The following is a 57,671-nucleotide window of genomic DNA, read 5'->3' as shown; positions in this document are numbered from 1 at the left end:
AAACTGCGCACTGAGAGGATGCAAACGTCCACGGAAATTCGGTGAGAAACCGCCCGTCACAATCAAGCCAACGCCACCTTTAGCTCGTTCAGCATAGAAGGCTGCTAGCTTTTTAAAACCATCGTTCGATTCTTCTAGACCAGTATGCATTGATCCCATCAGTACACGGTTTTTCAACTGCGTAAAACCAAGATCCAGTGGCGCGAGTAAGTGAGGGTACGGCAAGTTCATTCTACGCTTCCATCGTATTGTTATTCTGATTACACAACCATAAACCCGTCAAACAGAAGTTTCAAACGTTTGTTTACATTTTTACAACATAAATCAAAGCTAGGTTATCTAAACAGGATTAGTTACGATTACAGATATGAAAAGAAGCTGGGTAAACAAATGAAAACGCTTTTTAAATTCTTTGGCACCTTATTGAAATGGTGCTGGAAGATTCTAGGTTTCGCTCGTCAATTGGTGTTGAATCTGTTTTTCATCGCCGCCATTGTGTTGGTCTATTACGTCGTGACAGACGATGATGTCATCTCGCAAGAACCAACAGAACAACCGATTCAAGCGCTATTGCTTGATATATCGGGACCTATCGTCGAGAAGCAACGCAGAATTGATCCTTATGATTTTGCTACTCGCAACCTTTTTGGCCAGCAGGTTGAATTTGAAAATGTCCTCTTCGATATTGTTGAGCAAATTCGCACGGCCGCAAAAGACGATAACATTAACGGCATGGTACTGAGCCTGTCAGACATGTCTGAAACCAGCCTCACCAAGTTGCGTTACATCGCGAAAGCCATCAATGAGTTCAAAGCAACCGGTAAACCCGTTGTTGCGATTGGTGGCCACTACAACCAAAGCCAGTACTATCTAGCCAGCTACGCTGACGAGATCTACATGGCACCCGATGGTGCGGTACTGCTGCGTGGCTACGGTTCGTTCAATCTGTATTTCAAAGATCTACTCGATAAGCTCGATATCACTACGCATGTGTTTCGCGTGGGGACATACAAGTCGTTTGTTGAGCCGTATACGCGAACGGAAATGTCACAAGAAGCGCGAGAAGCTAGCTCTGTTTGGCTCAACCAGCTTTGGGGCGCCTATGTCGAAGACGTGGCGTTAAATCGCGAATTGAGTGTTGAGCAACTGTCGCCTGATACGCAAACGTTACTTGATGAACTCAAAGCAGTGAACGGTGATTTTGCGCAGCTTTCAAAACGCCTGGGTCTGGTCGATGAGCTTCTAACACGACAACAGATTCGCACTAAGCTTGCAGAAACGTTTGGTAGCAATGGAGAAGACAGCTTCAATTATGTCAGCGTTTATGACTACTCATCGCTCCAGTTCCGCTTACCAAAAGCAGACCAAATCGCGGTCGTTGTTGCCAGTGGAGCCATCGTTGATGGCTTTGAATCTGAAGGCACTGTCGGCGGTGACACCACCGCAGCATTGCTTCGCGATGCTCGCCTTAACGACGCAGTGAAAGCCGTGGTGCTTCGCATAGACAGTCCTGGAGGCAGTGCATTTGCGTCCGAAGTCATCCGCAATGAAGTAGAGGCGCTCAAAGAAGCGGGTAAGCCTGTTGTGGTGTCGATGTCCAGCGTCGCAGCATCTGGCGGATATTGGATTGCCGCCAGTGCGAATCGCATCCTGGCACAACCGACCACAATCACAGGGTCAATCGGTATCTTTGGTATCCTGACCACCTTTGAAGACGCGTTAGCAAAATACGGCGTATACAACGATGGCATTGGCACCACACCGTTTGCCGGTGTCGGCGTGACGCGCGCATTGCCTGAAGGGGTTGCGGACATTATGCAACTTGGCATTGAAAACGGCTATCAGCGCTTCATTGGCCTGGTCGCAAGCCAACGCAACCTTTCTATCGAAGACGTTGATCAGATCGCGCAAGGTCGAGTGTGGACAGGCTACGACGCAATGAAGCGAGGCTTAGTTGATCAACTGGGTGACTTTGATGACGCCGTTGCCGTTGCCGCTGAACTGGCTAACATTGACGACTACTCGTTGAACTGGCTCGAAGAACCACTAACACCCGCTCAGCAGTTTATCTATGACATTGTCAATCAAGCCATAGTGAAGCTTGATTTGAGCACAAACATCAAACTACCAGCAGCAGTACAACAGTTTGCCAACACTACAGCGACTGAAATAAATCACCTTAATAACTTCAATGATCCAAATGGACAATATGCTCTTTGCCCAAATTGCAGTTATTACGACAACTGAGAACTCCCCGGCAAGCGCCGGGGTTTTTTTAATGAATTCGATACGTATAATGCGCCCACGACCTTGGCAACAATGAATTTGTGATGATGGAAAGAAAACACATATATATCGCCTACACTGGCGGCACTATCGGCATGCTGAAATCCGAGCAGGGTTACATCCCCGTTTCCGGCTTCATGCAACAACAGCTCAAGCAGATGCCGGAATTCCATCGTCCTGAGATGCCAGAATTCACCATTCATGAGTATATCCCGCTCATTGATTCTGCTGACATGACGCCCGCTGAGTGGCAACGCATTGCTGACGATATACGCGACAATTACGACAACTATGACGGCTTTGTTATTTTGCATGGCACTGACACCATGGCTTATACCGCCTCGGCATTGTCTTTCATGCTGGAGAATCTGGATAAGCCAGTTATTGTCACGGGGTCACAGATCCCATTGGCCGAACTACGTTCGGATGGGCAAGCGAACTTGCTAAACGCCCTGCACATCGCAGCCAATTACCCAATCAACGAAGTCACCTTGTTCTTCAACAATCAATTGTTGCGAGGCAATAGAAGCACCAAATCTCACGCAGATGGCTTCAATGCATTCACGTCGCCGAACCTACCACCACTTGTGGATGCGGGAATCAACATCCAATTGCATGGTGCTGAGATTGATAAAAAGCCGGAAGGGGCTTTCAAAGTACATACGATTACAGAGCAACCTGTTGCCATCATTATGATGTACCCAGGCATTTCTCCTGACGTAGTCCGAAATGCACTGAAGCAGCCAGTGAATGCGATGATCTTACTGACCTTTGGTGTGGGTAACGCACCGCAAAACAAAGAACTGTTAGGATTATTGAGAGAAGCAACCAATCGCGGTGTTGTTGTGCTTAACCTTACCCAATGTCTCGCTGGAAAGGTCAATATGGGCGGGTATGCGACAGGCTGTGCTCTTGCAGAAGCCGGTGTATTGAGTGGTTACGACATGACGCCAGAAGCAGCATTGGCAAAGCTTCATTATTTGCTCAGTCAAGATTTGCCAATTGAACAGGTTCGCAACTTACTTCAGCAAGACTTACGTGGTGAACTCACGCTCTAAGCCAAAGTATTGCGATAAGTAAATGGACAGTGACATTGATAAAATAAAAAAACGGCATTCATGCCGTTTTTTTTATTTTATTCAGAATCCAATTACTCGTCGTTTACATTTTTCTGAACAATCGTTTCCTGATTTTTTGCGAATTCGCGCTGAAGCGCCGATTTCGATTTCAACGTAATGTCACCGCCAGCCGCCACCGTCATATGTTGTGGCTCGGTGTTATGCCGCGATTGATAAAGCATGACAACTTGCATCGCATGGTCACGTTGCTCTTGCGACAAAGGCGTACCTTCAGGCCACTTCCCTGTTTCAACCGCAAAGCTCAAACGATCATAAGCTTCAGGCGTAATGCTGGACAACATCTGTTCAATATCCATGTCTATTCCCTGGGTTACATGCCTCGATATCTGGCTTCATTTGTATGCCAACTTGTACTATATCGTGGGCGTTCAAAACAATTAGGCAATAATAACGACAAAATCAATACCAGTCTTTTATCATGTATTGATACATGCCTTTATCATGCTTTGGTACTGGGTTAAGCAATACAGCCAGTCCAATAGTAATGATTTTATAATGAATACGCACTTGCTTGCTTGAGCAAATCCACAGTTTTTGCCACCTTGTGTGACAGATACAGGTGAAGTGCGACGGGTTGCAGTGAGCTCTTCCCAATACCAATACTACTAGTCCAACTATATTTGTGGGGATATTTCCTCCACAATTTTTGCGCAGCAATTTCTATCCCAAGAGCTAAAACTAAGGTAAAGAACATGGCCTCTATCACTGGCAGTAATTCGTCCGATAACCTCATCGGCACGGCTGACGATGACAGCATCTACGGCCTGCTAGGCGAAGACACACTTCGCGGTTATGCCGGAGATGATACGATTTACGGCGATTCTTCTGCGTCCGAAATTCAAGATCTTTCCTCAAACGGAGACGGCAGCTATACACTTCAAAGCGACACGTTTGTGTCTGTTTCTTTGTCTCAATTCAACTTTCCTGTCACAGACGAGAAAAGTTTGGGCTACGCCATTCTCGATGCCAATGGAGACGTCATTAGCAAAAACATTATTGTTGATTACGTAAACATCGCTGAACGAGGATCAGCTATCGACATCAATGTCGCTGGCGGTGCCAAATTAGTATTTTTTACGATTCCATCGAGCGAACTACCCAACTTCGAATGGACGCCTCTAGACCTTAATAACGTCGATACGAATATCGCGACGTCTCATGTCACCATTACCGTAAAAGAAATCAACAGTGACAGCGCTACACACGGTGATGATGCCTTGTACGGTTATGACGGCGACGACCAACTGTTCGGTGAAGGTGGCGACGATCGCATCGTCGGCGGCGATGGACATGACATCATTTCTGGCGGTGATGGCGACGACTCGGCGTGGGGAGACAATGGAGACGACCACCTTCACGGCGGTAAGGGCGACGACAAGCTTTATGGTCAGAATGGCAAAGACAAACTAGAAGGTGGCGCAGGTGACGATGAACTGTGGGGTGGGCGTGATGACGACACCTTACTAGCAGGTAGCGGCGCAGATTACATCGAAGGACAAGATGGGAACGACACCGTACAAGCAGGCGACGGTGATGATGAAGTCTGGGGCGGAGCTGGCAACGACAATATTCGTGGCGACCAAGGGAATGACTACATCAATGCTGAAGACGGTGAAGACCTTGTTTTTGGCGGTGCCGGTGATGATGAAATTTATGGCGGCGACGACAATGATGATCTTCGCGGCAACGCTGGGAACGATAAAATCTACGGCGAGCAAGGAAACGACATTCTCAGAGGACAAGCCGGCAATGACTACCTCGATGGCGGAGATGGCAACGACGAGATATACGGTAACCTTGGCACCAACACCATGCTTGGTGGTGACGGAAACGACTACCTATTTGCAGGCTGGTTCAGTGCTGACAACTATCTTGACGGACAAGCTGGTGAAGATATCTTAATCGGCAGTATTGGATCAGATACCTTGATATTCGATGAGAATGATTTTCAAGGACAAGTCAAAACCTTTTCAAATGGCACTCAAATCAATAAGCATATTTATGATGCTTCGTCTGGGTTTGACACCTTGCTGATCACCGGTGCACAAAACGCTGATTTTACTGGCACCAGTTATCAAACCGACCCGAATGTAAAAGGCAATGTCGTCGCAGGGGTTGAAGCCGTGATTGGTGATAGTGCGGATCAAACACTGACCATTAACACACATGAAATCGATGCTCAGTCAGACAATACTGCAGGTGATGATTGGCAAGGCTTCATTGCATGGTTAGGTAATGGCGACGATACGCTTAACCTCACAGGTGTTGATTGGCAGTATGATGCAGCAGCAACATCAAACGCAGACATCACACCCGCGATGGTGGCCAAAATGGGGCTATCAGCGGCACAAGTCGCTGATCTGCAAGCCTACGTGTTCAATGACCTCTATAGCAATGATCAGATCACCGTATGGACGGATGCGGAATCGATCACCTATTTGGGCACCGATATTGTGTAAAACACATATACACGAGCAAACTTTCAGAGAAAAAGATAGGCCAGCCATCATGCTGGTCTTTTTTATCTCTGTGGACTGACGCAAAACTCAGGAAATGAAGATAAACTGAAAGAAGATGTTTATGTTATAAGTCACTCGCATCGAGTGAGAGACAAAAACTAAAGAGCCACGACCGTCATGAATAAAGGCCCTATTTCATTTCCATATAAAGTTGTCATTACGGCGATAAGCACCTTACTGCTTGCTGGATGTTTTGAAAGCAACCGCAGCACCGCGCAGCTTTGCGAGAACTACCCTCAGATCTGTAACAAACTAAATACTGAAGATGGCCAGTGTCGACATGAGCGCACTGACCTCATTTGGCTGCGTTTTGACGTGATTAAAAATCCTTCAGATTTGAATAAATTTGACGAACTACAGCTCACGAAGAAATACGCCAAATGTATGTCGCTTGCCGCACAGATTGAAAGCACGACGTTGAAATCTAAAAAAACCCTGCGGACTGAAGCGCTTTTCCACGCCTACGACGTAATTGACCAACTAGAGCTTGAATTGAAAAGCTCCTACCAGCCTTCAATCATCTACTACCGCTGGACCCAAGGCGACCAAGAGGCTCTCGAGCAATTTTTAAAGCTAGAAGAAACCGAATATCTCGATTCCCCCGAAATGCAACTCGGCCTTGCAAGCTATTATGTCGATAAAGACAAGGTTCACACCATTAACCTTCTGATGAAATCTTTGACGCTTTATGATGGTCGTAGCAGCATGACAATGGAGAAAACAATTCCAGACGTCGTGAAGTCGCTTGCGACGGCCAATCACTCACTGGGTAAACTCGATGAGGCGTATATGTGGGCTTTAGTCGGGAGCGAGTTAGGTCTAGCTATTGCTAAAGAAGCGCAAATTAAATTGCTATATCCAATGATCGACGAAAGACGCGCACTGATCGCTGACATTTCAGATGACATCGCCTCGTCTATTGAAAGCGGTAATTTCGATAAGAACATGTTGATACAACTTTCCGGACTGCCTCCACTGTCGACAACGCAATAAATCGCCGGCATTGATAAAACAAAAAAGCGTGCTGCGAGCACGCTTTTTTGTTTAGAGTCAGTCACTCATTTCGAGACCTATCCATCAACGTTCTGACTCTTCAAATGCCATAGACACTGAGTTGACACAATAACGTAGCCCTGTTTCCGTGGGGCCATCATTAAACACATGCCCAAGATGACTGTCGCAATTTACACATCTTACTTCCGTTCGTAACATGCCATGGCTATTATCTTCAACGTACTTAACCGCCCCTTCAACCGCCTGCTCAAAACTCGGCCAACCACAGCCAGAGTCGAACTTAGTGCTCGAATCAAATAACAAAGCATCACAACACACACAATGATACGAACCGTTTTTGTGATTGTGCAACAAGGTCCCACTAAACGGAGGCTCTGTGTGGCCCAAGCGGCAGACCTTGTAGGCCTCGTCAGAAAGGTTTTCTTTCCACTTTTCATCAGAATGCGTTGTCATTACGTCCTCTAGTCTGGGAGTTTGGTGTCTACGACTCAATAAGCAGCTGTATGAGGCTCTATTTTGATGCTTACTGGAATATTCGCTCTTTTATTACCTTTTAATTGTGCTCAGTACCAGTTTGAACCCTAAGCATCGCTGACTGCATCACAACTTCCGCACACTGGTGCTGCAAGCGTCACGGAAATGACATGTCACAAGAAACATCCAGAGCAACATGCGCTTTTCGTTTCTTTTTGATCAGTTTTACTTAACTTTTAATCACATAACTACATAGCCGCTGAAACTGCGCCCAATTCTCAAAATTCGCACGCAATGAAACACACTTTCTTTCCATACTTTTTCGTTAGCCATAAACAATACAAGACATCCCTGTACACAAACGTAGCTAACAGTAAGTGGCACATTATTTTCAACATTCCGTGTAAAACACCAAAGAATTGTTTAGGTGATGTAAAAATAATCCGTACTATTTTTTGATTTTAAGCAATTTAGGTGGGTTTTTTGCTTGCATGGGTGATACCGATTCTGTAATTTTACTACCAGTTTCATTTTTCACTAGATATCAAAGTTGTGGAGCAACGTAATGACTATCAAAGTAGGTATTAACGGTTTTGGCCGTATCGGCCGTTTTGTTTTCCGTGCATCTGTTGAGCGTAACGACATCGAAGTTGTCGCGATCAATGACCTGATCGACGTAGAATACATGGCGTACATGTTGAAGTACGACTCAACTCACGGCCGTTTCAACGGTACTGTAGAAGTTGTAGACGGTAACTTGGTTGTTAACGGTAAAACAGTTCGCGTAACTGCAGAACGTAACCCAACCGAACTTCAGTGGGACGCAGTAGGCGTTGATGTTGTAGCTGAAGCTACAGGTATCTTCCTGACTGATGAAACTGCTCGTCAGCACATCACTGCAGGCGCGAAGAAAGTTGTTTTGACTGGTCCTTCTAAAGATGCGACCCCAATGTTCGTAATGGGCGTTAACCAAGACACTTACGCAGGCCAAGACATCGTTTCTAACGCTTCTTGTACGACTAACTGCCTAGCGCCAATCGCTAAAGTACTGAACGACAACTTCGGTATCGAATCTGGCCTGATGACTACTGTTCACGCAACTACAGCGACTCAGAAGACTGTTGACGGTCCTTCTGCGAAAGACTGGCGTGGCGGTCGTGGTGCTTCTCAGAACATCATCCCATCATCAACTGGCGCAGCTAAAGCAGTAGGCGTAGTTCTTCCAGAACTAAACGGCAAACTGACTGGTATGGCTTTCCGCGTACCAACTGCAAACGTTTCTGTTGTTGACCTAACTGTTAACCTGAAAAATGCAGCAACTTACGCTGAAATCTGTGCAGCTATGAAAGCCGCTTCAGAAGGCGAAATGGCTGGCGTTCTTGGTTACACTGAAGACGAAGTTGTTTCACAAGACTTCATCGGTGAAGTTCAAACTTCAGTATTCGATGCGAAAGCTGGTGTTGCTCTGACTGACAAATTCGTTAAAGTTGTATCTTGGTACGACAACGAAATCGGTTACTCAAACAAAGTTCTGGATCTGGTTGCTCACATCTCTAAGTAATCATTCCGGATTGCCTATTAGGGCATGAGTGACAAAAGGCGGCTTATTGGCCGCCTTTTTTGTATCTAAATTTCACATTCAGAAGGCACATTTCATGGACGTTAAACAGCTCCCAACTACTGCTGTACTCTCTGACTATGTCACCATTTGCGAACTTGACGGCATCAAAGTGGTTCGCGTTATCCACCCAAAAGCCACCGCAGCAATCTCTCTCTTCGGCGCGCATGTACTTAGCTTTCAGCCAACAGGTAAGAAAGAAACCATCTGGATGAGCGAAAATGCAGATCTGAGCGGCACGAAAGCCATTCGCGGTGGTATTCCAGTCTGTTGGCCTTGGTTTGGCAAAGCTGCGGAGCCATCACACGGTTTCGCGCGTTCCAGTGAATGGGCTTTGAATGAGCACAGAGAAAATGAAGAAGGCGTCATCATCAGCCTCACTCTGACCGACACTGCTGAGACTCGTGCAATCTGGCCGCATGCTTTTCGCGCTGAATTGCTGATGGAAGTCACTGACACACTCAAAGTCAGCCTGATCAGCACCAATACCGGAGATGCGCCGATGCAGATCGGAGGCGCTCTTCATACTTACCTGAATATTGGTGATGTTACCGAGACCACTGTGTCGCAATTGGGCAACGAATACATCGAAGGCGGTATCCGCAAGCCAAGTTCAGGCAATACCGGATTCGATCAAGAAGTTGATCGCATTTATACGCACGCCAATGAAACAGTAATGGTAGAAGACCCACGTTTTCAACGTCGCTTAGCTGTCACAAACCAAGGCAACAATGCCGTGGTTGTTTGGAATCCTTGGAAAGCTCTTTCTGCCAGCATGGGTGATATGGCAGACGACAGCTACGAAACCATGGTATGTGTCGAATCGGCAGTATATGACCGAAGTGTCAAACTAGAAGCTGGCGAAAACCATACGCTATCAACCTTGATTTCAAGTCAATAACAAGCCGCTCAATCAGGGTAACGTCAGGCCGGAGCTTTCCCAAGTTCCGGTTTTTGCCTCCATGGCCCCAGCGACTCCCCCTCCCTCCTCCCATCAATTCCCAGCGTGTATTGAACGCAATGAAGTCAGCTATCCCTAAATACTAAGCTCGCTGAGGTAGACATCCTTTGATGTTTCAATCCAAAGCGTGATTCACTCTGTAATGAAAAGTTCATCGCTATAAGAAAGTTACAGTCTGAATACAAAGCCTTATCACAAAAGGGAAAAATATCGAAAAAACAAGTAATTCAACCAAGCAAATTGATCAGTTGCTACTAGTCTTAAAAAGGTGAGGATATGAAAGCGACTGCGCCAATATCCTTTCTTATTGATAACAGCAAGATTTAGGGGGCAGGACCATGAGTATTTTCGACCACTATCGTCAGCGATACGAAGAATCTAAAGACGAAGAGCTGAGCCTTCACGAGTTTCTGGACCTTTGCCGGGAAGATCGCGGTGTCTATTCCAATGCGGCAGAGCGTTTGTTAACGGCCATTGGCGAGCCAGAAATGATCGATACCGCTCACGATCCTCGTTTGAGCAGACTTTTCTCTAACCGCATCATCTCTCGATATAAAACATTCGAAGATTTCTACGGGATGGAAGAAGCGATTGAACAAATCGTCTCCTACCTCAAACACGCAGCCCAAGGGCTAGAAGAACGCAAGCAGATCCTGTATCTGTTAGGCCCTGTTGGCGGTGGTAAATCATCACTGGCAGAAAAACTAAAAAGCCTGATGCAGAAAGTACCTATCTATATATTGACCGCAAATGGCGAGCGTAGCCCTGTCAATGACCACCCGTTCTGTTTATTCGATGTTGTCGAAGATGGTGCATTACTCGAAAGTGAGTATGGCATATCACAACGTTGCCTGCGCTCTATCATGTCGCCTTGGGCTGCAAAGCGCCTGCACGAATTTGGCGGTGACATCAGCAAGTTTAGAGTGGTAAAGGTTCGTCCATCAATTCTCGACCAAGTCGGCATCGCGAAAACGGAACCCGGTGATGAGAATAACCAAGACATTTCATCACTGGTTGGTAAAGTGGACATCCGCCAACTTGAACATTTCTCTCAAGATGACCCCGATGCATACAGTTATTCCGGTGCATTGTGTAAAGCCAACCAAGGCTTAATGGAATTCGTAGAGATGTTTAAAGCACCGATTAAAGTACTTCACCCGCTCCTAACTGCCACGCAAGAGGGCAACTACAACGGTACTGAAGGCCTTTCTGCATTGCCATTTGACGGCATGATCCTCGCTCACTCCAATGAATCTGAGTGGCAGACATTCCGTAACAACAAAAACAATGAAGCCTTCCTTGACCGTGTTTACATCGTGAAAGTGCCATATTGCTTACGCGTATCGGAAGAAATGAAGATCTACGACAAACTACTGCAAAACAGTGAGTTGTCAGCGGCACCGTGTTCACCGAGCACACTGGATATCCTGGCTAGATTCACTGTTCTCTCACGCTTGAAAGAGCCAGAAAACTCCAGCATCTTCTCGAAAATGCGTGTTTATGATGGCGAGACACTGAAAGACACAGATCCAAAAGCCAAGTCTTATCAAGAGTATCGTGACTATGCTGGCGTAGACGAAGGCATGAATGGTCTATCGACGCGATTCGCGTTTAAGATCCTTTCTCGCGTCTTTAACTTTGACCATTCTGAAGTTGCAGCGAACCCCGTTCATCTGTTCTACGTACTGGAACAGCAAATTGAACGTGAGCAATTCCCGCAAGATATTGCCGAGAAGTATCTGGAGCACCTCAAAGGATATCTGATCCCTAAATATGTCGAATTCATCGGCAAGGAGATCCAGACTGCCTACCTTGAGTCTTACTCAGAATACGGCCAAAACATTTTTGACCGATATGTCACCTATGCAGACTTCTGGATTCAAGATCAGGAGTATCGTGACCCTGATACTGGCCAGTTGTTCGATCGCTCAGCGCTGAACAGCGAATTGGAAAAAATCGAAAAACCCGCGGGCATCAGTAATCCAAAAGATTTCCGAAATGAAATCGTTAACTTCGTCCTTCGTGCACGCGCAAATAACGAAGGTAGGAACCCAGGATGGACCAGCTACGAGAAGCTTCGTACCGTTATCGAGAAGAAAATGTTCTCCAACACGGAAGAGCTGCTCCCGGTCATTTCCTTTAATGCGAAAACCTCAAACGAAGAGCAGAAGAAACACGACGACTTTGTGGCTCGCATGATGGAAAAAGGGTATACCCGCAAACAAGTACGACTCTTGTCTGAATGGTACCTGCGCGTGCGTAAATCTTCGTAATCAGGCTGACAGTGAAGTAACGAAATACGGGGGGCTTATGGGGCATTTCATTGATCGAAGGCTCAACGGAAAGAACAAGAGTACAGTGAATCGCCAGCGTTTTTTAAGGCGTCACAAGCGACAAATCAAAGAGTCGATTGCTGATGCCGTTAATCAACGCTCAATCACTGATGTGGACAGTGGTGAGAGCATCACTATCCCTTCTCGTGACATCCGAGAGCCAACTTTCCGACAAGGCAAAGGGGGACAGCGTGATGCTGTCCACCCTGGCAACGACCAATTTATCCCTGGCGACCGCATCGAACGCCCACCTGGTGGCGGCGGAGGTGGCGGCGCTGGTGAAGGGCAAGCAAGCCCTGATGGCGAAGGTCAGGACGATTTTGTATTTCAAATTTCTAAAGACGAATATCTAGACCTTTTATTTGAAGATCTTGAGTTGCCGAATTTGAAGAAAAATCAGATGACGCAACTGGTAAAATACAAATCACACCGCTCTGGTTTTAAATCCAGTGGCGTACCTGCCAACATCGCCATTGTGCGCTCGTTGCAGAACTCTCTTGCACGCCGTACAGCAATGAGTGCAGGAAAACGCAGACAACTACGTGAACTTGAAGCAGAGCTCGAAGCACTGCAACACACAGAGCCTGCTCAACCGTTGGAAGAAACGCGTATTCAAGAAGAAATCGACGCACTCAAAGGCAAAATTGCGGCGGTTCCATTCATCGATACGTTTGACCTTAGGTTTAAAAATTACGAGAAGCGACCACAGCCCAGCAGCCAAGCCGTTATGTTCTGTTTGATGGATGTGTCTGGCTCAATGGATCAAGCAACCAAAGATATTGCCAAGCGATTCTACATCTTGCTTTATCTCTTTCTCACACGTACCTACAAAAACGTGGAAGTGGTATTTATTCGCCACCACACACAAGCAAAAGAAGTAGACGAGCATGAGTTTTTCTACTCTCAAGAAACCGGTGGCACTATTGTTTCAAGTGCACTGCGTTTGATGAACGATATCGTGAAAGAACGTTACCCATCCAATGAATGGAATGTGTATGCCGCACAAGCTTCAGATGGAGATAACTGGGCTGACGATTCACCAGGTTGTCGCGAGCTATTGCAAACGCAACTGCTTCCTGTCACGCGGTATTACGCCTATATCGAAATTACACGTCGTGCACACCAAACCTTGTGGCGTGAATATGAAGCTCTAAACGAAACTTACGAGAATTTCGCCATGCAAAACATTCGCACTGCAGACGACATTTTCCCCGTCTTCCGGGAGCTATTTAAGAAACAGGTAAGTTAACGCTTACCTCTCTTCTCTTTCAGTTTGAGATCCAAGGAGGACTTCCATGGCAGTCGCAGCTAAAAACAAAAAGAAGACACTCAGCGATGGTCCAGACTGGACATTTGATCTGCTGGACCAATATCACACAGAAATCAAACGGGTGGCTGAACACTACAAGTTAGACACCTACGTCAACCAGATAGAAATCATCACTGCCGAACAAATGATGGATGCGTACTCAAGTGTGGGCATGCCAATTAACTACAGCCATTGGTCATTTGGTAAAAAATTCATCGAAACAGAACGTGGTTATAAACATGGTCACATGGGTTTGGCTTACGAGATAGTGATCAACTCCGACCCTTGTATTGCGTATTTGATGGAAGAAAACACCATCACCATGCAGGTTCTGGTTATGGCACATGCCTGTTATGGCCATAACTCATTCTTCAAAGGTAACTATCTGTTCCAAACTTGGACGGATGCAGGTTCTATCATTGATTACTTGTTGTTTGCCAAAAAGTACATCAGTGAGTGCGAAGAAAAATACGGTGTGGATGATGTTGAAAAACTCCTCGACTCCTGCCATGCGTTGATGAATTATGGCGTCGATCGCTATAAGCGCCCTCAAAAAATCTCAATGGCAGAAGAAAAAGCCCGCCAAAAAGCGCGTGAAGATTACTTGCAAACGCAAGTGAATGCCCTTTGGCGAACGATTCCGATCAGCGAGAAAGTGCTCGAGAAGACCGTAGAGCGCTTTCCGTCCGAGCCACAAGAGAACATCCTCTATTTCTTTGAAAAGCACTCGCCTCTGCTTGAGCCGTGGCAACGTGAAATTGTGCGTATCGTGCGTAAAGTTAGCCAATATTTCTACCCGCAAAAACAAACGCAGGTCATGAATGAAGGGTGGGCAACATACTGGCACTACACCATATTGAATCATCTCTATGATGAAGGCTTGGTCTCCGATCGCTTTATCATGGAATTTCTTCACAGCCACACAAACGTGGTGGCACAACCGCCTTACAACAGCAACTACTACAGCGGCATTAACCCGTATGCACTTGGCTTCGCCATGTTCAAAGACATTCGCCGTATCTGTGAAGAGCCCACAGAAGAAGACAAATATTGGTTCCCTGAAATTGCAGGTTCTGAATGGCTAGAAACCATGCACTTCGCCATGCATAACTTTAAGGACGAAAGCTTCATCAGTCAGTTCCTATCACCCAAAGTGATGCGCGACATGAAGTTTTTCTCCGTCAACGATGATGACAGACAGAATTTCATTGAAGTGACCAGCATTCACAACGAGGAAGGCTACAGACAACTGCGCGAGAAACTGTCTGCGCAATACAACCTCAGCAATCACGAACCCAACATTCAGGTATGGGATGTGGATTTACGCGGAAATCGCGCACTAACGCTTCGCTACGTGCCTCACAATAGAATCCCTCTCGGTAACTCACATGAGGAAGTATTAAAGCACGTGCACCGTCTATGGGGTTTTGAAGTGGTGCTTGAGGAAGAGTTGGCAGACGGAAAAGGTAAAATCATCGCAACGTGCCCGAAAAGACCACAGTTCGATCCTGATTTCATTCCGGGAAGCTAAGCCCAAAATAGGCGCTAACTACTCCGATATTCTCAACAAAATAAAAAACCGCCAGTTCGGCGGTTTTTTTGATTCTTTCACTCGAAATTGGACGCTGAATTCGGCGTGTTACGCCTCTTCTTGCTCCATCAGTTTCGCAATGGTATCGCGGTTAACGAACCACATCGCGCCACTTTCGCGGCCATATTGTTTGATGCGTTCAGCAACATCGCCATGACGACCTTCAACGGTGATACTCAGCAGATCACGGTAAAACTGAAGGGCAAGTTCGCAAGCACGCTTGTCCATGAAGTAGTAACCACCAACGCGCGAGTAAATCTTACGCATACCATTCATCGTGAGTACGTACACTTTGTTGCCAGAAAGCTGCGCCATGCCTTGGAACAACATGTAGTCAAAATAGTTAAATGCACGACCACGGCACACTGCTTCACAGACTTCGGTGTCAACTTTACCGAAGGAGTCGAAGATTTTTTTCACGTCTTGTTGAATGGCGGCTTTTTCTTCCACGGTTTCAACAAAGCTTGCAAAGCTCTCGCTCGCTAGCAACGCTTCACAGCGGCTAATCACCTTTTCAACTAACGCTGTGCATGCCTCGGAATCACTTTTCACCGCATAGCGCATGTAAACGCCGCTGATGTCGGTACGTGCTGACAGGAGGTTTTCTAGCACACCATGAACATCTTCACCTTCAAGAGTCACCAAGGTATCCAAGATGCTTAAGCCAGATGTGTTCATGTAGTCATTAACACGCGTCGGTTTGCCGTGTTGAATCGTCAACCAACCATCACGGGCCAAACGCTGAAGTACTTCACGAAGTGTGGTGCGGGTAACGCCAATCAGCTCTGACAGCTCGCGTTCTGCGGGAAGAATTGAGCCTTGCGGAAAATGATTATTCCAAATGCTCTCGATAATATATTTCTCAGCAAACGTTGCCGGACTGTCCGCCTTAATAACCATTTGTTGTTGTTTCCAAGTTGCTTCTTATCTTGATTAATAACTCATCATACCACTGATGGTCACAACCTAGAAACCTATCAATGTTGTCGTTTTCCCTCTTTTGGCTGCGAATTGACGGCATACATCACAGTTAACCACATTCCATAAGGGTGTCGGGCAAATGCACCAATCTGGGTTGGTATAAGACTATTTGCACTGCCCACATGACGTGTTTGTTATAGGTTTTCTTTCATTGTTGTTGTCTCTTTGTATCTGTGTTGTCTAAACAACTGATTAAATGCGCGCTTATCCGCAAAGTACTGATTAATCTTGATCCGCATCACTGTATACAACCGGACTCACGCATAAAATAATCGCGCCAAAATGTTACCAAATATTTCAAGCCATACGGGGTCGCGTCGCGTTTTTTCGTAACATACTCCAGTAATTTAATTAACATGCAAAGGATTGTTGACTGTTTGGAAAGTCGCTGTATTGTGTGCTCGAGTTTGCCTATGCGATGGGTTTCAATAGTATTTTTTACCGAGTAATAATTATTTTGTTGTTTGACTTCATGTCACCCACAAAAACGGAAAAAGTTACCTAACCATCACCCAATGCAACTGCTCGTTTACACCTTCATTTCAAGCCCCCAAGAATATTTGCTTTTTCTATAAGAACAGAGACAAAAACATGGCCATTACGCTCAGGAACGCTTTTATCAAGAACTTTCTCGGTAAAGCGCCCGATTGGTACAAAGCGGCGATCATCGCGTTTTTGATTATCAACCCCATTGTTTTCGCAATTGACCCGTTTGTTGCTGGTTGGTTGCTGGTTGTTGAATTTATTTTCACATTAGCAATGGCTTTGAAATGCTACCCGCTTCAGCCCGGTGGTTTACTGGCGATTGAAGCCGTAGCCATAGGGATGACAAGCGCCGAGACAGTAAAACATGAACTGGTAGCCAACTTTGAAGTGCTACTCCTTCTGATCTTCATGGTCGCGGGCATCTACTTCATGAAGCAGCTACTGCTGTTTATGTTTACCAAAATACTGCTTGGTATTCGGTCGAAGTCCCTGCTATCTCTCGCTTTCTGTGCAGCAGCTGCGCTACTGTCTGCGTTCTTGGATGCCCTGACTGTTATTGCTGTTATTATCAGCGTAGCCGTCGGCTTTTACTCTATTTATCACCGTGTCGCATCAGGTGGTTCACCGGATAATGACCATACCTCAGATGATCACCTTGGCGATGATTTGAGCCGTGATGACCTTGAACAATACCGCGCATTTCTGCGCAGTCTGTTAATGCATGCCGGTGTCGGTACCGCACTTGGTGGTGTAATGACCATGGTTGGCGAACCGCAAAACCTTATCATTGCAGAAAAAGCCGGGTGGCAATTCGGTGAATTCATCATCCGTATGTTGCCAGTCACCCTCCCCGTTCTGGTGTGTGGTCTTGCAACGTGCTTTCTTGTCGAGAAATTTCGCATCTTTGATTACGGTACAAAACTGCCAGAAAACGTTCGTAACATTCTGTTGGAATTTGATGCCGCGGAGCGCGCAAAACGTACCAACATCGATGTTGCCAAGCTTGTTTCACAAGCACTAATCGCCGTTTTCTTGGTGATCGCACTCGCTATGCACCTTGCGGCAGTTGGCCTTATCGGTTTGACCGTTATCATTTTAGCGACGTCTTTCACCGGCGTTATTGACGAGCACCACATCGGTAAAGCCTTTGAAGAAGCGCTGCCCTTTACCGCGTTACTTGCCGTGTTCTTTGCGGTCGTTGCTGTCATCGTTGATCAGGAACTCTTTACCCCAGTTATTGCTGCCGTACTAGAAATGGAAGGTGGCTCACAGCTAACCATGTTCTATATCGCGAACGGTTTGCTTTCTATGGTGTCAGATAATGTATTCGTGGGAACCGTTTATATTAACGAAGTGAAAGCGGCGCTGATGGACGGCATGATTTCTCGCGAACAGTTTGAACTGTTGGCTGTGGCTATCAACACAGGGACTAACTTGCCTTCGGTAGCAACACCAAATGGTCAAGCGGCATTCTTGTTCTTATTGACATCAACACTGGCTCCGTTACTTCGCTTGTCATACGGCAAAATGGTGTACATGGCACTGCCGTACACCGTAGTGATGGGATTGGTTGGCCTTGCAGGCATTGAGTTCTTCTTAGTACCAATGACCGATTGGTTCCACCATGCAGGTTGGATCTCGCTAGGCACGGCTGATGCGGTTGGCGCAATAAGTACTGGTCATTAAAAATTGATTTTCAGTCAAATAAACCTTTGAATACCAACGTCCCACAAACACGTGGGGCTTTGTGTTTTAAAACGGATTCTTAACCTATGTTGTCCTTCTTCAATGAAATATCTCGCGGGCGTGGCGCGTGGCTGCTGCTGATGTTGTCTGCGCTGGCATTTGAAGCCTGTGCTCTCTATTTTCAGCACATCATGAAACTTGCTCCCTGCGTCATGTGTATTTATGAACGTGTCGCCATGATGGGTATTGTTGGGGCTGGTCTCATTGGCATTGTTGCACCACAAAACGGACTGTTTCGCTGGTTGGCTCTCACGGCTTGGGGTGTTTCAGCAGGATGGGGTCTGAAGTTGTCGATTGAACACGTCGGTTACCAATTCCCCGATCCAAACGATCTGTTTGGTGCAACGTGCGATATCTTTGTGTCCTTCCCTTCTTGGGCGCCGCTGAATCAGTGGGTTCCGTGGATGTTTGAAGCCAGTGGTGATTGCAGCAAAATCGTTTGGGAGTTCATGACATTAACCATGCCTCAGTGGTTGGTCATTATTTTTGCCGCGATATTGGTGGTGTTTGTTGTCGTGATACTTTCTCAATTCTTCGGGAAACGCCGTGAGCGCCGTCTGTTCTAACGGATTCGGCGCAATAAGCAGTTATACCAATCAGAATAATCCCAGCTTTTCGCTGGGATTATTCTTTAAATCTTCTGAGCTGACATTCAACGTTACTGCTGCTGAAGTTGTCTCACCAACGGCTTATCTGCACCACTAAACGTATAGCGGCTAAGTGCTTCTGGTGACACCCACGCCATGGCCTGATGACAGTGCAACGTCACATCGCCTTTGAGTACTTCACAAAAATAACTACGCAGTAGAATCGACTTATTCGGGTAATGGTGAAGGGTTTCCAGCAGAAAATCGCCCACCTTAACCTCCACACTCAACTCCTCAATCAGCTCCCTTGCCAGCGCTTCTTGGTCTGTTTCACCCTCTTCGACTTTTCCTCCGGGAAATTCCCAAAGACCAGCTTCGCTATCTTGATCATAACGTTGAGTGATCAATACGCGTTGACCATCAGCGATCACGCCAGCAACGACAAGGATTGGCGCGCTTTCTTCCATCATTTGTTGCCGCAACACTTCTTGAATTTTTTACCACTGCCACAAGGGCAAGGGTCGTTACGTCCAACAGACTTATATGGGTTAACTGCACGTGCTCCTGAACCTTGCTGAACTTCGTCAGCTGCAAGCGCGACTTCGTTAATCATCAGTGGCAGTTGCTGGTAGTATTTTTCTGGCGAAGGAAGTGAAGCAAGACCGGCTTCTTCCATTTGCGCCAGTGTTCCTTTTTCATCGTGCAGGAACAACATGGTAGTCATCAACGCTGACAGCATACGACGACTGCCGTCTGACACCGTCACTTCGCGCCATGCTGGTTCAATGTGAGGCCAGACCGCAAGGAAGCCTTCAGCAAATGCTTGATACTCATCATTACGTGCTTCGTCTAAAGACAGTGAATCAGGCAATGCATATTCATGCTTCATCAACGCAACGTACTGCTGCTCAAAGCGCAGCATGATGCTTCGTTTTTGCTCAGTAGTGAGAGGCTCTATATTGTGTTCATCGACACCGCCTGTTTGCAAGATAGGCAGCCATACACAAGGATCTAAGGGTGCCGGAGACAGGTTTGCTGCAAGCAGCGCACCTTCAATAAAGGTAGCAGGCATGCCATCCCAGCTGTCTTGCAGTTCAACCAATGTTGTCATTGCGGTTCTCGAAAATTGAAAGGGGGAATAATATACCGAAACGCTGCAGATATGCAGATTTCTATCACGCCATGAATCAGCGAAGTCTAGGTGTGAAATCATAGACCCAAACCTGAAAACCCAAGCTAATGGCACCAGTTGGGGTCTATTTTAAACGTGCAACGGTTCGCGTTTCATTAAATATTGCGTTTAACATATTGAATCATTCAGCACAAACCGTGGTAGCCTTATCCGCGATAGAATACGGAAGGAAATTCTTTTGCCATCGTCTCGAAGTGTCATTCTGGCCGGAGCCACAGGCTTGGTCGGTGACGAACTACTCCATCAACTGCTGGGTGATCAAAACGTGACGCATATTCATGTGGTTACACGTAGACCTATAGCCCTCGTGTCGGACAAAATTATCGTTCATCAAAGTCCAGACTTATCAGTGACGCACTGGCAACCCCAGTGGCCTGTGCCGTTGCAAGGCTACATTTCCTTGGGAACAACCAAGCAGCAAGCGGGCTCAAAAAAAGCATTGGAAGCGGTTGATTATCAACTGGTCGTAAAAGTCGCACGAATGATGGCGGTAATGGGCGTAAAACATCTCGCCGTCGTATCTAGCCTGTTTAGCCACCCTTGGTCACCCTCCCACTACTTGCGTTGCAAAGGCAAAATGGAGCGTGCGGTATCTGAAATGGGGTTTGAACGTTTTTTGATTGCGCGTCCTGGTCCATTGCTTGGTGAGCGCGAATCTCCGAGAAAAGATGAACAAATGCTGCAACGCTTTATGCCTGCACTTTCGCCTTTCCTCGCTGGCCCTTTGGCTGATTTGGAGCCCGTAGAAGCGGTTCGAGTAGCACGCGCGATGATCACCGCCTTGTCAGAAGAAAACTGGCCGGGTCGAATCGATAGGCGCACGCTTCCTGGTCGCATCCTCAACCAGTACTGATACCGTTATTGGGCAACACAGAACAAGACAAGACAAAGTAAGCTGCATATAAATGCAAAAAGGCAGACGTCTCGTCTGCCTTTTTGCATCTGAATCTTATAGACCCAACGCGACGAAAAGCTGTGAATTAGGCGAACACGCTCTCTTCACCATGGTGTTCGATGTGTTTTTCAACATCGTGCAACGCGTTGGTGATGATGTTCAGAATTTGCTGCTTATCTTTTAGCTGGCGAATCTCTGCAAATAACGCATTGGCTTGCGGGTATGGCACTTGTAAATAACGGAACCATTGCTTCACTCGGTTCGGGTAGTACAACCCCTTGTCACCACGAATTTCAAATTCAGAGTAGCGAACCAAAAGCGCTAACACGGCGTGCCAAGACATGGGCGCCTCACCACGCTTGATATGCGCGCCTAAATTTGGCACGTTCAACGCACCTCGGCACACCATCAAGGTGTCACAACCCGTTACGGCCTGGCAGCGTAACGCGTCTTCCTGATTCCAAATATCCCCATTGGCAGTGACAGGAATGCGTAAACGCTTGGTGATGTCACCAATCAAATCCCAGCGTACTGTGCCCGGCTTATAGGCATCCGCTTTGCTGCGACCATGCACCACAATTTCATCCGCGCCAGCCAATTGAACCGCGTCGACAATCTCTCGATACGATGAACAATCATCAAACCCTAAACGCACTTTGGCGCTGACCACGTTGCCCGCAGGAACGGCATTACGCACGGCTTTCACCACTTGGAACAGCAACTCAGGCTCTTTAAGCAAAGCAGCTCCGCCTTTACTGCCATTGACCGTTTTGGAAGGACACCCAAAGTTAATATCGACCCCCGCAGAACCGAGCTCAATCACTTGCGCAGCGTTCTCAGCCATAAACTGTGGCGATTGACCCAGCAATTGCACGCGTACGGGAGTTCCTGATGGCGTTTTACCGCCCGCTTCAAGCTCAGGACACATACGGTGATAGACACGCGGCGGAAGCAAGGCATCAACAATACGCACAAACTCAGTCACGCACAGGTCGTAACCGTTAATTTCGGTGAGCATTTGACGCATCAAGGCATCAAGCACGCCTTCCATTGGACCAAGAACAAGCTTCACGCTTACTTGCCTCGTCTCGGGTGATTCAGAATGTGGTCTTCCCAATCAATCACGTCGATTTCGTAAACCACTTTCTCTCGCACAGACTCATCGGCGGCATGCATGGCATCTTTCGATCCCGTGATTAACGGGTGCCACGCTGGCAACGGCTTATCTTCGGCAAGCAAGCGATACGCGCAGGTATCTGGCAACCAGTAAAATTCCTCGATCTTGTCACGTGACAATTTCAAGCAGTCTTCGTCATAGCTAAAACGATTTTCATAGTCTTTGCATGAGCACGTTTTGTCGTTCAGCAAGCTACACGCGATATTGGTGTAGTAAAGCTCTTCGGTGTCTTCATCAATCAGTTTATGAAGACAGCACTTTCCGCAACCGTCGCACAGTGATTCCCACTCCGCATCAGTCATGTCAGTCAGTGATTTTTGTTCCCAGAAAGGTGTCGTCATGTTTATGTGTACCGTTGATATTGAGATAAAACCAAGAGGCGCCCGTTATACCACCCAGCCCAAAAAGTTCAAGGACTATCCCCTCTCTCGCTGCGTATCGAACAAAGGAAAACCAATTATCAGGCAGTTATAAGCCGCCTTTGCCTAAATATGCGTTGAATGATAATGTGCGCGCCTTATTGTCACTGAGTGTTGGGCGCATCGGATGAAAGAGCAAGAAATGAGTTGCCGTTTAGGCTGTGGGGCGTGTTGTATTGCACCTAGCATTTCATCGGCCATTCCGGGAATGCCAAATGGAAAGCCAGCGGGTGAACGCTGTATTCAGCTTGATGACAATAATCTGTGCAAGATATTCGGCCAACCAGATCGCCCTGCTGTGTGCAGCCAATTCAAAGCCGACCGAGACATTTGCGGTGGAAGCAATCAATTCGCGATTGATGTACTCACCGAGTTAGAAGCACTGACTTAATCTTAATGACGTTCTGCCACTTCTTCTTCAGTAAGTTCACGCACCACACGCGCTGGGTTCCCCACCGCAACATGGTTGGCAGGTATGTCTTTCGTCACCACGCTGCCCGCCCCAATCACACAGTTCTTACCAATGGTCACGCCCGGTAATACAATCACACTGCCGCCAAGCCAGACATTGTCACCAATGGTGATAGGCAATCCGTACTCTTCCAGATCAATGACCCTACGCCCCACATCAAGAGGATGTGTCGCAGTAAGCAATTGCACGTTATTTGCCATCATCACACGGTTGCCGATGCGAACAGGTGCAACATCTAAAATTGTGCAATTAAAATTCATAAACACATTCTCACCAATTTCAGTGTGAATGCCGTAATCACAGAAAAATGGCGGCTCGATATACACGTTTTCTGCTGCATTCGGCAAGAGGTCACGCTTAGCCGATTTCCACTCGTCGCTTTCTGGTAAGCTCTGATTAAACCGACGCATGGCTTCTCGGCAGCGCATTTTATCCGCCACCAGCTCTGGGTCACTGGCAAGATAAAGCTCGCCACTTAGCATTTTTTGCTTTTCTGTTTTCATTTTTCTCGCTTAATTGCGCACACTTACTGATAAGAAAGAAAACATTACCTCAACCTGGAGATCCAATGCTGAGACCCTTGTCTGCCTTCTTATTTTTACTGCTCGGTTTGACAGGCTGCGCCTCATCACCTTTGCCACTGCTTTCGAAAGGAGCGACGGATTGTGAACAAACACTGTACCGTTTCTATCAAAACGTGGATTCTACACGCGACTACCTGTTGCCCTATCATCTAGACCCGCGATTTCCGCACCTTGCTTTTGATCGAATCAGTGCTTCTTTTGCAAACCAACTCGACAGTCACGCTTCGCGCACCGAATGGCTCGGCTATGTCTCAGGTCTTGGTCAGCAACAGCTCACCACGGCTTTGGCTTTATCAACGAATATCGAACCTGAACAACAAGCAGTATTAACCCAATGTCAGCAGGCACTCACTACCGTAAGCGCAGACAACGACGATTTCTGGCAAGCCATTCGTGATAGCGTACCCATGCTGCCCACCGCGTATCAGCATTGGAAGCGCGTGTTGGGTGCTTATCCCATCGCCAGCAAAGTGGCACAATCAAGAATCGAACAAGAACAAGACCACATCAGAAGTGAATTTGGCCGCTCATTGGCCTATCCGTACCATTACAGCGAAGCCTCAAAGATATTGTCACAGCCTTTGTCACAAGAGCAGATTGAACACATGATGAGAAGCACCCGCCGCTCTTCTTCACTGGGTTGGCCAATGTTCAATGAAACGCAAACACGACAACTCTTGAACCATTACACACCCATAGTGACCGTTGAAACCTTGACGCAGGATGACCTAATCGGCGCGTTCCAATTTGATGACGCAAACACGCCCTTCGTAAACACCCAAGTTCCCGTGATCTACCGAGGCATCAGCTATACGCGATTTGATGGTGATATTTTGCCTCAACTTAATTACGTGCTTTGGTTTCCCGCTAGAACCGCCAAAGGGACCTTTGACCCCTATTCGGGCGCATTGGATGCGATAAACCTTCGCCTGACTTTAGACACGGACGGCTCGCCACTGATCTTCGATTCTATCCATCAATGTGGTTGCTTCCATATGGTGTATGCCCTCAAGCCGACACTGCAATTCAAGCAAAGCGATGATGAACGACCGATTGAGAACCACCTTCCTCAACCTAGCCCATCTTCTCGTCTTCATGTGTCATTGACCGGTGGCGAGCACATGGTCAATCAGGTGAGTTTTACCGATAACATCCCCGCCACGATTAGGCTTGAAGCTAGTCCGCTAGCCACATTAATGACGTTGAAAACAAAAACGGGAAGTATGATGAGTCCGTTCAATCGCCACGGTGTCATCACGGAAAGCGCAAGAGGAGAAGAATGGTTCTTATGGCCGTTTGGGGTTCGCTCACCCGGCGCCATGCGTCAACAAGGTCAACATGCCATTGCTTTTATCGGTGAACGTCATTTTGATGAGGCGTTTATATTTGATGGCTTGTTGGAAAGACTTGAAGATGAAAGATGAAAGATGAAAGATGAAAGATGAAAGATGAAAAGTCTGAAGCCCAGAAAACAAAAAAGCGAGCTGTTTAAGCTCGCTTTTTCTCACCCATAAAGGTGAATCGCCAACCGCGCTGATTAGTGCACGTGGCCGTGTTCAATTTCTTCTGGCGTCGCGTCACGGACTTCGCGGACTTCGCCTTCAAAATGCAGCACCAAACCCGCTAAAGGATGGTTGCCGTCAATCGTGACTTGCTCGCCATCTATCTCTGCGATAGTCACTTGGATATCACCTTGAGGACCTTGCGCATTGAAGACCATACCCACTTCAATCTCTTCAACACCTTGGAAAACACTTTTTTCTACCGTTTGGATCATCGATTCATTACGTGGGCCGTAAGCATCGTCAGGTTGTACGACTGCACTAAATGCATCGCCTACCGCTTTCCCGGTCAATGCATTTTCCAAACCTGGAATAATGTTGCCCGTGCCATGCAGATACGCTAACGGCTCTTTGCCTTCTGATGAATCAATCACTTGGCCTGATTCGTCTTTTACCGTGTAATCGATTTTTACAACTTTGTTATCTTCAATCATCTTGCCATCCTTTGTCGGCAGCGAATATGTGCATCTGAATTGACAGATACCGACTCCCCACAGTGGAGGGATACGTTGACTCTAACACAGGGAAAGTGACACTCGTATTGAAGGCCTAAATCCGTGAGATTAAATTCGAAAAAACGTGAACTTAGGCCTATCTGTGCACGAAAGCATGCAACATTCGCCGTATTGTTGAATCTTCGTTTATCGCCAAAGTGCCTTCAACGGACAATCAGGGCTAAAACGGTGTGCCACTTGCGCTTGCAACAATTCAGCCGTCGCAATGGCATCTATCAATGCATTATGCCCTTGATAGAATGGCAAATTGTAGCGGCGTCGACTGTCGGCTAAACGAATTGAAGTCAACGGCTTACGCAATACACATGACCAAAATTTGTGCCTGGGTTTACGGTAAAACCATGACTCAATTTCCAGTGTATCAATCACAGGGAACAGTAACCCTTCACCCAATCGCTGCTTAATCGCCGAATCAATGAATTCACGCTCGATGCGACGATAATGCACCACCACGATTTTGCCTTCCAAGGCCGCCAATACTTCTTCGAGAATACGGCGTAAATCGGGTGCATCACAGACATCGGAATGGGTAATACCATGAAACACGACCGAATCTTCATGCAAGGCTTTACGCGGTTTCACTATCCAATGTTTCGCGTCACGGCAATGAATACGTGACAAGGTAAAAGGCACCAACCCAACACTGATGATCTCGCTTTTCAGCGGATCAAGCCCTGTGGTTTCAAGATCAAGGGCGACAAATTCCAGCTCAGAAAGCGGCGTGTCTCCGTTGGTATTGGTCACTTCATAAAAGCGTTTCAGCAAAGGGACTTTTGCTTTTTGTTTTAATCGCTCAATCAACGTTGGCCAATCAGGGCCTGCATTCGCGGGTGTTGCTTGTTTAGGAGGAGCAAGATACAACATGATAACCCCCTAGTTACTGCGATTCGGTTGATAGCGATATTTCAAAAACTTCTGCGCATTACTTAGGATTTGGAACGCATCCTTCAGGTTACGGCGCTCAAACTCAGACAAGTTATCCGGTTCGATGTTGTTATCCGGTTCAATATCCGCTTCGACATCTAATGCCTGATGGCGAATACGCACGGTGGAAATAAACTCCATCGCATCGCGAATATCTTCACCACGACCTTTTGGCAAAATCCCAGCTTCAATGATGTCATCAAGGCGCTCAAAGGAGTTCTGAGAACGAGAGTCCACTGCCAGTGCATGGACTCGGATCAAATCCGCCAGTGGCGCAGTGCCGCGTCGCTTCAGGTTCATCGAGTTCTTGTGGCGACCGTCTTGTTCCATCACGAAGTTTTTAAAGAAACCCAATGGCGGCGTGCGGTTCAACGCATTGCGAGCCATGCACGCCAAGAAGCGGTTATTACGGCGAGCACGACGGCCAATGAAAGCTTTCAGCGTTTCCGCCCAGTTCGTCGCGCCATAAACCCCATCAAGATCGAAGAAGATACTACTGTTAAGCAAAGACTTAGGATTGGGTTGGTCAATCCAGTCAGCAAAACACGCTTCCCATTCCGTGCGGGTTTTACGCCATTCGGGGTTTGTCGCCATAATGTTACCGGTACAATAGCTGTAACCGCAGCGTGCAAGCCCATCACTGACAAACTTGGCTAAGTGAGCAAAATACTCATCGTGCTCAGCGGGGTCGTATTTGTCATCCAAGATCATGGCATTGTCTTGGTCAGTCACAATTAACTGCTCATCACGCGCCATAGAGCCCAGAGCCAAGAAACAATACGGCACTGGTGGCGGGCCAAATTCTTCTTCGCCCAACTCCAGCAAGCGCTGTTTGAAGCTGCGCCCGATAACCGCCATCGCGGAGCCAATCATGTGCGAGTTGGCATCTTCAGACACCATGCGCGAGAAGCAAGCTGGCACGCCTTTGGCAATGGCTTCCAAATCATCAATGGTTTGCTGACGATAAATGCTGCTGACGATCACCAAACTGCTTTGAGACTCGTAGCGAACAATGTCAGACAACGCAATCACGCCCACTGGTTTTTGGTGGCGGAGAATAGGCAAATGATGCAGGTTGTTTCTCAGCATCGCCAACATGGCTTCAAACACATAGGCATTGTGATCAAGGGTGATCAACTGCGGTGTTAAGATCTCTGAAACCTGCGTTTCATAAGGCAAACCCAAGGCGATGACACGAGAACGCAAATCGCGATCAGTGATAATACCTACCACGCGCGTCGTTTCCTGATCGTCTTCGTCTGTTTCCGTGGTCATGACCAACAACGAAGAGACACCTTCATCCGTCATGATTTTCGCGGCTTGTTGAATCGTCGCTTCACATTCCACGGTCACCGGATCACGAAGAATCAGGGAGCTGACTTTCGAGGTTGTCAGGTCATTGCTGTCACTCTGGCTTTCAACTGCCTGACGCAAACGCGTGGTGTCTTCCGTTTCCATGAAGTCAGAGAACACTTCGAAACGCTCAAAGAGATCGTCAAATACCGTATCAGGAATGAAATACACCAAGCTGTCTTCAATGGCCTTAGCGGCATAACGAACCCGACGGTTCATCAATAACCCCCATTGACCGAAGATCCCGCCTTCAGACAAGCGATTAAACAGCTCACCGTTTCGACGGTATATTTCGAGTACACCGCTTCTCACCACACACAAATCATGGATAGGTGCGCCGTATTCAAAAAGCTGCGTATCTGCACGAAAGTAGGATATTTCCACCTGCTTGGCGACCTCGTCGACCACCTCTTCCGGCAAATGATTAAACGGTGCATGTTGTTTGAGAAACGCTGCGATTTCTATTTGTTCCGCTTCCATTAATTCTCAATCTCTTGGGGCCGAATTCGGTTCCCATTTAGCCAGACGAAACGGGGCAGACTCATCGCCTGCCCCGTTGCTTACACTCACCAGTGTGACTAACCTCGGGGCTCAGACATCAAGCCCTTTATCGTTGAAACACAGGCAACCAATAAAACAATGGTGAACGGAAAGCCCGTTGACACCGCCATGGCCTGCAAGGCAACCAAACCGCCCCCGAGCAGAAGCACAATCGCGACCAGACCTTCAAACGTACACCAGAACACGCGCTGTGGCATAGGAGCATCCACTTTACCGCCTGCTGAAATAGTATCAATCACCAGCGAACCGGAATCCGAAGACGTCACAAAGAACACCACCACCAGAATAATACCGATGAAAGAAGTGACCTGTGCCAGTGGCAACGCATCAAGCATAGTGAACAATTGCAATGGCAACGCCGATTCCGTTACTGCCATGTAGCCATCGTGGACCACTTGGCTGATCGCCGTGCCACCAAATGCTGTCATCCAAAGTACACAAGCGGTAGATGGGATCAGCAAAACACAAACGATGAATTCACGCACGGTACGGCCACGCGATACACGCGCGATGAACATGCCGACAAATGGCGACCAGGAAATCCACCACGCCCAATAGAATGCAGTCCAACCTTGCGAGAAGTTGGCATCTTCTCGACCAAACGGCATAGAAAGCGCAGGGAGATATTCAATATAGGACACTAGATTACCGAAGAAACCCGTAAGAATACCGACGGTTGGGCCCATCAAAATCACGAAAGACAACAACGCGATAGCCAACATCATATTGATTTCAGACAAGCGCTTCACGCCCGCATCAAGCCCAGCGGCAACCGACACCAGTGCCAGTCCCGTGATAAATACCACCAGAAGGATTTCTGTGGTTGTCCCCAATGGAATACCGAATAGGAAGTTTAACCCCGCCGCGGCCTGAGAAGCACCAAAACCAAGGGACGTGGCCAAACCGAACAGCGTTGCGACCACTGCCAATATATCAATGATATGACCCGTCCAACCCCAAACACGCTCACCGAAAAGTGGGTAAAACACAGAACGCATGGTGAGTGGTAAGCCCTTGTTAAAGGAGAACAGTGCCAAACCTAATGCCAGAATGGCGTAAATCGCCCAAGGATGAAGACCCCAGTGATAGATAGTGGCAGCCATGGCCAAATCTGCTGCTGCACTTGCATCACCCGCAGCACCACCTAGCGGCGCCCAGTCCGTCCTCACGCCATCTTCAACCGATATGCCACCAAACGATGACGCATAGTGAGAAAGCGGCTCCGACACACCATAGAACATCAAACCGATGCCCATACCTGCTGCAAACAGCATGGAGAACCAACCTGGATAGGTGTAATCCGGCGTCGCTTCAGTACCACCAAGACGAACCTTACCCAAAGGGCTGACAATCAAAAACAAGCAGACAATGACAAAAATGTCGCCCGCAGTAATGAAGAACCAGTCAAGGTTTGAGGTTAGCCAGCCGCGAATATCGCCAAATACTGGCGCGACTTCTTTTTGAAAGGCAAGGGTAACAAAGACAAACAACGCGATGAAAAGCCCTGAGATAAGGAATACGCGGTTGTGAATGTCTAGCCCGAGTGGGCCAATTTTAAGTGCTATGTTGTCTTGACCCACCTGATAGTCGGTATCGATGGGGTTAACGTCACCATCAGGTTTCATTAACTCTTCATGACTTTTATCGCTCACAGTAAACTCCTTTGTCCGTTTAGCGAGTAATGTCAATGGCGTTGAATATGCGGGAAGAAGAGCCAATTACAACATCTGTCGACATCATACATATTGAACGCTCACTGGCAGACCGAGCACTGTAACATATCCTTAGTGTTCAATGCTTCAATAGTAAGATCTGCGTCGAAGCAATCGCCGCTTTCTGCTTCATTTCTAGCCATGTGTAGCAACTATCAGGCAGTTCACAGACGAATATAACCATTGAACCCTAAGCATTTGATACATCTAGTTCGAACAATAGTTTTATCTTTTCGCCTGCCAAGCAAGTTATGTAAATGCGTCTCTGACGATCTTAAATCAGCCAATGTGTCATATTGAAAATGATCAGGTGTTGCCAATTAAATGACCTCAACATGCTTGTTCTGTTAGGCCTCTATAGCCTGTGAAATCTTGCTAAAAAAGGATCTTGAGGTGACTCAGTGCGAGATACAAAAAATCCGGGCGTTTCCGCCCGGATTTTAGAGGTGTTATGAACGTGGTTCTGACATGAGTCCCTTCACCAAAGAGAAGGCACAGAGCAACAGAACAATACCAAACGGTAGACCGGTCGAGACCACCATGGCTTGTAGCGCGGACAGACCGCCACCCAGCAACAGTGAAATCGCAACTAGGCCCACAAATGAGCACCAGAAAATACGCTGTGGTACTGGTGAATCCACTTTGCCACCCGCAGAGATGGTGTCGATAACCAATGAACCGGAATCTGACGAAGTCACAAAGAACACCACAACCAGAATGATACCAAGCAGAGAGGTAATGCTAGACAACGGCAAGCCATCTAGCATGCTGAACAATTGCAAAGGCAACTCAGCATCAACAACTGCCGTGTAGCCACCTTGAAGCTGTTCAATCGCTGTTGTGCCAAATGCAGTCATCCACATCACACAAACAGAGGTTGGGATCAACAACACACAAATGATGAACTCACGCACGGTACGACCACGCGATACACGCGCGATAAACATACCCACGAATGGTGACCAAGACATCCACCACGCCCAGTAGAAGGCAGTCCAACCCTGAGAATAGTTAGCGTCTTCACGACCAAATGGCATCGACAGTGCTGGCAGATTCTCGAAATAAGCACCCATGTTTGAAACAAGGTTGCTAAAGATCGACAACGTTGGGCCGACCGCAATCACGAATACCATCAGTAACGTGGCCATCAGCATGTTGAATTCAGACAGACGTTTCACGCCCGCATCCAAACCCGCAACCACTGAACTCAACGCAAGACCGGTAATACCGATGATCAACGCAATTTGCGTTGGCGTGCCGTCTGGAATACCAAACAGGTAGTTCAAGCCCGCTGCCGCTTGCGAAGCACCAAAGCCTAACGACGTTGCCAAACCAAACAGGGTCGCAACCACCGCAGTGATATCAATAATGTGGCCAGGCCAGCCCCAAATGCGCTCACCAAAGATGGGGTAAAACACTGAACGCATGGTCAGTGGCAAACCTTTGTTGAATGAGAACAGTGCAAGAGACAAAGCAAGCAGTGCGTAAATCGCCCATGGGTGTAGACCCCAGTGGTAAATCGTCGCTGCCATACCCAGATCTTTCGCCGCTTCTGCGTTACCCATTGCGCCACCTAACGGTGACCAGTCAGTACGCAAACCATTGGCGCCTTCAACAACCCCACCCATTGACGCCGCGTAATGAGATAGTGGCTCAGACACACCATAGAACATCAAGCCGATACCCATGCCTGCTGCAAACAGCATCGAGAACCAGCCCACATAGGTGTAATCAGGTTTTGCTTTCGTACCGCCAAGACGCACTTTGCCAAGCGGGCTAACAACCAGGATCAGACACAGAATAACGAATACGTTACCTGCACCAATGAAGAACCAATCCAGTTGAGCGGTTAGTGTGTTTCGCATTTCACTAAAAAGTGGACCGACTGACTGTCGAAACAAAAGGGTGATGGCAACAAACAATGCCACCATAGAACCGGAAATCACGAACACGCGGTTATGAATATCCAAACCAAACGGGCCGATATTCAATGCAATGTTATCCTGACCTACCTGATAATCCGTATCGATAGGTGTCACAGCACCGTCCGGCGACATCAATTCATCGTGGCTTTTATCACTCACAACGACAACTCCATTTTTTATTCAAAATTACAACAAAAGCACAAAAAGGGCGCTTCAAAATGATCGCAAAATATCCACCTTATTAAACAAGGAGTAAAGTGAAAATATGTGATGGTGACAATCGAAATAACTTTGGGAAATCAAGTGCTACACTGATTAGAAACAGTGGTTAAAAATCCATCGCCGACGATTGAATTGAGCAAAAGGACTCCGGATGTTATTTGCGATTGTTTACACTAGCGAGTCTAAATTTGACTTTGATATGGAAACACTGAAAGCGCTTATGGTCCAAAGCCGTGTTAACAATAAAAAGCATGGTATTACCGGCCTACTTTTGTATCGTGACCGAGAATTCATTCAAGTGTTAGAAGGTAAAGAAGAAGACGTAAATAATGCGTTTCAACACATAAAAAATGATTTCAGGCACAAAAGCGTCGAAGCTATCTTTAAAGAGCCCATTGAGCGTCGTTATTTTCCCAATTGGTCAATGGGTTTGTGCCGAGCAGAGAAAGTCAAAGCCTTGGAACAAAAGTCGTTGTCAGACCTTAAATACGACAAGGTGACGGTTTATCGACTATTGAATGAATTCAAGAAAGGAGAAATATAGAGACACAGAGCGCTCACAAGAAACCTCTTGGCTCCCTCCATTATCGATCCACATAAAACCCTGACGCTTTCTTCTAAAAATAATAAGCCAGCTTTCGCTGGAGTATTTTATTCACAATAGAGGCTTACTGCATTGAGGGCTTAAACACGATTTTCTCGTCTTCTTCTCCCGCTTTCATGTCGTTGTAGCGCGCCAGATCCAAGGAATCTTCACTTTTCGCCACAATACACGTCACCGCACAGTCACCGGTAATATTTACCGCAGTGCGGATCATATCCAGCAGACGGTCAACACCCATGATCAATGCAATACCTTCTAGTGGCAGACCCACCTGATTCAATACCATCGCCAACATGACTAGGCCTACACCCGGTACGCCTGCCGTACCAATCGATGCCAACGTCGCCGTCAAGATCACTGTCAGGTAATCCATCATAGTCAAATCAACGTTAAACGCCTGCGCGATAAATACCGTCGCCACACCCTGCATCATCGCCGTGCCGTCCATGTTAATGGTCGCACCCAGCGGGATCGTGAATGACGCTATTTTGTTGTCTGCACCCATACGGCGCGTCGCGGTTTCCATCGACACAGGAATGGTGGCGTTAGAAGATGCCGTTGAGAACGCAAACATAATCGCGTCTTCCATCTTCTTGAGGAAGATGATTGGACTAAGCCCCGAAAATACTTTCAGTAGCGTGGTGTAAGTCACCAAGGCATGCAGGATCAGTGCGCCCGACAACACCAAGAAGTACTCAGCCAAACTCATGATGGCTGACAACCCTAACGTGGTAAACAGCTTCGCCATCAAACAGAACACACCATAAGGTGCAAGGTTCATCAAAAGCGCAACCAGCTTAAGGATCACTTCATTCATATCACGGAAAAATGACGCAACACGCTCACCCGGCGCACCAGAAGCACTGATCGCAATACCAAACAACACAGCGAAAATGATGATTTGCAGCGTATTGCCTTCAGCCATCGAACTGATTGGGTTGGTTGGGAACATGCCCACAATCACCTGACCCAAGGTTGGCGCTTCTGCAGCACTAAAGCTTGATGCTGCAGTTAAGTCAGCTCCTTTACCTGGGCCAAACAGCAAAGCAAGGCTCATCGCCAGCGTAATGGCTAGCGCGGTGGTGCCAAGGTAGAACATCAGCGTTTTACCGCCCAAACGTCCCAAGGTCGCAATGTCTTTCAGCGCACTCGTGCCACATACCAGCGAGACGAACACCAAAGGCACAACCAGCATCTTTAAGCTGGCTACAAATATTTGTCCGCCGACATCAAAAAGACCGTTAACGATATACTCATTAACAAATCCTTCGTCAGCAAAAAGAAAGCGAATCGCAAATCCGGTCGCAATACCCATGACCATACCCACCAAAACGCGCGTGGTCAGGGACATCTTGTTTTTTTCTGCATTCATCATTGAATACTCCATTTCTTGATTTACGTGCTTGTCACATACAAAGCGCAAAGAGATTAACAGCGGATCTACAATTTGAGATACGTCCCCAATACGGGATAAATCGTCAAACATGCGACAGATCACACATTTAAATAATGACAGCAACATTGCAATCACAGAAAAAGAACAATGTGGCTATTTATTCGTTTATTTATTGTTCAGCACAGCTTGGGAGGGAATGATGAAATCGGTATATAAGGCGTAATTTCTTGCGTTTCTCCCCAAAAAATCGTTAACAAAAAGTCACCTGAGACGATTATCTCGCGACAGTTTGACGAGGGGATATTATCGATTATCATCATATTAATAATCATAATTTATGAAAAATCATGCTGAACCCAAAATGGCTAACCACATTTGATATGTTGGCCACAACCCAGAGCTTTACCAAAACAGCCGAATGCCTGTTTATGACTCAGCCCGGCGTCAGTCAGCACATTAAAAAGCTGGAAGATGCGCTCGGGGAAACGCTGATCTATCGCGAAGGAAAACAGTTTGAACTAAGCCAAGCAGGGATAATGCTCACGGAGTACATTGCGTCACAAAAACAGCTCAAAGAGACCTTTCTTGCCCAGCTAAAAGAAGACAGCCCCAATCAAGGGCCCATTCGCATTGCTTGCTCTGGCGCAATGGCGATGAAACTCTACCCGCTTTTACTCGCCCATCAGCAGCAGCACCCTGAATTATCCGTTCATCTCGAAGCCGCACCCGCCTCCCGCATTCACGCATTGCTCATGGATAATTCGATCGATATTGGCATCAGCACACAACCCATCGCCCACCCCTCGATTGAAGAAACACTGGTAGGTAAAGAATCGCTATGTTTGGTCGTGCCATCACAAAGCAAAGTCGACGCGCAAGATTACGACGCCCTTTGCCGACTCGGCTATATTCAGCATCCCGATGCGAGCCATTATGCCGATCTGGTGCTTTCCAAAAACTACCCCAAGCACTATCGCGGGCTAGACGGATTTCGTGACCGAGGCTACGTGAATCAACTGGCACAGATATTATTGCCAGTATCACAAGGACTAGGTTTTACTGTATTGCCAGAAGGTGTGATTGACAGCTTTACTGAGAGCAGCAAACTTTCTTGCCTTCCTTTAACTCATCCTGTTTATCAGCCCGTTTATCTAGCCCAAAAGCGTTACCGGAATTTACCTCAGCGCTACCAAACCGTCATTGAACTCATCAAAAAAGCCGTTGCATAAAAAAGCCGCCCTTGTAGGACGGCTATTCTTGAGCACTTTACTCGCGAGTCATTGCGTCGTTACAGACGGAAGAATGCCAGTTCTTGTTTTTGGTTTTCAGCCAATTGAGACAGCTCATGGCTCGCCTGCGCACTTTGACTGATACCAGTAACATTCTGCGTAATAAGGGTCGACACGTTAGTGATATTACGGTTGATGTCCTGCGTCACGGCTGACTGTTGCTCTGCCGCTGTCGCGACCAATGTGTTCATATCCGTGATCTGCGCTACCGACTGCGTAATGCCATTCAATGCATCATTCGCTTGTAGGCTAAGTTCCTGGGTGCGTCCGAGTACATCCATACACATGCCCATGCTATCGCCTGCTTTAGAAGCCTGACCTTGTAACCCTTCAATGATTTTTTGGATTTCTTTAGTCGACTCTTCCGTTCGCGCCGCAAGCATACGCACTTCATCTGCAACCACCGCAAAACCGCGCCCTGAATGACCAGCACGCGCCGCTTCAATTGCCGCGTTCAGTGCCAGCAAGTTAGTTTGCTCTGAAATACCACGGATCACTTCAACAACAAGGCTGATACGGTTTGATTGCTCACGCAAAGTAGACACCATGGTCGCCGTATTTTCTATCGATTCAGCCATTTGCACCGCAGCTTGCGCGCTTTGTTCGAAGATCGCCAAACCTTGTGACGCTAGCTCATCCGTTTGACGCGCCGCATGATCAGCATTCACGGCATTGTCAGACACATTGTCAGCCGTGCTTGAAAGCTCTGTTACCGCAGAGGCAACTTGTTCAATTTCGGCTTGTTCTTGCTGTGCATTCGCCGTTGATTGCGTCATGACTGTCGCCAACTGTGTTGATGCTGCTGCGACTTGATCGCTGATGCTAAAAAGGGTTGTCACGGTATGACGTAGTTGATCAATGGTTTTATTGGAATCTTGGCCAAGACGTGCGAGCTCATTTGAACCTTCATCACTGGCTCTTGCGTTCAAATCCCCCGCGGCCAATCTACGCATCACATCTTGCAAAACAGCAAGTGGTCTAACAATCACACCTGATAACCACCAACCGATCATCATCGCAATCAGTATTGACGCCGCGAGCATACCGCCCGTCGTCATGATCGCCTGCTCCGTATTTTGATCAGCCAACTGTAAGTCGCGTTCGACTAACGGATTAATGAAAGCGGAGAGTTCAGCAATCGCGTTCATCATGTCGGTGCCCATGTAACGGTATTCGTTCACCATGGCGTTATAACGTGAGTTATCGACACTGTTCTCGAAAAATGCCCCAATCGTCGGTGCCGCGGTGGCACTGGTATAGCGAACATAATCGCCAATGCTTTTTTCGACTTGCTGCGCCAATTCACGTAATACCGCTGTTTGCGCCATGTTACGAGTAATATCGAGCGCGTCTTGACCTAGTCGCGAAACATTGCTCGCCATTTCCTTCGTTCTTGCTTGATCGTAGATGCCATAGATCGCTTCTACACGCATGCCCCAGGCAATGTCTGCAAGTCTGGATACATCATCTTTGTCTGCTGCCGCTTGACGCGCCGTATTGCTGGTCATGTGCATGGAAGATTCCATTTCGCTTTTGGCGAAAATGAGAACCGAGAAAACGCTGAGAACCAGAATACAAATGGGGATCAGAATTTGGTATCGAATAGAAATATTGTTAAGTGACATATGTCGTTTAAACCTGAAGTTTTTCGTGTGCCGAGGTATCAAAATCCGCGGCATTATGTGATTTAACTCACTAAAACTCCACCTCAAATTCGTATTTCGCAACACTTAATTTCACTATTAATAACACGCGTCAAATAGCCGCCGGAAGTGTCAAAAAAACATGAAAACAAACCTGGTGTAGATGGAAGAACGACCACAAATAGCTCGTTATTAGCACAGCCAGTAGAAAGATTAAAGAACATTACATCGCCCAGTTCTAAAGACAAAAAGTAGATGAGGCAATCGCCAGAAAGGAAGTGTTTGAGGAAAATCGGGAAAGCCTTGCGTACATATCTATATGACTTTATTTAACATACGCAAGGTTTGAAAATGAGTGCGGATCAATTCGCAGATAAGGCCGTGACAAGCTCTTCGATATCAGCATTCTTGTCATTGCTCGACAACCACACCATAAATAGCTCGCTCGCCGTTGAGGGGCTGTCTTTCACCAAATGTAATTCACCCGCTTCAATCCAATATTGAGCCACAGATAAAGGAAGAAAACCCACCCCTCCACGACTGAGCAGAAACTTCAGAGCAGGCTGACAACCATGGCTATGCAGAACAGGAGTGCGCTGTAGCGAAGGAATACGGCTGTGTTCAACACCAAAACGTGTTCCCCAATCTAAATACACCAGCGGTAATTCCGCGATGCTTTCCATGTCCTGATCCGGTTCGCTCGACACCAACACTAACTCAAAACTGGTCAAGCGGAATTGTTGCAGATCAGCCAATTTTGGCGGCTCACTGGTCAGCACCACATCCACCAGTTTTTCCAACAACGCATTAGAAATTTGCTGGCGGTTTAACGATTCAGTGCGCAGTGCCCACTCAGGTTGCACCGTTTGCACATGCTCAAGCCAATCACTGCTGCTTTCCAACTCCCAGATCAGCGACGTTGCCCCTACGGTCAATTGTTGCTGATATGAATCAGTTAGCGCCACGTCTTGGCGGGCACGCCCCCATGTTTGGAGGATATTCTCCGCATACGGCACAAAACGCTCACCAGCGGCAGTTAAACGCAAATCACCACGTTTACGGGTAAAAACGGGGGTGCCGAGTTTGATTTCAAGCTGACGGATGCGAAAACTCACCGCAGACTGCGTCAAATACAAGTTTGTCGCGGCTTTACCAAAATGACGGGTCTTATTGACTTCCAAAAAGGTGCGTAGTAAATCAGTATCCATATCAGCGCTATATCAAGGTAATATCATCTACTTGCGTTATCGTGCAAAAGCTAGTCTCGGTCAAGGTGAAAAGCCATAAATTGCCAACTTTCATTGCCATTTGGACGACTTATGTACCCAGAGGGATGAAAATTGAGAAATGACTTCGCTGCATCAAGCTCTACGGCGGACTTCCGGCTTAGGCAAAGAAAAACAAACAGAGTAAACGCCGCCCCCCAAACACCAACCCAAAACGAACAATCCCCAGTGCTGCACCACTCCGCCAATCAGCGCAGACGCAATCATGAGGAAAAGGCAAAGCAGTAAAAGGTTAATGAAAGAGGCCAGTGCACGATTCGCTTTGAAGCTCTTTTGCACAAAAACAAACACGCAAAGATAAATAGCGGCCACTTGTTTGTTGTAAAACCTATCCAGGTACATGACGAGCCACAAGCCCCAAAACGCACCTAATGCCACATCCAACCAAAGCTCAAACATCTGGCCTCCCACCGCTTTTCAACCGCGTATTGGTTTATTTAGCTAAGTGTAATCTCCCCCCTCTTTTGACACGTGTTCTATCAAAGAGAATGCAACCAATCCCATAACACCCGAACGTGATTAAGAACGAACATTGGACGCCTACGTGGTAACGTCTGCCCGCATAGACCGTCACGAAAAGTGAATCGAGACCTGCATTTTTTATGGGTATCTCGATTGTTGCCCGTTTTATCCATTTCAATGCAGCAGGCCGATCTTTCCCCACTTTAAGGCATGCTTCGCGTGGTAATCACAACACCGCTGTTTTAAGATGCCTGAACAGAAAGACATTGGACGTCACCACCTTACAGGAGTTATTGCGTGCGCATTTCCGCCCCAATCGTAGAATCATTAGACAGCATCTTGCCAGACGAACCTCTTTTAATGATGGGTGCGGGCCCAGTGCCAATTCCTGCCAAAGTGGCCGCCGCCAATGGCATCGTGATCAACCACCTTGGTGAAACCATGTCTCGCATTATCGAGCAGGTCAAAGCCATGTCGCGCTACGTATTCCAAACCGAGTCTTCACACATTTTGGGCGTGGCAGGCCCCGGCTCTGCCGCGATGGAAATGGCGGTTGCCAACTTGGTTGCACCAGGTGATAACGTCTTGTCTGTGTGTAATGGATTTTTCAGTACCCGTTTATCGGAAATGTCTGAACGTGTAGAAGGCAATGTCACGCGTTTTGTCATTGAAGAAGGCAAAGCGGCTGATCCCTTATTGGTTGAACAAGCTATCGCCAAATACTCACCCAAAGTGCTCACCATTGTGCAAGGTGAAACATCAAACACTGTGTGCAACGGTGCGCTGCCGGATATTTGCCGCGCGGCGAAAGCGGCAGGTTGTTTGGTCATTGTGGATGCCGTTTGCACCCTAAGCACCATGCCGCTTTATATGGATGAATGGGGTGTCGATGCTGTCATTACGGGTGGGCAAAAAGGGCTAAGCTGTATTCCAGGCGTATCCCTAGTGGCATTTTCTGAGCACGCGTGGGACAAAATAACCTCGCGCCAAGACACGCTGCGCCATTGGTGTTTGGACGCTAAACTGGCGGACAAATTCTGGTATCAAAGTTCTTATCACTACACAGCGCCGGTTTCCGGCATCATGGCGATTCATGAAGCACTGCGTCTGGTCTGTGAAGAAACCTTGCCAGGCCGTTTCGACCGTCATTTACGCTGCTCATTAGCACTGCAAGCAGGCATTGAAGGATTAGGACTGTCGTTGTATGCCGACAAAGCATCACGCTTGAACTCTGTAGTGGGTATTCATGTTCCGAAGGGGATTGATCAAAAAACAATTCTTGCACGCATTTCGAACGATTTTAAAGTCGAAATCTCAGGTTCATTTGGGTTAGATATTGTCCGTATCGGACAAATGGGCGAACAGTGTCGCGTGCACAATATTTTCCGCACGATTCACGCGTTAGGTTCGACAATTCAAGGGTTGGATGGAGAGGCTAACCTGCCTCGAGGTGTGGCGATGTTGGAAAAAGCATTGCAGGAATATCAGCCGCAGTTCGTCTAACGGCTATTCGCTGTGTTAATTGTCAGCGATTAGAACGATCAACCGATAACTCACCATCCTCTTGCGTAATTGAAAACACATGGTTTGGTGAGTGTGTCACTTCCTCTGATCCCAAACGCAAATACTCGCCGTCAGACTCATAGCCATGGTCGACCCATATGCGAGTCATCGATGCGCGCTGCATGAACCGAGAAAGGTTGTTGTCTGCATTTTTTATCGAGACCGCTTTTTGCTTATCTGAGCCAAAAAAGTACAACGTAAAACAGCGAGCAAGCATCAATAACTGAGATTGGTTCAGTTCGATTGTCGGTGTCACATCCCCAGCGACCTCTTCTATAGCGTTATCCGTTTTATCATCTCGTACTTCAGTTTCCGCGCCCCCCCGATCAACATTGGCGATATTATCGAGAGAAAGATCCGACACAAGATTCACGCCCGCGACATAGTCAGCGTCAAGCTGATACTCATTCAGATACACCACCAAATCTTTCCCTTTGGTGATGTGTTGCTTTGCCTCTGCGGTGAACGCAACTAACGCTTCGACCTCTTCGATCTCCTCCCCCCAATACGGTGACGGGCAAGATCCCGTCGCAACCACATCACAGCAGAAGCCAAGGTTTGCCCCCACAGTGGAAAGAAAATCGTGGACTGACAGTGTGACGTTTTCAGACTCGCTTTTAAGCAAGGTCACAAAATGAGGTTCAAGGATGACTTTCGGCTTAGGCAAATCTTTGAAGAAAAAATCAGCCAGTTTAACGGTAATCGAAATCTGCTTCGATTCAGCCCCCACCAGCAAATAGAATTTCATCTTCTTGGTGAAGAAGTTATAACTTGGATGTCTAAAATAATTAAAGCGAACCTTCTCTCTAAGCCCAAGTAAAAAGACTCTGGGCTGAGAAAGCGTATGGCTCATGTGGCTTTTTAAATTCACTCGGTAATCAACCACATACTGACTAAGACTGCCAGATTCATCAGAAAATCGTTCGTCTACAAGCAGATCTGCCCAGAACATTTCGGTCCCGATCAACCCCGCTCGCCAGTGGCGCTTCATGCAAATTGATTCAGTCTGCTTAATCGCCTCCAAACGCTGCTCTCTCTCTGACTGTTAATATCATTAAAAAAGAATAGTTTATATTTGCGAATAACATGAAGTTCAGTAGCACATTCCATCACTCTAAAAAGGCCTCTTTACCTATTTAGCCGGAAAAGTGACAATCGTTGGCGCCTCATACACCATCATCAAGCGACTTAGTGCATCAAATGGCGGTTTCTCACTGCCTCAATCGACATGGGCTTATCGTGGAAATAGCCTTGTTGATATTCGCAGCCCCGGTCAGCCAAAAACGTCGCTTGTTCTTCGTTTTCTACCCCTTCAGCGACAATGTCGATGTTTAAACGATGAGCCAGTTCGATGATCGATTCCAGCACTGGCGCATTAATGGAGTCCACCCCCACTGTATCAACAAAGCATTTGTCGATTTTGAGGTAATCAAACTTAAGCCGTTGCAACATAGACAGCGAAGTATGCCCCACACCGAAATCATCAATCGCCACGCGAACACCTAAATCACGCACAGCATCAATCTGTAAGATCGCTTTTTCATCAAGTAATTGTCGCTCAGTCACTTCTAACGTTAACGACAGATTCACACGATCGAATTCTTTTAACGTTGCTTTCAACGTGTCTTCAAGGTCATCACTGCACATGAACTCCGGCGGCACGTTAACGCCTAAGTGATAACGCTGATTAAAGTTAAGCGATGCCATGTCTTCGACGACAGTTTTAAATACATAACGCGTAAACGGCATACTCAGTTGCTGATTTTCGATTTCAGGAATAAATATTTCAGGACTGACGCTCCCCATTGTTGGGTGCTGCCAACGCGCCAACGCCTCAAAACCGTGCAATCGATTATCTTTGCCATAAATGGGCTGATACTGCAGATGGAACTCTTTTCGCTCCATGCCCCGTCTAATTTCTTCTGCGAGCGAAAAACGAGGCGTAAAAAAACGGATCAGCAGATGCGCCAATAGGGAAAGCAACAACGCAATCGGCACGCTCGATAGTACAAACATAGCCATCGTCTTGTTCACATTACTATCCGATGCTGATACACCAATTCTGATGTGGTATTTGTCGGAGCTTACCGAATTTTCAATGACCTCATCGGCGTAGCGTTTGCCAACCAAAATCGCACTACCGATCCAAATGGTTAGTTTGGAATAGCGCGCAGAAGACGCCAAATTTAAGTGCTCATGAAATGCGTACTTGGTCAGTACTACAAACCCTCGACCGTTTTGCGTTTTTTGGGTCGAAACGATAAGCACTTTGTCACTGCTTTTGTCCGCATTAATTTTCCCGTAGCTGTGTATACCTGGCTCGATCTTTTTCTCAAGCAGTGCCAGATCAACCCAGTCAAAAAACGGATTAGATTGACAGAGTATTTCTCCATCTTTGACCGTGATGTAATGCTCAACATTGGGCAAAAGCGCCATCCTGTCTTTGATCACTAAACAATTTTCGGGCTCACTCAACGCCATGCTGACCTGAGTGGACAGCAACGTGGCTTTGCGCTCTACGGCTTGCAGATAGAAGGACCCAAATTCCTCGGCATTTTGGTCTATCGCCAATTTGGACAAATACAAGCCAAACGCCACAGAAAAAAACAACGGCACACAAAGCAAAACGAGGTAATACACTACGCCCTGTTTATCGAACTTCATTGATTCGGCAAACCTTCAAAATAGCAGATGTACCCAGCGAAATGACCAGCAAGCTGTCTAACTTATCAATCATCCCTCAACATTGAGAACATGTAATAGAGCAGCTAGTTACAGATTTATTGGTCAAAAAAAATGGGCAAAATAAAAAGAGCGCGATATATATCACTCTTAAAATGAAATCGCCATGAAACAAACGATGTAACGACCAAATAGACTGGAAAGATTTGCGGACAGATGCAATGGATCACACAAAAGTAGCGAGGTTTGAGCTTTAGTGGCTCAAATGGTTGTTTCAAGCAACTATCTGCAAATGGCATCAAGATGCTTGGCGAGGCGAGATTGTTAGACTTCCCCCGATAAACTTTTCAAGAAAAGAAGCTGCTGGCGCTCTTGCTCCGATGGCTGATAAGACTCTTCTGACAGGCTATTGGCATTGAATGGACCCAACTCAATCACCGAGACATTCGACACACCATAGCGCGTTTTTTCTCCCGGAGAACCAGACATACGCTCCACTTGAATGTCACGAAGCTGGTACTCACCACTTTCACCACCAAATACGGATTGATGGGCTTTCACATCCATCACACTCTCCCCTTCGGCTAACCTTTGCTTACTGGTTAGCACCGCGACAGGCGTACCATCGACTCTGTAAAGATTGGCGCGCACGCGATATAAGCCGGCTTTTTTAGCATCAATATCCAGCGGGATCGTCCAGTCAGCCCCTTGCACATACGCGGGTTGCGCACCGAGTAGGTAAGCCACTGGGTTTTGATAATTCACATCGGCCGTTAATACATCCCCACCACCAGTAAACTGCACCTTAACGCGAAGGCGCACATTGGCAGGCCAATTCTCTTTTGCTGTTAGTTTCCCTTGTGCGTTCTCACTGTTACCGGAGGCCACCACTTCGCGTGTATCGATATCAATCAAGTCAAACTTCATGCCCGTGACAGGCAGGCCACTTTTCACCCTAAACGCGATGGGTTCAGGGAAAAAATAGCGATATTTATCGACCACCAGCGCCGCAGAGTGTTTACCGTCTAGAACGGGCATTTCAACCACCGCAAAATGGTTAGGCGTAAGATAAGGGCTCGCTAAATCCACAATGGGCTGAGAATACGGCGGGTAATTCAACTCACTTTCAAATGTTTGAGCAATGCGGGAAAACTGCGCTGACATGGCTTCCGACACCACCACTTTCTCTTCGGTAGGTGCTGTCTCAACCCTAGGCGAAACATCGCGCTTAACATTGGCGATTCCCGTCGTAGCCAACACCATGGTTGAGCGCTTTTCTTCACTGTTTGCTGGCAGCAAATCCATGCTTTGAGGGGCGTTATCTTGCGTACCTGCAAACCAAAAAACGCCTAACCCAACACTAACTAGCGCAACCACCATCCACAACCGCTTCATCGACAATCCTTGTTCATACAAATAAGGGGAGTCAGACTCCCCTTTTCAAGCTGTATCTTCGTTGTACTCATGCTTTAAAGCTAAGTCAGCACGTGGTCAAAGCAAATCAGCAACCAGTTCTGACATGGTGTGATCGTCGGAGCCATTCACATGACGATACGTCGCCCATTTCCACCACGACCATTTATCCTGCGTAGCGACAGAAATCGACTGACCGTTAGCTAATACCGCACTTTTGCGTGCTGTCGTCACTTTTCCTTGATGGCGATCGCCAATTAACTCACCGTGACCATAACCGCTCCCCATTAACATCGGGTAATGGCGCGGCATAAAGCTAGAAACGCCATTAGATTGATATGCCACCTTGCCATCAAACGCCACCGACGTAGAACAACTGCCAAAGCTGCCCGCGCGGCTTGCACCACAGGTTGAATGCGACGACACAACACCATCATCATGACCGGGTAAGAAAGGCGACGTTAAACCAAAGTACTCAGAATCATCGCCGACAAAACGGACTCTTGGCACACGCCCATCAGGAAACGGTGCGATCTGGCGAGCATTCGATACTTTCAGATCATTCAACACACCGACATTGCTGCTATTGGGTATGTCCCCAAGCCAAAGTGAGATAGCCAATCTCAGCGAGGCGTTTAAAACACCCCCACCTTCGGCAATATTTACCGCCAAATCTGCAAGCTCTGAACCACCACCCGCGCCTGCGAAATCAAACGTGGAAATAATATTTAATGGTGTTAAACCTCCGTTTAAAAGCCAGTTTTCTTGATTATCTAAAATATAACGGGTGACGAGATCTCCCGTTGAATGTGTAACAAAAATACAACCGTTCACACAGGTATTACTTTGTGCCAGTTGTTTTAATTTCGGCCACGCATAATCACTGGCAATTTTACCCGCAATCCTTTCATGGGAAGGCCAATCGATCCGCACATCAGCATGGGTGAGCCAGTACTCCTGCCAATAGACTTCTCCATCAGCACGAACCTCTGTCGCATCTGGTCTTGCCTGTAATTGTGCGGGTTGCAGCCCATGCACAAGAACGACGGGATGCTGGCCAATCGCGGCAAAAGTAGAAACGGAAAACGTTGCAGCAGCGAGTGAGAGCATTGCGATGAATCTCTTCATTTCAAACCATCCTTTTTTATTGGTTTCGAACAGCCTAGATGAGAGATTAAAATATAACAATTGATTAACATTGATCTTGATCCCATTCGCTTAACAAGGAAATTATCAAAGTACAAATCGAGGTATTTGAAGACAGAGATTGTATAAATGCGACATTATTGACTGAAATATTTATATCTAGAAAACACTCACTGAAACTTATTTCATTATTTACTATACCCGCCCCAACCATCTTTAATTTATGAATAACGCTCACAGTTTTTCTGAGCTGTTCATCTTGTTGCCACCCTGAACATACCTTGCATTTTTGCCTGATTTTTTCTGCTTCTCCGTCGTAAAACGGCGCGAATCACGTCGTAATTACATAAATACCCCTATTGGAATCACGGCATTATCTGAAGAATATCCCCCTCACTATGGTTTGACCAAAGAAGGTCGACCGCAGTTTGAGACGGCTGAACGTTTTGATACGGTTGGAAGTAAGGAAAGGGCCATGAGTCATCTGCCTGTGAAGAACATCGACACCATGCCAATCAACAGAGAGATGGTGAAAACCATGCTTGAGCGGCGCATTCCCGACTACACACTAGAACAGCCCTTCTATACCAGTCCTGAACTGTTCCGCATCGACATGGAAGAGATTTTTGGCAAAGAGTGGATTTTTGCAGGCATGACCTGTGAATTACCCAAAAAAGGCAGCTTCATCACCTTAGAGCTGGGCGACAATCCCATCGTCATTCTTCGCGACAACAACAATGAAATCACCGCCTTTCATAACGTGTGCCGCCATCGTGGTTCTAAGCTTTGCCTCACGCAACGCGGGAAATCCCCCAAGCTGGTTTGCTCGTATCACCAATGGGCTTACGATCTGGATGGGACACTGGTTTATGCCGGATCCGATATGGGCGACGATTTTGATAAACAACAGTTTTCGCTTCACCCAGTGCACTGCGAATCCGCAGGCGGCTATATCTTTGTGTGTTTGGCAGACAACCCACCGCCCATCCAAGAGTTTCTTGATGACATGAACCTATACCTTGAACCGCATGGTATGGAAGACACCAAAATTGCGGTACAAAGTGAAATCATAGAAAAAGCCAACTGGAAACTGGTGGTCGAGAACAACCGCGAGTGCTACCACTGCGACGGCTCACACCCCGAACTGCTCGCTTCACTGCTGGAATGGGACGATAACAACGACCCTCGCTCGACACCAGAATTCAAAGCGCTGGTTGCCGAGAAACAAGCGCTATGGGATACGCTCGATATTCCTTACCTCTTCAAAGGGGCGTACAACAACCGAAACCGCCTTGTTCGTACCCCCTTAAAAGCTGGCACCCACTCCATGACGTTAGACGGCAAAGTGGCCAGCACAAAACTCATGGGACGCATTAGCTCACCAGATCTCGGCGCATTGCGTATTCTGCATTTACCCAACTCATGGAACCATGGCATGGGCGACAACTTGATCGCATTTCAGATCATCCCCATCAGCCCACAGGAAACCCGCGTTGTTACACGCTGGCTGGTTCACAAGGACGCCGTTGAAGGTGTCGATTACGACCCTGAAAACCTCGCCAAAGTCTGGACAGCCACCAATGCACAGGACAGATCGCTGGCAGAAAATAACCAGCGCGGCGTGAACTCCGTGGCCTACCAACCTGGCCCTTACTCCAAAACCTTTGAGTTTGGCGTCATCAATTTCGTGAATTGGTACTGCGAGCGGCTAGAAGAAAACTTAGGGTAGCCCGTGTGGTTTCAGGTATGTCAGTGTCGTGTTTGCGTAACTCACAAACGGGAAAGCACAACAAAATCCCCTATAACTTAGAGACATTAATTTGTGTTAATTGATTAGGGATAAAGGCATGAGTGAACTGGACGCTGGCGCTGAAAACAGTCTCAACCCGGTAAACACACAAACGTGGGTCAATGGGCGCCACCTTGTTCGTTGTGTAAAAGTGATTCAAGAAACCCATGACGTGAAGACATTCTGCTTTGTGAGCCAAACGCCCATACTGTATTTCTTCAAACCGGGTCAGTTTGTCACGCTTGAACTAAACATCGGTACTGAGCAAGTCATGCGCAGCTACACCATGTCATCTTCCCCTTCAGTGCCTTACAGCTTTTCCATTACCGTCAAACGCGTCAAAAACGGCCAAGTATCTAACTGGCTACATGATAACTTGCGGGTGGATGATGAACTCGCCGTGCATGGGCCTATTGGCAACTTTAACTGTATTGATCACCCTACCGACAAAGCCTTGTTTCTTTCTGGCGGCGTTGGCATTACCCCCGTCATGTCGATGGCGCGATGGTGGTACGACACCAACGGCGCAGTAGACATGAAATTCGTTCACAGCGCCCAAACCCCCAAAGACATCATCTTTTTGAAAGAACTGGAGCTCATTGCCTCGCGCATTGATAACTTCGAAGTCAGCATCATCTGTGAACGGTATGACATCGGCGAAAGCTGGTACGGCTATCGCGGTTTTTTAACCAAAGAACTCTTACAGCTCATCGCCTCTGACGTATTGCAACGGGAAGTCTACTGTTGTGGCCCTGAGCCGTACATGAGAGCCGTTCGCGCCATGCTGACTGATCTTGGCTATGACATGAGCCGATACCATGAAGAGAGCTTTGGTGAGACACCTGCAGATGCGATCGAAGATGCAGAAGAATCCGCGGAGTTAGCACAAATTGCTGATGAACTTCCCGCGAATGGCTTTGCCGTTGAGTTTGTCGATGAAGGCATGTCTGTCACCTTGAGCGAGAACGAAACCATTCATGCTGCCAGTGCAAAGTTGGGCATTCACGTACCGAAAGCCTGTGGTATGGGGATTTGCGGCTCGTGCAAGGTTCGATTGCTTTCTGGTGAAGTGAACATGGAGCACAACGGCGGGATCAGCGACGAGGAAATGGAAGAAGGCTATATTCTCAGCTGCTGTAGCACCCCGATCAAAGATGTTTCTATTGAGACCTGATTAACCTGCAATCCACGCTAACAGACATCCCCCCTAAATTGCCTCGTTGACTTAGAGGCAATGTACTTCTCACTTTGATCGTCTCTGTCTGAAAATTTCTGTTTGAAAACAAATGCCGATCACCGTGCTCTGCCCTCCCTGATTTAGATCACCGCTTCCAAATTATGCCTTGAACCAGAGCGTTTCACTTCGAACAGCTTATCAACGAATGTCTATTTTATTGGACTCATATTCCGCCTAACACAACCATCACCGAACCCTAACATTACCAACAAGAGTTTGAACCACAGTGTATTGGCTGCAGCAAAACACTTTTAACCCAAGACTCTAAAGGAAAGGAGAACAACCCATGAATATGTTCAAAACAATGATGTTAGCAATGGCGGTTTTATTTTCAGGCATGGCGTTAGCCACTGACACCAAAACGGAAACTTGTCCAGAAGGGTCAGAAGCGCCAGAGTGCCAAATGCAGAAAGACGATAGCGGTTCAACTAACTAAAGAACCTCCTATCTTCAATTTTGTCGCTTCGACCTCGACCTTCGAGCAACAAAAAAAGGCCAGTGGCATTTGCCATTGACCTTCCCGTTTTATCTGTTTAGCGCCTTCGCGCATTAATCGCGCAAGTAAATCATCCAATACCACATGCCCACAAACAAACCACCGCCGATAATATTACCCAACGTGACAGGCACAAGGTTGTTCACAATGAAGGTCATCATACTCAGGTCAGAGAATTGTGCCGCTGTCGTGCCCGTCATCTGCCAGAAAGATTCTGGCGCGAAGAATTTAATCCCAATCGCCATGGGTACCTGAAACATGTTAGCGATACAGTGCTCAAACCCCGCTGACACAAACATCGCGACAGGCAAAATCATCACCATGATTTTATCGGTTAGTGTGCGACCGCTATAGGTCATCCACACCGCAATACACACCAGCACATTACACATAATGCCGAGCGCAACTGCTTGGAAGAAGCCATGATGGAGCTTATGCTCTGCAATCTTCATGGCATTAATACCCACTTGCCCGTTGTCGAACATGTACTGTTGAGCAATCAACATACACACTACCAACAACGCGGCACCAACGAGGTTTCCGGCGTACACCACCGCCCAGTTTTTGAATAAGGCTTTCCAGGTAATCTTACCACTGGCTCGCGCCACTAAAGTGAGTACCGAACTTGTGAAAAGCTCGCCACCGGTAATGATCACTAGGATAAGACCCAAACTAAATGCCAGCCCACCGACAAAGCGCACCATGCCCCAAGGCAAGTCGCCTGCACCCGTTGTGACTGTGGTATAGAAGATAAATGCGATACCGATATGAATACCGGCTGAAATAGCCAGAAGGAAAGATTTGGCCGGATCTTTCGTTGCCTTAGCAACACCAATTTCCGCCGCTCTTTCAGCAATCTGAGGAGGGGGTAACGAATCAAACTGAGTAAAGTTCATAGCTGATAACACTGAGTAAGAAACACGAAGGGCGCGGATAATCTCTCCTTTCCCTGCGTTTTTCAAGGGCTATTTTTTTAATCAATTTATGTTTTCAACAATACACACCAAACCGAACAACGAACACAAACAAGAAGGTATCGAATAAACAAGCTACTGCGCCCAAATGCCGCAATATTGCTGCGTTCGTGCCGAATTCATGAATCGCTTTCTAATAACATTTCTCCATGCCGGCAGATAGACTTCTGCTTACAGGCTGATAGACTTCGCGCCTTGAACCTCTAACCGTGAATGCCCATGACTTTTACTGCGCTGAACCTTACCCCTGCCGTGCTCAATGCGCTGCCAAGCCGCCTTTCTTCACCAACGCGGATCCAAACCCAAGCGATCCCCGCCGCGTTGGCTGGAAACGATTTGCTTGCCATGGCACAAACGGGCAGCGGCAAAACGCTCGCGTTTGGTTTGCCCCTGCTTCAGCGCGTGGAGAAAGACAACGGCGGTATTCAAGGTGTTGTGCTTGTACCAACTCGTGAACTTGCCGCGCAAGTCAGCACGGCGCTACAAGAAATCGCTTCGCCAATGGGTATTAACATCGTCATGTTATGCGGCGGCGTAGCGCCTGCATTACAAATTGCCGAGCTAGAAAACGCCCCGCAACTTTTGGTCGCCACTCCTGGTCGCCTGCTCGATTTCCTCAATCAGAACATCGTTAGCCTAAAAGGCGTAAACCAGCTGGTATTGGATGAAGCCGACCGTTTGTTGGAGATGGGCTTTTGGCCGGATGTTCAGCGCTTAATTGCCTCTATGCCCGCCAAACGTCAGACCTTGCTGTTCTCTGCCACCTTACCTGCTGAATTGGAATCTGCCGCCTTGGCGCTGCTTTTCAAACCTGTGCGTATTGAAGCCCATGAAAAAAACAGCGTGGTCGAAGACATTGAAGAGTGCCTGTATTTGGTGAACAAAGGCAGCAAAGCGCAAGCGCTGATCGCCCTGTTGAAACAGCATGGCTGGCAACAAGTCTTGGTGTTCGTGAGTGAACGCAACGCCGCCGATGCGCTGGCAAAGAAATTAGCAAAAGCCGGTGTTTCAGTCGCGGCCTTACACGGCGACAAAGATCAGGCCGCGCGTGAAAACACGCTGGCAGAGTTTAAAGCGGGAAATATCAACGTGCTGGTGTCGACGGACTTACTCTCTCGCGGTATTCACATTGATGCGTTACCCGTGGTGATCAACGCCGACTTGCCACCCAATGCCCCGGTTTATGTTCACCGTGTCGGGCGCACCGCACGCGCTGGCGAAAACGGCCTAGCGCTGTCGCTAGTGTGTCATGGCGAGCAAGAAGCATTGAACGCGATTCGCACCCTCACTGGTCGCGCATTGGCACTTGTCGAGTTGGACGGTTTCCCTGTCACCGACAAACCTTCTGACGGTGTTTCATCAAAAGAGCGCAAACGCGCCCCTCGCGATAAGAAAGCCAACCGCCGCAGCAATACGAAACGCAGCATCAAACAGTTTAAGCCCAAAGCTAACCAAGAGAAGCCATCGCGCTAGGCGGCTAACTCGGTCAGTACGGCAAGAAAAACCAAATCCCAGAGACAACAAAGCCCGAGCAAGTCGGGCTTTGTTTTCAGCTGAATATCATCACATGTTGTTTAACAGGTGTGGTTCAGCACATACGAGGTGAAGCGATTACTCTTGGTATTCGGTCACGTCGTCTGGACGCAGCTGACGCTGAACACCCGTCAAGAAATTGCGCAGAATCTGGTCTTTACATTCACGGTAATGCTTGTTGTCCGGCTTGCGGAAAAACGCACTCAGTTCATGCTTACTAATGTTGAAGTTCACCAGCGCCAAGATGTCTAAAATATCTTCAGCTTTTAAATTCAACGCAATGCGCAGCTTTTGGAAAACCATGTTGTTGCTTAAACGGGCTTCTGGTTTAGGCTGCTCGCCTTCACGTTTGCCGCGCTTCAGGTTGATCAAACCATTCAAGAATGAAGAGAGTTCAACGCTGTTCATTTGCACGAACGCTTCATCTTCATCTTTTTTCAGCCAAGCTATCACTTGTTCTTTCGTTACAACGACTTCAGCAAGAGCGAAAATTTCGATCACTGCTTTATCTTTAAAATCGAAGGCATAACGAATGCGACGCAGAATATCATTATTAGTCAAAGCAAAATCCTAGTCTTAGGTAGTCCAGTGTAATCAACACGACTTACTGGAGAGGCCAGAAGTGTAACAGATATCACACTTCTCCCCAATTGATAGTTACTGAGCGAAGCATTAATACCGTCAAGCATACGCTCCCCGTCGTGCCCCAAAAACTACAGGCTCGGCGCTTCCTGCCAGCAAGAAAGCTCGAGATACCAATGGATAACATCACTTCGCCTACCGCCTGACAACACACTCAATTAGGCGCATATTCAAATTGTGAGTTATTCTTTTTTAAAATGTGTCGAGGAGCTTTTTGCATGGGAAATGCCGCTTTGCTACCAGAAGAGATGAAATTGAACGTGATTTGTCGACTCGAACCAGGCTGTTTAGGGCCACAAGGGGCGAGCAAAATTGACGATTTTTGCCAATACATTGAGCAAGACATGCTGGCGTTGAACAGTGACAGCGTGACGCTAAATGTCGTGCCAAGAAATGACAAAAGCTTGCCAGAGATCCAGTTCACTGTGATGGGAAAAATAATGAGTCGTTCCCAAGCTGCAAAATACCTAGAACGCTTAGATCAGAGCTTGGATGATTTTGAAGCCTTGTTCGAGGGTCAGCTAGAAACCTTGATTGATAAATACATGGGCTACTAAGTAGCCCTTGTATCTTCTCTATCTTCTCTATCTACAGTAGATCTCACCCTTATCGCCAATGCCACTCACCAAAGCCACTTGCAAATACCATTCGCCATTCTCGCGTTTCCCGAATTATCCCTAGCTCGCTCAATGAGTTTGGCGTTCCTCATGCAACACACATACAAATAGGCAAACAATAGCGAGGAATTTTCTATCGTAACAAGGCGGGACGAGACTATTATCTTCGCAGGATAACGATCTGGCGACACGCCACAAAAAGCATGAGGTTCAAATGCAATTTACTTACTCCAACCCAACACAAATCTTCTTCGGCCAAGGCCAAATTGCGGCTATCACAAGCGCAATCCCAACACAGAGCAAAGTGCTGGTCATTTACGGCGGCGGGTCGATTAAGAAAAATGGTGTTTACGACCAAGTCAGCGATGCCCTTAACGGTCACACTTGGCTGGAATTCTCAGGCGTAGAGCCAAACCCAACCAAAGAAACCTTGGACAAAGCCATCGCTATCGCCAAACAAGAAAAGGTGGATTACATATTGGCCGTGGGTGGTGGGTCTGTCGTTGATGGCTCGAAATACGTGGCAGCCGCAACAAAATATGATGGCGACGGTTGGGACATTCTTATCGGTAAACACACCATCGAAAGTGCCCTGCCGATTGGTGCGATTCTGACACTGCCAGCAACAGGCTCTGAGTCCAATTCAGCGGCGGTCATCACCAAAGCGGCAACACAAGACAAACTGCCCTTCATGCACCCAAGCGTGCGCCCGCAATTTGCCGTACTCGACCCTGACGTGATGAAAACCCTGCCAGAGCGCCAGCTTGCGAACGGTATTGCAGATGCATGGGTTCACACCTGTGAGCAATACATCACACGCCCTACCGGCACCATGGTGCAAGATGGCTACGCAGAAACTCTGCTACGCACACTGAAAACCTTGGGTGAGCAATTTGACGATCGTGACAACGACGCATGGCGTGAAAACCTGATGTTTAGTGCCAACCAAGCACTGTTTGGCTTAATTGGTAGCGGTGTATTGCATGATTGGGCAACGCACATGATAGGCCATGAGTTCACCGCGCTATGGAATGTCGACCATGCCCGCTCGCTGACTATTGTTCAGCCTTCGTTGCTGCGTAACCAAATCGAATGCAAACGCGCCAAGCTCGAACAAATGGGCCGCAACGTATTTGGCCTCACCGACAGCGAAGATTTGGCAGAACGCACCATTGATGCCATTGAAGCTTTCTATCGTCAGCTTGGTTTAGAAACCCAATTCACCGCGCACGGCACAGACAAAGAAACGGCCATTAACGCCGTCATGGAACAGCTTGCCAAACACGGCATGACCGCGCTGGGTGAAAATCAGGCCATCACTCTAGAGAAAAGCCGCGAGATCTTAGAAAGCGCCATCGCGTAACAAACCGAAAAACGCCATACACATACTGAGAGCCTCTCCGCTCTCAGTCTCCCTTCTCTGTTTCTCTGTTTCTCTGTTTCTCTGTTTCTCCGTTCTATTCATCTTTCATCCTTCATGTATAAATTTTCATTATTGATTTAATAATTATTGATAATTTTTACCCACACCTCAGCCAACATATACTCATCCCATCGAAACAAGAAACACCTTAATCAAACGAATTGAGAGCACATTATGAAAATGAATCACGTGGGTATCATGGTTGGCAACATGGACAAAGCCGTAGCGTTTTACACCAAAGCGCTTGGCCTCAACATTGTCATGGGAAACACCAAAGTCGAAGAAGAGCGTGAGACCGCCATTGGCAGAATGTGTATTGCCGTATTTGGTGAAGGCTTTAAAGGCTTCAACATTGCCCACTTGGTGACATCTGATGGCATTGGTGTTGAGCTGTTTGAAATGAAAGAGCGCGCAGAGCGACACGAAGTGGATTTTACCCGACTCGGCATTTTCCATTTCTGCTTACAAACTGACGACTTTAAGGGCGTGATTGAACGCACCGAGCAGTTTGGCGGCAAGGTAAGAATGGACATCATGCGTTATCACCCAGAAGATGACAGCAAACAAGCCAAAATGGTTTACCTCGAAGACCCGTTCGGTAACCTGTTTGAGCTTTACTCGCACACGTATGAAGAAACTTACGCCTCAGACTATGAGTAATGAGTAATAGGCAGCAATAAAAATAAGTAATCACTTCCAACAGAAAGGGCCAACTGCTTAGATTGGCCTTTTTTAATCCACTGATTTAATTCATTTATCCATTCAGTCTCAGTAACATTGAACCGCCGATGATCACCCACTAATGGGGGCACCCTCAATACAACATAGTCACCGCTTGGTTATAATTCACCGTTTCAAGGCCGATGCCCCCGCTGGCGCTAAATGAAAGCCCGAGATAGCGGATTGGGTAGTAGCTGAACCATGCGCCGCTGCCCACATCGGCAACCCCTAGCGGCACACTGATGCTCGCGCCGTGGGCATAGCCACCGATGTTTGCTGAACCACTCTTAATGCCATCTTTCCACACACCGATACTCACACCGAGCCCGACGCTTAAAGACGCCCCTTTTGAATAAATTGCCATAACGCCATAAGGTCGCGTGTTGCCCTGCCAATCCAGTGCAATGCCGTATTCCGTGGTCACGCCCACGCCGATTTCAAGTTCTGGTGCAGCGCCTAACGTGAGAGATTGATAGCCATTGGCGATCGCCGCATCACGCAGTGCAAGGTAACTCGGCATTTGTGAAATCAGCCGATACACTTCTTCTCCGTCTTTGTCTGATATGGCGCGTCGTAATTCATTGTGCTTCGCCACTTCGGCGACAAACTCTGCGGCGGCTTGGCTCAAGGTAAGATCTTCTTCAAGTTTGGTTCTCGCTAAATCGGTAACCACGGTTGCCATATCCAGCGGCGTACCGCATACGCGATCATAAGGGGGGCCGAAATTTTGCAGTACCGCTGCAGGTACAGGCATCAGCGATAAGTCTTCATCACAATAGAATTTCGTTTTACATTCGGCGCTGGGATTAAACGCCCACAAGAAGCTGACTTTTGAAGACCCTGTCGGGCAACGATAGCACTCGCCGCCTTTTTCAAACTGCCCTTCTTCGCAGCCATAAGCCAACCGTACAAACGTGGCGTCCACCTTGTCTTTGTTAAAACCTACACCTCGTTCTTTGCAGCTTGCGTCTTTATGAATGGCTTTCCATGTTCGGCGATACCCGTCTGGGCAGCTCCAACACTCTCCGCCATCTTTTGGGGTGAAATAGAGGTTCTTCCCTTTGCAGCCCCAATTGGTCGCATCCCCCACCAAGATGGCATCTATCTTGATTTCATCCCCACACGGCGGAGCACCTTCTTCACCACAAAGCAGGTCTGGCGGCCCTAAATATTCGTCGAACGGCACGGGTGTGGTGTCCGTTGTTATTGGTGGAGCAGGCACATCAGGCGGAACACTCACTGCCTCCACTCCCTCTTCAACAGTCAATGCTTCAACAGGTAAAGGCGGATCAACATTGTCTATGGGTTCTGACACGACGATGACGTCAGTCACTGTGGTTGATTCTGGAGATTCTGAGGGCTTAGTCGTTTGTGAAGAGATTGGCGGCGGCGAGACTGCACTCGGGGATGGCTCACTGTTAGAAAGAGGCTCGGTCGAAGTGCCGCACCCAGCACCAATCAGGGAGAGGAAGAAAACCAACACGATGTGGCGATAATGAATCCGCCGACGGTTCATAAGGCTGCCTTAAAAGCCCACTGCAACATGCAGTGTATTGGGCTTTACATACAGCAGATAATTATAGGTAGCACATCACAAAGGCTGTGTTCACAAATGCGACCCACCCGCAATCAAGTGATGAACGTATCTATGCAAGCGTTTTACTTTCCATCTAGACGAGGTGTTTTGACGCCGCGACCACCATACCGCTAATCAAAGCGCGATCGCGGCAGTCACTGCATTATTGCTGATGACGATTTTGTAGATAGGTTTCTTGAAGAATGTACATACGCTTGATGTCGCAATACTCGCCGTTAACGAATATCTCTTTGACCAAATGTCCTTCCTCGATAAAGCCACTCTTTTCATACAAGTGAATCGCTTTTTCATTGTTGACCGCAACGCTCAGGTACACCTTGTGCAGGTTCAAGATGGTAAAGGCGTAATTCAGGGCTTTTTTGATCAGCGTTCGCGCGTAGCCACAACCTTGGTAGTCAGGCGCGATAATGATTTGGAATTCAGCATTACGGTGAATCGTATTTATTTCAACGAGTTCCACCAGGCCGACGGACTGCTTTTCGTTATTTTCGGCAATAAAGCGACGTTCGTTGCTGTCGTGGATATGCTTGCGAAACAGCTCTTCCAGCTCATAGTACGACTCATACGGCTCTTCGAACCAATAGGACATGATTGAACGGTTA

General features: G+C 47.4%; 50 protein-coding genes (2 of these 50 cut by a window edge). 24 read left to right on the top strand and 26 right to left on the bottom strand.

Going from position 1 to position 57,671, the window contains the following annotated elements; genetic code table 11:
- Positions 1-231, bottom strand: partial view of an NADPH-dependent 2,4-dienoyl-CoA reductase gene (locus AC3CIC_RS04545; protein WP_488515464.1) — the beginning only. It extends 1,779 nt beyond the left edge of the window; 231 of the gene's 2,010 nt are visible here — the first part of the coding sequence; its start codon is at positions 229-231; the stop codon falls past the left edge of the window.
- A 159-nt stretch (positions 232-390) separates the two neighbouring features.
- Here AC3CIC_RS04545 and sppA point away from each other — a divergent pair, with 159 nt between their 5' ends.
- Both sppA and ansA read left to right on the top strand, forming a co-directional pair.
- Positions 391-2,247, top strand: coding sequence for a signal peptide peptidase SppA (sppA, locus tag AC3CIC_RS04540; RefSeq protein ID WP_488515463.1), 1,857 nt, complete (start codon positions 391-393; stop codon positions 2,245-2,247).
- Positions 2,248-2,333: 86 nt separating this feature from the next.
- Positions 2,334-3,344 (top strand): asparaginase, encoded by a 1,011-nt coding sequence (gene ansA / locus AC3CIC_RS04535; RefSeq protein ID WP_026024047.1) that lies wholly within the window; start codon positions 2,334-2,336, stop codon positions 3,342-3,344.
- Positions 3,345-3,436: 92 nt separating this feature from the next.
- Here ansA and AC3CIC_RS04530 read toward each other — a convergent pair whose 3' ends face one another.
- Entirely contained in the window at positions 3,437-3,721 is a 285-nt protein-coding gene (locus AC3CIC_RS04530; protein WP_488515462.1) for a YeaC family protein, read from the bottom strand.
- 396 nt (positions 3,722-4,117) lie between these two features.
- On the opposite strand from AC3CIC_RS04530, the gene AC3CIC_RS04525 reads away from it, so the two are divergent.
- Together AC3CIC_RS04525 and AC3CIC_RS04520 are read left to right on the top strand one after the other, a co-directional pair.
- The gene (locus AC3CIC_RS04525; RefSeq protein ID WP_488515461.1) at positions 4,118-5,884 is read left to right on the top strand and encodes a calcium-binding protein; all 1,767 of its coding nucleotides are present in this window, start codon (positions 4,118-4,120) and stop codon (positions 5,882-5,884) included.
- Positions 5,885-6,061: 177 nt separating this feature from the next.
- Positions 6,062-6,937 (top strand): DUF2989 domain-containing protein, encoded by an 876-nt coding sequence (locus AC3CIC_RS04520; protein WP_488515460.1) that lies wholly within the window; start codon positions 6,062-6,064, stop codon positions 6,935-6,937.
- 84 nt (positions 6,938-7,021) lie between these two features.
- Here the strand turns inward: AC3CIC_RS04520 and msrB are convergent, their stop codons facing one another.
- The gene (gene msrB / locus AC3CIC_RS04515; protein ID WP_488515459.1) at positions 7,022-7,411 is read right to left on the bottom strand and encodes a peptide-methionine (R)-S-oxide reductase MsrB; all 390 of its coding nucleotides are present in this window, start codon (positions 7,409-7,411) and stop codon (positions 7,022-7,024) included.
- A 586-nt stretch (positions 7,412-7,997) separates the two neighbouring features.
- On the opposite strand from msrB, the gene gap reads away from it, so the two are divergent.
- From gap to AC3CIC_RS04490, 5 genes are all read left to right on the top strand, one after another.
- Positions 7,998-8,993, top strand: a complete 996-nt coding sequence (gene gap, locus AC3CIC_RS04510) for a type I glyceraldehyde-3-phosphate dehydrogenase (RefSeq protein WP_016958415.1) — start codon at positions 7,998-8,000, stop codon at positions 8,991-8,993.
- A gap of 94 nt (positions 8,994-9,087) precedes the next feature.
- Entirely contained in the window at positions 9,088-9,951 is an 864-nt protein-coding gene (locus AC3CIC_RS04505; protein ID WP_488515458.1) for a D-hexose-6-phosphate mutarotase, read from the top strand.
- A 398-nt stretch (positions 9,952-10,349) separates the two neighbouring features.
- Complete coding sequence (locus tag AC3CIC_RS04500; protein ID WP_016958417.1) at positions 10,350-12,284, top strand: PrkA family serine protein kinase; 1,935 nt, start codon at positions 10,350-10,352, stop codon at positions 12,282-12,284.
- A gap of 37 nt (positions 12,285-12,321) precedes the next feature.
- Positions 12,322-13,593 (top strand): YeaH/YhbH family protein, encoded by a 1,272-nt coding sequence (locus tag AC3CIC_RS04495; protein ID WP_488515457.1) that lies wholly within the window; start codon positions 12,322-12,324, stop codon positions 13,591-13,593.
- A 46-nt stretch (positions 13,594-13,639) separates the two neighbouring features.
- A complete protein-coding gene (locus AC3CIC_RS04490) occupies positions 13,640-15,184 on the top strand; it encodes a SpoVR family protein (protein ID WP_488515456.1) in 1,545 nt (514 codons plus the stop codon).
- A 108-nt stretch (positions 15,185-15,292) separates the two neighbouring features.
- Here AC3CIC_RS04490 and fadR read toward each other — a convergent pair whose 3' ends face one another.
- Complete coding sequence (gene fadR / locus AC3CIC_RS04485) at positions 15,293-16,144, bottom strand: fatty acid metabolism transcriptional regulator FadR (RefSeq protein WP_016958420.1); 852 nt, start codon at positions 16,142-16,144, stop codon at positions 15,293-15,295.
- A gap of 672 nt (positions 16,145-16,816) precedes the next feature.
- Here fadR and nhaB point away from each other — a divergent pair.
- Both nhaB and dsbB read left to right on the top strand, forming a co-directional pair.
- Positions 16,817-18,397, top strand: a complete 1,581-nt coding sequence (nhaB, locus tag AC3CIC_RS04480) for a Na(+)/H(+) antiporter NhaB (protein ID WP_488515455.1) — start codon at positions 16,817-16,819, stop codon at positions 18,395-18,397.
- 86 nt (positions 18,398-18,483) lie between these two features.
- Complete coding sequence (gene dsbB / locus AC3CIC_RS04475; RefSeq protein WP_488515454.1) at positions 18,484-19,023, top strand: disulfide bond formation protein DsbB; 540 nt, start codon at positions 18,484-18,486, stop codon at positions 19,021-19,023.
- Between the two features lie 92 nt (positions 19,024-19,115).
- On the opposite strand, the gene AC3CIC_RS04470 is transcribed toward dsbB, so the two are convergent.
- Together AC3CIC_RS04470 and AC3CIC_RS04465 are read right to left on the bottom strand one after the other, a co-directional pair.
- The gene (locus AC3CIC_RS04470; protein ID WP_488515453.1) at positions 19,116-19,514 is read right to left on the bottom strand and encodes a (deoxy)nucleoside triphosphate pyrophosphohydrolase; all 399 of its coding nucleotides are present in this window, start codon (positions 19,512-19,514) and stop codon (positions 19,116-19,118) included.
- Positions 19,511-20,155 carry a YecA family protein gene (locus tag AC3CIC_RS04465; protein ID WP_488515452.1) on the bottom strand — a complete coding sequence of 215 codons (645 nt, stop codon included), beginning with the start codon at positions 20,153-20,155 and terminating at the stop codon, positions 19,511-19,513. Before AC3CIC_RS04465 ends, AC3CIC_RS04470 begins: the two co-directional genes overlap by 4 nt.
- A gap of 259 nt (positions 20,156-20,414) precedes the next feature.
- On the opposite strand from AC3CIC_RS04465, the gene AC3CIC_RS04460 reads away from it, so the two are divergent.
- On the top strand, positions 20,415-21,089 hold the full coding sequence (locus AC3CIC_RS04460) for a Rossmann-fold NAD(P)-binding domain-containing protein (RefSeq protein ID WP_016958425.1): 675 nt from the start codon (positions 20,415-20,417) through the stop codon (positions 21,087-21,089).
- A 127-nt stretch (positions 21,090-21,216) separates the two neighbouring features.
- On the opposite strand, the gene dusC is transcribed toward AC3CIC_RS04460, so the two are convergent.
- Positions 21,217-22,203 (bottom strand): tRNA dihydrouridine(16) synthase DusC, encoded by a 987-nt coding sequence (gene dusC, locus AC3CIC_RS04455; protein WP_488515451.1) that lies wholly within the window; start codon positions 22,201-22,203, stop codon positions 21,217-21,219.
- Positions 22,204-22,205: 2 nt separating this feature from the next.
- On the bottom strand, positions 22,206-22,649 hold the full coding sequence (locus AC3CIC_RS04450; RefSeq protein WP_016958427.1) for a YcgN family cysteine cluster protein: 444 nt from the start codon (positions 22,647-22,649) through the stop codon (positions 22,206-22,208).
- A gap of 205 nt (positions 22,650-22,854) precedes the next feature.
- Between AC3CIC_RS04450 and AC3CIC_RS04445 the strand changes: the two genes are divergently transcribed.
- Complete coding sequence (locus tag AC3CIC_RS04445; protein WP_017007410.1) at positions 22,855-23,118, top strand: YkgJ family cysteine cluster protein; 264 nt, start codon at positions 22,855-22,857, stop codon at positions 23,116-23,118.
- A 2-nt stretch (positions 23,119-23,120) separates the two neighbouring features.
- Here the strand turns inward: AC3CIC_RS04445 and AC3CIC_RS04440 are convergent, their stop codons facing one another.
- The gene (locus AC3CIC_RS04440; protein ID WP_488515450.1) at positions 23,121-23,702 is read right to left on the bottom strand and encodes a sugar O-acetyltransferase; all 582 of its coding nucleotides are present in this window, start codon (positions 23,700-23,702) and stop codon (positions 23,121-23,123) included.
- Between the two features lie 65 nt (positions 23,703-23,767).
- On the opposite strand from AC3CIC_RS04440, the gene AC3CIC_RS04435 reads away from it, so the two are divergent.
- Positions 23,768-25,207 carry a hypothetical protein gene (locus AC3CIC_RS04435; RefSeq protein ID WP_488515449.1) on the top strand — a complete coding sequence of 480 codons (1,440 nt, stop codon included), beginning with the start codon at positions 23,768-23,770 and terminating at the stop codon, positions 25,205-25,207.
- Positions 25,208-25,320: 113 nt separating this feature from the next.
- Here AC3CIC_RS04435 and AC3CIC_RS04430 read toward each other — a convergent pair whose 3' ends face one another.
- From AC3CIC_RS04430 to AC3CIC_RS04410, 5 genes are all read right to left on the bottom strand, one after another.
- Positions 25,321-25,779 (bottom strand): FKBP-type peptidyl-prolyl cis-trans isomerase, encoded by a 459-nt coding sequence (locus tag AC3CIC_RS04430; protein WP_016958431.1) that lies wholly within the window; start codon positions 25,777-25,779, stop codon positions 25,321-25,323.
- A 207-nt stretch (positions 25,780-25,986) separates the two neighbouring features.
- On the bottom strand, positions 25,987-26,724 hold the full coding sequence (locus AC3CIC_RS04425; RefSeq protein WP_394212683.1) for a 3'-5' exonuclease: 738 nt from the start codon (positions 26,722-26,724) through the stop codon (positions 25,987-25,989).
- 9 nt (positions 26,725-26,733) lie between these two features.
- The gene (locus tag AC3CIC_RS04420) at positions 26,734-28,617 is read right to left on the bottom strand and encodes a DUF294 nucleotidyltransferase-like domain-containing protein (protein ID WP_017004778.1); all 1,884 of its coding nucleotides are present in this window, start codon (positions 28,615-28,617) and stop codon (positions 26,734-26,736) included.
- Between the two features lie 98 nt (positions 28,618-28,715).
- Positions 28,716-30,350, bottom strand: coding sequence for a BCCT family transporter (locus AC3CIC_RS04415; protein ID WP_488515448.1), 1,635 nt, complete (start codon positions 30,348-30,350; stop codon positions 28,716-28,718).
- A gap of 509 nt (positions 30,351-30,859) precedes the next feature.
- Positions 30,860-32,494: a BCCT family transporter gene (locus AC3CIC_RS04410; protein WP_488515447.1), complete on the bottom strand. Its 1,635-nt coding sequence runs from the start codon at positions 32,492-32,494 to the stop codon at positions 30,860-30,862.
- Between the two features lie 214 nt (positions 32,495-32,708).
- Between AC3CIC_RS04410 and AC3CIC_RS04405 the strand changes: the two genes are divergently transcribed.
- Positions 32,709-33,101 (top strand): BLUF domain-containing protein, encoded by a 393-nt coding sequence (locus AC3CIC_RS04405; protein WP_394212677.1) that lies wholly within the window; start codon positions 32,709-32,711, stop codon positions 33,099-33,101.
- A 124-nt stretch (positions 33,102-33,225) separates the two neighbouring features.
- Here the strand turns inward: AC3CIC_RS04405 and AC3CIC_RS04400 are convergent, their stop codons facing one another.
- Positions 33,226-34,533 carry a dicarboxylate/amino acid:cation symporter gene (locus AC3CIC_RS04400; RefSeq protein WP_488515868.1) on the bottom strand — a complete coding sequence of 436 codons (1,308 nt, stop codon included), beginning with the start codon at positions 34,531-34,533 and terminating at the stop codon, positions 33,226-33,228.
- 371 nt (positions 34,534-34,904) lie between these two features.
- Here AC3CIC_RS04400 and AC3CIC_RS04395 point away from each other — a divergent pair, with 371 nt between their 5' ends.
- Positions 34,905-35,786 carry a LysR family transcriptional regulator gene (locus AC3CIC_RS04395; RefSeq protein ID WP_488515446.1) on the top strand — a complete coding sequence of 294 codons (882 nt, stop codon included), beginning with the start codon at positions 34,905-34,907 and terminating at the stop codon, positions 35,784-35,786.
- Between the two features lie 59 nt (positions 35,787-35,845).
- Here the strand turns inward: AC3CIC_RS04395 and AC3CIC_RS04390 are convergent, their stop codons facing one another.
- From AC3CIC_RS04390 to AC3CIC_RS04380, 3 genes are all read right to left on the bottom strand, one after another.
- Positions 35,846-37,471 (bottom strand): methyl-accepting chemotaxis protein, encoded by a 1,626-nt coding sequence (locus tag AC3CIC_RS04390; RefSeq protein ID WP_488515445.1) that lies wholly within the window; start codon positions 37,469-37,471, stop codon positions 35,846-35,848.
- Positions 37,472-37,851: 380 nt separating this feature from the next.
- Positions 37,852-38,697 (bottom strand): LysR family transcriptional regulator, encoded by an 846-nt coding sequence (locus AC3CIC_RS04385; protein WP_488515444.1) that lies wholly within the window; start codon positions 38,695-38,697, stop codon positions 37,852-37,854.
- Positions 38,698-38,850: 153 nt separating this feature from the next.
- Positions 38,851-39,174, bottom strand: a complete 324-nt coding sequence (locus AC3CIC_RS04380) for a hypothetical protein (RefSeq protein WP_488515443.1) — start codon at positions 39,172-39,174, stop codon at positions 38,851-38,853.
- A gap of 360 nt (positions 39,175-39,534) precedes the next feature.
- Between AC3CIC_RS04380 and AC3CIC_RS04375 the strand changes: the two genes are divergently transcribed.
- Positions 39,535-40,740, top strand: coding sequence for a pyridoxal-phosphate-dependent aminotransferase family protein (locus tag AC3CIC_RS04375; protein ID WP_488515442.1), 1,206 nt, complete (start codon positions 39,535-39,537; stop codon positions 40,738-40,740).
- Positions 40,741-40,762: 22 nt separating this feature from the next.
- Here the strand turns inward: AC3CIC_RS04375 and AC3CIC_RS04370 are convergent, their stop codons facing one another.
- From AC3CIC_RS04370 to AC3CIC_RS04355, 4 genes are all read right to left on the bottom strand, one after another.
- A complete protein-coding gene (locus AC3CIC_RS04370) occupies positions 40,763-41,752 on the bottom strand; it encodes a hypothetical protein (RefSeq protein WP_488515441.1) in 990 nt (329 codons plus the stop codon).
- 236 nt (positions 41,753-41,988) lie between these two features.
- Positions 41,989-43,464 carry an EAL domain-containing protein gene (locus AC3CIC_RS04365; protein ID WP_488515440.1) on the bottom strand — a complete coding sequence of 492 codons (1,476 nt, stop codon included), beginning with the start codon at positions 43,462-43,464 and terminating at the stop codon, positions 41,989-41,991.
- 342 nt (positions 43,465-43,806) lie between these two features.
- A complete protein-coding gene (locus AC3CIC_RS04360; RefSeq protein ID WP_488515439.1) occupies positions 43,807-44,877 on the bottom strand; it encodes a hypothetical protein in 1,071 nt (356 codons plus the stop codon).
- Positions 44,878-44,973: 96 nt separating this feature from the next.
- Positions 44,974-46,023, bottom strand: coding sequence for a hypothetical protein (locus AC3CIC_RS04355; RefSeq protein ID WP_488515438.1), 1,050 nt, complete (start codon positions 46,021-46,023; stop codon positions 44,974-44,976).
- A gap of 493 nt (positions 46,024-46,516) precedes the next feature.
- Here AC3CIC_RS04355 and AC3CIC_RS04350 point away from each other — a divergent pair, with 493 nt between their 5' ends.
- From AC3CIC_RS04350 to AC3CIC_RS04340, 3 genes are all read left to right on the top strand, one after another.
- Positions 46,517-47,770 (top strand): aromatic ring-hydroxylating oxygenase subunit alpha, encoded by a 1,254-nt coding sequence (locus AC3CIC_RS04350; RefSeq protein ID WP_394212660.1) that lies wholly within the window; start codon positions 46,517-46,519, stop codon positions 47,768-47,770.
- Positions 47,771-47,888: 118 nt separating this feature from the next.
- Entirely contained in the window at positions 47,889-49,004 is a 1,116-nt protein-coding gene (locus AC3CIC_RS04345) for an FAD-binding oxidoreductase (RefSeq protein WP_488515437.1), read from the top strand.
- Between the two features lie 349 nt (positions 49,005-49,353).
- Positions 49,354-49,503, top strand: coding sequence for a hypothetical protein (locus tag AC3CIC_RS04340; RefSeq protein ID WP_016958448.1), 150 nt, complete (start codon positions 49,354-49,356; stop codon positions 49,501-49,503).
- A 113-nt stretch (positions 49,504-49,616) separates the two neighbouring features.
- Here the strand turns inward: AC3CIC_RS04340 and focA are convergent, their stop codons facing one another.
- A complete protein-coding gene (gene focA, locus AC3CIC_RS04335) occupies positions 49,617-50,459 on the bottom strand; it encodes a formate transporter FocA (RefSeq protein ID WP_026024043.1) in 843 nt (280 codons plus the stop codon).
- A 297-nt stretch (positions 50,460-50,756) separates the two neighbouring features.
- Here focA and AC3CIC_RS04330 point away from each other — a divergent pair, with 297 nt between their 5' ends.
- Positions 50,757-52,010, top strand: coding sequence for a DEAD/DEAH box helicase (locus AC3CIC_RS04330; RefSeq protein WP_488515436.1), 1,254 nt, complete (start codon positions 50,757-50,759; stop codon positions 52,008-52,010).
- A 138-nt stretch (positions 52,011-52,148) separates the two neighbouring features.
- Here AC3CIC_RS04330 and AC3CIC_RS04325 read toward each other — a convergent pair whose 3' ends face one another.
- Positions 52,149-52,631: a YehS family protein gene (locus tag AC3CIC_RS04325; protein WP_016958451.1), complete on the bottom strand. Its 483-nt coding sequence runs from the start codon at positions 52,629-52,631 to the stop codon at positions 52,149-52,151.
- A 299-nt stretch (positions 52,632-52,930) separates the two neighbouring features.
- Here AC3CIC_RS04325 and AC3CIC_RS04320 point away from each other — a divergent pair, with 299 nt between their 5' ends.
- The 3 genes from AC3CIC_RS04320 (at position 52,931) to AC3CIC_RS04310 (ending at position 55,412) form a co-directional block, all read left to right on the top strand.
- Positions 52,931-53,269 carry a hypothetical protein gene (locus tag AC3CIC_RS04320; RefSeq protein ID WP_488515435.1) on the top strand — a complete coding sequence of 113 codons (339 nt, stop codon included), beginning with the start codon at positions 52,931-52,933 and terminating at the stop codon, positions 53,267-53,269.
- 274 nt (positions 53,270-53,543) lie between these two features.
- Complete coding sequence (locus AC3CIC_RS04315) at positions 53,544-54,692, top strand: iron-containing alcohol dehydrogenase (RefSeq protein WP_488515434.1); 1,149 nt, start codon at positions 53,544-53,546, stop codon at positions 54,690-54,692.
- 234 nt (positions 54,693-54,926) lie between these two features.
- Positions 54,927-55,412, top strand: a complete 486-nt coding sequence (locus AC3CIC_RS04310) for a VOC family protein (protein WP_488515433.1) — start codon at positions 54,927-54,929, stop codon at positions 55,410-55,412.
- Positions 55,413-55,566: 154 nt separating this feature from the next.
- Here the strand turns inward: AC3CIC_RS04310 and AC3CIC_RS04305 are convergent, their stop codons facing one another.
- Both AC3CIC_RS04305 and speG read right to left on the bottom strand, forming a co-directional pair.
- On the bottom strand, positions 55,567-56,988 hold the full coding sequence (locus tag AC3CIC_RS04305; protein WP_488515432.1) for a hypothetical protein: 1,422 nt from the start codon (positions 56,986-56,988) through the stop codon (positions 55,567-55,569).
- Between the two features lie 223 nt (positions 56,989-57,211).
- Positions 57,212-57,671, bottom strand: the 3' portion of a protein-coding gene (gene speG, locus AC3CIC_RS04300; protein WP_394212643.1) for a spermidine N1-acetyltransferase. It continues 68 nt past the right edge of the window; only the last 460 of its 528 coding nucleotides appear in the window; its start codon lies off the right edge, out of view — the gene reads right to left on this strand; the stop codon is at positions 57,212-57,214.

The sequence above is a fragment of the Enterovibrio sp. QJM3NY_24 genome (assembly GCF_057786035.1).
This window is presented reverse-complemented; position numbering and strand designations above follow the sequence as displayed.

Excerpts from the sequence above, each read along its gene's own strand:
- AC3CIC_RS04360 (WP_488515439.1), bottom strand. The coding sequence starts at position 44,877 with ATGAAGCGGTTGTGGATGGTGGTTGCGCTAGTTAGTGTTGGGTTAGGC.
- AC3CIC_RS04420 (WP_017004778.1), bottom strand. The coding sequence starts at position 28,617 with ATGGAAGCGGAACAAATAGAAATCGCAGCGTTTCTCAAACAACATGCA.
- AC3CIC_RS04520 (WP_488515460.1), top strand. The coding sequence starts at position 6,062 with ATGAATAAAGGCCCTATTTCATTTCCATATAAAGTTGTCATTACGGCG.
- fadR (WP_016958420.1), bottom strand. The coding sequence starts at position 16,144 with ATGGTTATTAAGGCGGACAGTCCGGCAACGTTTGCTGAGAAATATATT.
- AC3CIC_RS04395 (WP_488515446.1), top strand. The coding sequence starts at position 34,905 with ATGCTGAACCCAAAATGGCTAACCACATTTGATATGTTGGCCACAACC.
- AC3CIC_RS04525 (WP_488515461.1), top strand. The coding sequence starts at position 4,118 with ATGGCCTCTATCACTGGCAGTAATTCGTCCGATAACCTCATCGGCACG.
- AC3CIC_RS04355 (WP_488515438.1), bottom strand. The coding sequence starts at position 46,023 with ATGAAGAGATTCATCGCAATGCTCTCACTCGCTGCTGCAACGTTTTCC.
- AC3CIC_RS04370 (WP_488515441.1), bottom strand. The coding sequence starts at position 41,752 with ATGTTCTGGGCAGATCTGCTTGTAGACGAACGATTTTCTGATGAATCT.
- AC3CIC_RS04390 (WP_488515445.1), bottom strand. The coding sequence starts at position 37,471 with ATGTCACTTAACAATATTTCTATTCGATACCAAATTCTGATCCCCATT.
- AC3CIC_RS04405 (WP_394212677.1), top strand. The coding sequence starts at position 32,709 with ATGTTATTTGCGATTGTTTACACTAGCGAGTCTAAATTTGACTTTGAT.
- AC3CIC_RS04310 (WP_488515433.1), top strand. The coding sequence starts at position 54,927 with ATGAAAATGAATCACGTGGGTATCATGGTTGGCAACATGGACAAAGCC.
- AC3CIC_RS04330 (WP_488515436.1), top strand. The coding sequence starts at position 50,757 with ATGACTTTTACTGCGCTGAACCTTACCCCTGCCGTGCTCAATGCGCTG.
- AC3CIC_RS04320 (WP_488515435.1), top strand. The coding sequence starts at position 52,931 with ATGGGAAATGCCGCTTTGCTACCAGAAGAGATGAAATTGAACGTGATT.
- AC3CIC_RS04495 (WP_488515457.1), top strand. The coding sequence starts at position 12,322 with ATGGGGCATTTCATTGATCGAAGGCTCAACGGAAAGAACAAGAGTACA.
- msrB (WP_488515459.1), bottom strand. The coding sequence starts at position 7,411 with ATGACAACGCATTCTGATGAAAAGTGGAAAGAAAACCTTTCTGACGAG.
- AC3CIC_RS04430 (WP_016958431.1), bottom strand. The coding sequence starts at position 25,779 with ATGATTGAAGATAACAAAGTTGTAAAAATCGATTACACGGTAAAAGAC.
- AC3CIC_RS04500 (WP_016958417.1), top strand. The coding sequence starts at position 10,350 with ATGAGTATTTTCGACCACTATCGTCAGCGATACGAAGAATCTAAAGAC.
- AC3CIC_RS04440 (WP_488515450.1), bottom strand. The coding sequence starts at position 23,702 with ATGAAAACAGAAAAGCAAAAAATGCTAAGTGGCGAGCTTTATCTTGCC.
- AC3CIC_RS04435 (WP_488515449.1), top strand. The coding sequence starts at position 23,768 with ATGCTGAGACCCTTGTCTGCCTTCTTATTTTTACTGCTCGGTTTGACA.
- AC3CIC_RS04505 (WP_488515458.1), top strand. The coding sequence starts at position 9,088 with ATGGACGTTAAACAGCTCCCAACTACTGCTGTACTCTCTGACTATGTC.
- AC3CIC_RS04365 (WP_488515440.1), bottom strand. The coding sequence starts at position 43,464 with ATGAAGTTCGATAAACAGGGCGTAGTGTATTACCTCGTTTTGCTTTGT.
- AC3CIC_RS04490 (WP_488515456.1), top strand. The coding sequence starts at position 13,640 with ATGGCAGTCGCAGCTAAAAACAAAAAGAAGACACTCAGCGATGGTCCA.
- AC3CIC_RS04400 (WP_488515868.1), bottom strand. The coding sequence starts at position 34,533 with ATGAATGCAGAAAAAAACAAGATGTCCCTGACCACGCGCGTTTTGGTG.
- AC3CIC_RS04305 (WP_488515432.1), bottom strand. The coding sequence starts at position 56,988 with ATGAACCGTCGGCGGATTCATTATCGCCACATCGTGTTGGTTTTCTTC.
- nhaB (WP_488515455.1), top strand. The coding sequence starts at position 16,817 with ATGGCCATTACGCTCAGGAACGCTTTTATCAAGAACTTTCTCGGTAAA.
- AC3CIC_RS04315 (WP_488515434.1), top strand. The coding sequence starts at position 53,544 with ATGCAATTTACTTACTCCAACCCAACACAAATCTTCTTCGGCCAAGGC.
- AC3CIC_RS04340 (WP_016958448.1), top strand. The coding sequence starts at position 49,354 with ATGAATATGTTCAAAACAATGATGTTAGCAATGGCGGTTTTATTTTCA.
- AC3CIC_RS04425 (WP_394212683.1), bottom strand. The coding sequence starts at position 26,724 with ATGTTGTATCTTGCTCCTCCTAAACAAGCAACACCCGCGAATGCAGGC.
- AC3CIC_RS04465 (WP_488515452.1), bottom strand. The coding sequence starts at position 20,155 with ATGACAACATTGGTTGAACTGCAAGACAGCTGGGATGGCATGCCTGCT.
- AC3CIC_RS04445 (WP_017007410.1), top strand. The coding sequence starts at position 22,855 with ATGAAAGAGCAAGAAATGAGTTGCCGTTTAGGCTGTGGGGCGTGTTGT.
- sppA (WP_488515463.1), top strand. The coding sequence starts at position 391 with ATGAAAACGCTTTTTAAATTCTTTGGCACCTTATTGAAATGGTGCTGG.
- AC3CIC_RS04470 (WP_488515453.1), bottom strand. The coding sequence starts at position 19,514 with ATGATGGAAGAAAGCGCGCCAATCCTTGTCGTTGCTGGCGTGATCGCT.
- AC3CIC_RS04530 (WP_488515462.1), bottom strand. The coding sequence starts at position 3,721 with ATGGATATTGAACAGATGTTGTCCAGCATTACGCCTGAAGCTTATGAT.
- focA (WP_026024043.1), bottom strand. The coding sequence starts at position 50,459 with ATGAACTTTACTCAGTTTGATTCGTTACCCCCTCCTCAGATTGCTGAA.
- AC3CIC_RS04350 (WP_394212660.1), top strand. The coding sequence starts at position 46,517 with ATGAGTCATCTGCCTGTGAAGAACATCGACACCATGCCAATCAACAGA.
- AC3CIC_RS04385 (WP_488515444.1), bottom strand. The coding sequence starts at position 38,697 with ATGGATACTGATTTACTACGCACCTTTTTGGAAGTCAATAAGACCCGT.
- gap (WP_016958415.1), top strand. The coding sequence starts at position 7,998 with ATGACTATCAAAGTAGGTATTAACGGTTTTGGCCGTATCGGCCGTTTT.
- AC3CIC_RS04450 (WP_016958427.1), bottom strand. The coding sequence starts at position 22,649 with ATGACGACACCTTTCTGGGAACAAAAATCACTGACTGACATGACTGAT.
- AC3CIC_RS04380 (WP_488515443.1), bottom strand. The coding sequence starts at position 39,174 with ATGTTTGAGCTTTGGTTGGATGTGGCATTAGGTGCGTTTTGGGGCTTG.
- dsbB (WP_488515454.1), top strand. The coding sequence starts at position 18,484 with ATGTTGTCCTTCTTCAATGAAATATCTCGCGGGCGTGGCGCGTGGCTG.
- ansA (WP_026024047.1), top strand. The coding sequence starts at position 2,334 with ATGGAAAGAAAACACATATATATCGCCTACACTGGCGGCACTATCGGC.
- AC3CIC_RS04345 (WP_488515437.1), top strand. The coding sequence starts at position 47,889 with ATGAGTGAACTGGACGCTGGCGCTGAAAACAGTCTCAACCCGGTAAAC.